This window comes from Micromonospora sp. LOL_021, from assembly GCF_048060215.1.
Taxonomy (GTDB): Bacteria; Actinomycetota; Actinomycetes; order Mycobacteriales; family Micromonosporaceae; genus Micromonospora_E.
Genome location: NZ_JBHMIN010000043.1, coordinates 1 through 54518 on the forward strand (window position 1 = coordinate 1; position 54518 = coordinate 54518).

The 54518-nt window shown below is 72.2% G+C and carries 44 protein-coding genes and 2 pseudogenes; 25 read left to right on the forward strand and 21 right to left on the reverse strand.

All coding sequences use genetic code 11. The features are described 5' to 3' along the window. Both ACFHWT_RS23425 and ACFHWT_RS23430 read left to right on the forward strand, forming a co-directional pair. On the forward strand, positions 1-446 hold a 446-nt coding region (locus ACFHWT_RS23425; protein WP_416596809.1), incomplete at its 5' end, for an IPT/TIG domain-containing protein. Positions 447-570: 124 nt separating this feature from the next. Further along, positions 571-1398 (forward strand): class I SAM-dependent methyltransferase, encoded by an 828-nt coding sequence (locus tag ACFHWT_RS23430; protein WP_416596810.1) that lies wholly within the window; start codon positions 571-573, stop codon positions 1396-1398. Here ACFHWT_RS23430 and ACFHWT_RS23435 read toward each other — a convergent pair. Genes ACFHWT_RS23435 through ACFHWT_RS23455 form a run of 5 tightly spaced genes read right to left on the reverse strand, consistent with a single transcriptional unit; the run spans position 1391 to position 8488 of the window. Next, positions 1391-3367, reverse strand: coding sequence for an ABC transporter ATP-binding protein (locus ACFHWT_RS23435; RefSeq protein ID WP_416596811.1), 1977 nt, complete (start codon positions 3365-3367; stop codon positions 1391-1393). The genes ACFHWT_RS23430 and ACFHWT_RS23435 overlap by 8 nt on opposite strands. Next, a complete protein-coding gene (locus tag ACFHWT_RS23440) occupies positions 3364-5148 on the reverse strand; it encodes an ABC transporter ATP-binding protein (RefSeq protein WP_416596812.1) in 1785 nt (594 codons plus the stop codon). The genes ACFHWT_RS23435 and ACFHWT_RS23440 overlap by 4 nt, the downstream gene beginning before the upstream one ends. Before the next feature lie 30 nt (positions 5149-5178). Next, on the reverse strand, positions 5179-5706 hold the full coding sequence (locus tag ACFHWT_RS23445; RefSeq protein ID WP_416596813.1) for a methylated-DNA--[protein]-cysteine S-methyltransferase: 528 nt from the start codon (positions 5704-5706) through the stop codon (positions 5179-5181). Next, positions 5707-7194, reverse strand: coding sequence for an AlkA N-terminal domain-containing protein (locus tag ACFHWT_RS23450; protein ID WP_416596814.1), 1488 nt, complete (start codon positions 7192-7194; stop codon positions 5707-5709). A gap of 55 nt (positions 7195-7249) precedes the next feature. After that, positions 7250-8488 (reverse strand): MFS transporter, encoded by a 1239-nt coding sequence (locus ACFHWT_RS23455; protein ID WP_416596815.1) that lies wholly within the window; start codon positions 8486-8488, stop codon positions 7250-7252. A 311-nt stretch (positions 8489-8799) separates the two neighbouring features. On the opposite strand from ACFHWT_RS23455, the gene ACFHWT_RS23460 reads away from it, so the two are divergent. The 5 genes from ACFHWT_RS23460 to ACFHWT_RS23480 all read left to right on the forward strand — a co-directional run bounded on the left by ACFHWT_RS23460 (position 8800) and on the right by ACFHWT_RS23480 (position 11721). Further along, entirely contained in the window at positions 8800-9270 is a 471-nt protein-coding gene (locus ACFHWT_RS23460) for a hypothetical protein (RefSeq protein ID WP_416596816.1), read from the forward strand. Positions 9271-9353: 83 nt separating this feature from the next. Beyond that, a complete protein-coding gene (locus ACFHWT_RS23465) occupies positions 9354-9860 on the forward strand; it encodes a hypothetical protein (protein ID WP_416596817.1) in 507 nt (168 codons plus the stop codon). A 33-nt stretch (positions 9861-9893) separates the two neighbouring features. Then, a complete protein-coding gene (gene ychF / locus ACFHWT_RS23470) occupies positions 9894-10979 on the forward strand; it encodes a redox-regulated ATPase YchF (RefSeq protein WP_282233985.1) in 1086 nt (361 codons plus the stop codon). 110 nt (positions 10980-11089) lie between these two features. After that, positions 11090-11329, forward strand: a complete 240-nt coding sequence (locus ACFHWT_RS23475) for a hypothetical protein (RefSeq protein ID WP_123605371.1) — start codon at positions 11090-11092, stop codon at positions 11327-11329. After that, on the forward strand, positions 11326-11721 hold the full coding sequence (locus ACFHWT_RS23480) for a hypothetical protein (RefSeq protein ID WP_416596819.1): 396 nt from the start codon (positions 11326-11328) through the stop codon (positions 11719-11721). The genes ACFHWT_RS23475 and ACFHWT_RS23480 overlap by 4 nt, the downstream gene beginning before the upstream one ends. Positions 11722-11775: 54 nt before the next feature. Here the strand turns inward: ACFHWT_RS23480 and ACFHWT_RS23485 are convergent, their stop codons facing one another. Then, on the reverse strand, positions 11776-12360 hold the full coding sequence (locus tag ACFHWT_RS23485; protein WP_278167158.1) for a Uma2 family endonuclease: 585 nt from the start codon (positions 12358-12360) through the stop codon (positions 11776-11778). Positions 12361-12882: 522 nt separating this feature from the next. Between ACFHWT_RS23485 and ACFHWT_RS23490 the strand changes: the two genes are divergently transcribed. Next, on the forward strand, positions 12883-13122 hold the full coding sequence (locus ACFHWT_RS23490) for a GntR family transcriptional regulator (RefSeq protein ID WP_278174364.1): 240 nt from the start codon (positions 12883-12885) through the stop codon (positions 13120-13122). A gap of 333 nt (positions 13123-13455) precedes the next feature. Here the strand turns inward: ACFHWT_RS23490 and ACFHWT_RS23495 are convergent, their stop codons facing one another. Both ACFHWT_RS23495 and ACFHWT_RS23500 read right to left on the reverse strand, forming a co-directional pair. Continuing rightward, the gene (locus ACFHWT_RS23495) at positions 13456-13818 is read right to left on the reverse strand and encodes a PH domain-containing protein (RefSeq protein ID WP_123605368.1); all 363 of its coding nucleotides are present in this window, start codon (positions 13816-13818) and stop codon (positions 13456-13458) included. 84 nt (positions 13819-13902) lie between these two features. Beyond that, positions 13903-14214 carry a 4a-hydroxytetrahydrobiopterin dehydratase gene (locus ACFHWT_RS23500; protein ID WP_416596821.1) on the reverse strand — a complete coding sequence of 104 codons (312 nt, stop codon included), beginning with the start codon at positions 14212-14214 and terminating at the stop codon, positions 13903-13905. Between the two features lie 155 nt (positions 14215-14369). Here ACFHWT_RS23500 and ACFHWT_RS23505 point away from each other — a divergent pair, with 155 nt between their 5' ends. Continuing rightward, positions 14370-14816 carry a (deoxy)nucleoside triphosphate pyrophosphohydrolase gene (locus tag ACFHWT_RS23505; protein WP_416596822.1) on the forward strand — a complete coding sequence of 149 codons (447 nt, stop codon included), beginning with the start codon at positions 14370-14372 and terminating at the stop codon, positions 14814-14816. Positions 14817-14856: 40 nt separating this feature from the next. On the opposite strand, the gene ACFHWT_RS23510 is transcribed toward ACFHWT_RS23505, so the two are convergent. From ACFHWT_RS23510 to ACFHWT_RS23545, 8 genes and pseudogenes are all read right to left on the reverse strand, one after another. Next, complete coding sequence (locus ACFHWT_RS23510) at positions 14857-15639, reverse strand: GH12 family glycosyl hydrolase domain-containing protein (RefSeq protein WP_416596824.1); 783 nt, start codon at positions 15637-15639, stop codon at positions 14857-14859. A 227-nt stretch (positions 15640-15866) separates the two neighbouring features. Then, positions 15867-16073, reverse strand: a pseudogene (locus ACFHWT_RS23515) (succinate dehydrogenase/fumarate reductase iron-sulfur subunit); the annotation flags it as partial. A gap of 93 nt (positions 16074-16166) precedes the next feature. After that, positions 16167-16919: pseudogene (locus ACFHWT_RS23520) on the reverse strand (succinate dehydrogenase/fumarate reductase iron-sulfur subunit); the annotation flags it as partial. Beyond that, on the reverse strand, positions 16919-18856 hold the full coding sequence (locus ACFHWT_RS23525; protein WP_416596826.1) for a fumarate reductase/succinate dehydrogenase flavoprotein subunit: 1938 nt from the start codon (positions 18854-18856) through the stop codon (positions 16919-16921). The pseudogene ACFHWT_RS23520 and the gene ACFHWT_RS23525, both read right to left, overlap by 1 nt. A 12-nt stretch (positions 18857-18868) precedes the next feature. Further along, on the reverse strand, positions 18869-19675 hold the full coding sequence (locus tag ACFHWT_RS23530; protein ID WP_416596828.1) for a hypothetical protein: 807 nt from the start codon (positions 19673-19675) through the stop codon (positions 18869-18871). 417 nt (positions 19676-20092) lie between these two features. Beyond that, positions 20093-21484, reverse strand: a complete 1392-nt coding sequence (locus ACFHWT_RS23535) for a TldD/PmbA family protein (protein WP_416596864.1) — start codon at positions 21482-21484, stop codon at positions 20093-20095. A 14-nt stretch (positions 21485-21498) separates the two neighbouring features. Next, on the reverse strand, positions 21499-22935 hold the full coding sequence (locus ACFHWT_RS23540) for a TldD/PmbA family protein (protein ID WP_416596830.1): 1437 nt from the start codon (positions 22933-22935) through the stop codon (positions 21499-21501). A 58-nt stretch (positions 22936-22993) separates the two neighbouring features. Next, positions 22994-25171 carry a prolyl oligopeptidase family serine peptidase gene (locus ACFHWT_RS23545; protein WP_416596832.1) on the reverse strand — a complete coding sequence of 726 codons (2178 nt, stop codon included), beginning with the start codon at positions 25169-25171 and terminating at the stop codon, positions 22994-22996. A 78-nt stretch (positions 25172-25249) separates the two neighbouring features. Here ACFHWT_RS23545 and mshB point away from each other — a divergent pair, with 78 nt between their 5' ends. The 3 genes from mshB (at position 25250) to ACFHWT_RS23560 (ending at position 27194) form a co-directional block, all read left to right on the forward strand. Further along, positions 25250-26143, forward strand: coding sequence for an N-acetyl-1-D-myo-inositol-2-amino-2-deoxy-alpha-D-glucopyranoside deacetylase (gene mshB / locus ACFHWT_RS23550; protein ID WP_416596834.1), 894 nt, complete (start codon positions 25250-25252; stop codon positions 26141-26143). After that, positions 26140-26616: a hypothetical protein gene (locus tag ACFHWT_RS23555; protein ID WP_416596835.1), complete on the forward strand. Its 477-nt coding sequence runs from the start codon at positions 26140-26142 to the stop codon at positions 26614-26616. The genes mshB and ACFHWT_RS23555 overlap by 4 nt, the downstream gene beginning before the upstream one ends. A gap of 113 nt (positions 26617-26729) precedes the next feature. Continuing rightward, entirely contained in the window at positions 26730-27194 is a 465-nt protein-coding gene (locus ACFHWT_RS23560) for a hypothetical protein (protein WP_416596836.1), read from the forward strand. On the opposite strand, the gene ACFHWT_RS23565 is transcribed toward ACFHWT_RS23560, so the two are convergent. Then, the gene (locus ACFHWT_RS23565) at positions 27163-28209 is read right to left on the reverse strand and encodes a GNAT family N-acetyltransferase (RefSeq protein ID WP_416596838.1); all 1047 of its coding nucleotides are present in this window, start codon (positions 28207-28209) and stop codon (positions 27163-27165) included. The genes ACFHWT_RS23560 and ACFHWT_RS23565 overlap by 32 nt on opposite strands. Before the next feature lie 80 nt (positions 28210-28289). Between ACFHWT_RS23565 and fdxA the strand changes: the two genes are divergently transcribed. The 5 genes from fdxA to ACFHWT_RS23590 all read left to right on the forward strand — a co-directional run bounded on the left by fdxA (position 28290) and on the right by ACFHWT_RS23590 (position 37304). Beyond that, entirely contained in the window at positions 28290-28616 is a 327-nt protein-coding gene (fdxA, locus tag ACFHWT_RS23570) for a ferredoxin (protein WP_233606480.1), read from the forward strand. Between the two features lie 17 nt (positions 28617-28633). Continuing rightward, positions 28634-29758, forward strand: coding sequence for a succinyldiaminopimelate transaminase (gene dapC / locus ACFHWT_RS23575; protein ID WP_416596865.1), 1125 nt, complete (start codon positions 28634-28636; stop codon positions 29756-29758). Positions 29759-29767: 9 nt separating this feature from the next. Beyond that, positions 29768-30430 carry an SIMPL domain-containing protein gene (locus ACFHWT_RS23580; protein WP_416596840.1) on the forward strand — a complete coding sequence of 221 codons (663 nt, stop codon included), beginning with the start codon at positions 29768-29770 and terminating at the stop codon, positions 30428-30430. A gap of 192 nt (positions 30431-30622) precedes the next feature. Next, entirely contained in the window at positions 30623-33745 is a 3123-nt protein-coding gene (locus ACFHWT_RS23585; RefSeq protein ID WP_416596842.1) for a putative bifunctional diguanylate cyclase/phosphodiesterase, read from the forward strand. 154 nt (positions 33746-33899) lie between these two features. Continuing rightward, entirely contained in the window at positions 33900-37304 is a 3405-nt protein-coding gene (locus tag ACFHWT_RS23590) for a S8 family serine peptidase (protein ID WP_416596844.1), read from the forward strand. A 99-nt stretch (positions 37305-37403) separates the two neighbouring features. Here the strand turns inward: ACFHWT_RS23590 and dapD are convergent, their stop codons facing one another. Then, entirely contained in the window at positions 37404-38360 is a 957-nt protein-coding gene (gene dapD, locus ACFHWT_RS23595) for a 2,3,4,5-tetrahydropyridine-2,6-dicarboxylate N-succinyltransferase (protein WP_416596846.1), read from the reverse strand. A gap of 108 nt (positions 38361-38468) precedes the next feature. On the opposite strand from dapD, the gene dapE reads away from it, so the two are divergent. After that, the gene (dapE, locus tag ACFHWT_RS23600; protein WP_416596848.1) at positions 38469-39542 is read left to right on the forward strand and encodes a succinyl-diaminopimelate desuccinylase; all 1074 of its coding nucleotides are present in this window, start codon (positions 38469-38471) and stop codon (positions 39540-39542) included. A gap of 22 nt (positions 39543-39564) precedes the next feature. Here dapE and ACFHWT_RS23605 read toward each other — a convergent pair whose 3' ends face one another. Next, positions 39565-39714 (reverse strand): hypothetical protein, encoded by a 150-nt coding sequence (locus ACFHWT_RS23605; protein ID WP_416596850.1) that lies wholly within the window; start codon positions 39712-39714, stop codon positions 39565-39567. Between the two features lie 236 nt (positions 39715-39950). Here ACFHWT_RS23605 and ACFHWT_RS23610 point away from each other — a divergent pair, with 236 nt between their 5' ends. The 6 genes from ACFHWT_RS23610 (at position 39951) to ACFHWT_RS23635 (ending at position 50283) form a co-directional block, all read left to right on the forward strand. Further along, on the forward strand, positions 39951-40862 hold the full coding sequence (locus ACFHWT_RS23610; protein ID WP_416596852.1) for a TIGR00730 family Rossman fold protein: 912 nt from the start codon (positions 39951-39953) through the stop codon (positions 40860-40862). A gap of 14 nt (positions 40863-40876) precedes the next feature. Further along, positions 40877-41422: a TIGR00730 family Rossman fold protein gene (locus ACFHWT_RS23615; RefSeq protein ID WP_416596853.1), complete on the forward strand. Its 546-nt coding sequence runs from the start codon at positions 40877-40879 to the stop codon at positions 41420-41422. Positions 41423-41480: 58 nt separating this feature from the next. Next, on the forward strand, positions 41481-44990 hold the full coding sequence (locus ACFHWT_RS23620) for an ATP-dependent helicase (RefSeq protein ID WP_416596854.1): 3510 nt from the start codon (positions 41481-41483) through the stop codon (positions 44988-44990). Then, positions 44987-48337, forward strand: coding sequence for an ATP-dependent helicase (locus tag ACFHWT_RS23625; protein WP_416596856.1), 3351 nt, complete (start codon positions 44987-44989; stop codon positions 48335-48337). The genes ACFHWT_RS23620 and ACFHWT_RS23625 overlap by 4 nt, the downstream gene beginning before the upstream one ends. A gap of 242 nt (positions 48338-48579) precedes the next feature. After that, positions 48580-48783 (forward strand): cold-shock protein, encoded by a 204-nt coding sequence (locus ACFHWT_RS23630; protein WP_123605346.1) that lies wholly within the window; start codon positions 48580-48582, stop codon positions 48781-48783. 162 nt (positions 48784-48945) lie between these two features. Next, positions 48946-50283: a DEAD/DEAH box helicase gene (locus ACFHWT_RS23635; protein ID WP_416596858.1), complete on the forward strand. Its 1338-nt coding sequence runs from the start codon at positions 48946-48948 to the stop codon at positions 50281-50283. Positions 50284-50369: 86 nt separating this feature from the next. Here ACFHWT_RS23635 and ACFHWT_RS23640 read toward each other — a convergent pair whose 3' ends face one another. Next, positions 50370-51770, reverse strand: coding sequence for a glucose-6-phosphate dehydrogenase (locus ACFHWT_RS23640; RefSeq protein ID WP_416596860.1), 1401 nt, complete (start codon positions 51768-51770; stop codon positions 50370-50372). Next, entirely contained in the window at positions 51767-53689 is a 1923-nt protein-coding gene (locus tag ACFHWT_RS23645; protein ID WP_416596862.1) for a glycoside hydrolase family 15 protein, read from the reverse strand. Before ACFHWT_RS23645 ends, ACFHWT_RS23640 begins: the two co-directional genes overlap by 4 nt. Positions 53690-54060: 371 nt before the next feature. Here ACFHWT_RS23645 and ACFHWT_RS23650 point away from each other — a divergent pair, with 371 nt between their 5' ends. Continuing rightward, entirely contained in the window at positions 54061-54258 is a 198-nt protein-coding gene (locus tag ACFHWT_RS23650) for a hypothetical protein (RefSeq protein ID WP_416596863.1), read from the forward strand. Positions 54259-54518: the final 260 nt, after the last annotated feature.

Here is a 54518-nt window from a genome sequence, read left to right on the forward strand (position 1 = left end):
CGGTTGATGTGGTGGTGGTGTTGCCGGGTGACGACGCGGTCGCTCCCGACGGCTTCACCTACTCGGGTGGCCCGGCGCCGGTGATCGACTCGGTCGACCCTGGACAGGGACCGGCCAACGGCGGGACCACAGTGGTCGTCGGAGGCAGCGGCTTCATCCCGGGCCAGACGACCGTGACGATCTGCGGCAAGACGATTCCAGCGAACAAGGTCACGGTCAACGGTTCCGGGACCTCGCTGACCTTCGTCACTCCGCCGTGCGACGTCAAGCACACAACCATCACGGTGACGACACCGAACGGCACCTCGAACGAGATCGCCTTCAGGTACGTGGGGCTGCCGGTCACCGGCAGCGCGACCACGAACCTGATCACCAGCGGCGGTGCGCTCGTGGCGCTTGGTATCTCGTTGCTCCTGCTCACCCGCCGTCGGGCGAACAGGGCGTGACACGCAACAACTGAGAGCGCGGGTGGCCCCGGGAGCGGATGAGCGACCGGGGCCACCCCGCTGTCACCGGTCCCCGGACGATAACGGGGTGCCAGCGGCCTCAGATCATGCGATCGTCGGCGGCATGACCGACTATCTGGCGCTCAACCGGGCCAGCTGGGACGAGCGCGCGTCGGCGCACGCCGCCTCGCCGGACTACCGGGTGGCACAGTTGATCGCCGACCCGGCGCTGCTCAGCGAGGTGGTGCGGTTCGACCTGCCGAGGCTCGGCGACCTCACCGGCGTACGCGGGGTCCACCTGCAGTGCCACATCGGCACCGACACGCTGTCGCTGGCCCGGCTCGGCGCGACCATGACCGGCCTGGACCTTTCCGGCGCGTCGCTGGCCGAGGCCCGGCGGATCGCCGCCGCGACGCAGACTCCGATCGAGTACGTCGAAGCCGATGTCTACCGCGCCGTGGAGGTGCTCGGCGCGGGCGGGTTCGACCTCGTCTTCACCGGGATCGGTGCGCTCTGCTGGCTGCCGAGCGTGACCCGATGGGCGGAGACGGTGGCCGCACTGCTGCGGCCGGGCGGCCGGCTGTTCCTGCGGGAGGGGCACCCGGCGCTGTGGGCGGTCGACGAGACCCGCCCGGACGGCCTGCTCGTACTCGACCTGCCGTACTTCGAGACGGACCGACCGCTGGTGTGGAACGAGGACGGCACGTACGTCGACACCGAGGCCAGCTTCACCCACAACCTGACCCACGCGTGGAACCACGGCATCGGGGAGATCTTCACCGCGCTCACCGGCGTCGGGATGCAGGTGACGATGCTGGTCGAGCACGACAGCGTGCCGTGGAACGCGTTGCCCGGCCGGATGGCCGAGGGCGATGACGGCGAGTGGCGGTTGACCGAACGACCGGAGCGGTTCCCACTCAGCTACACCCTGCAGGCGGTCCGGGTCAGCTGAGGCTGTCGCGCCACTGGTGGTGCAGCACGGCGTACCGACCGCCGTCGGCGATCAGGTCGGCGGGCCGGCCGTCCTCGACGATCCGGCCGTCGTCGAGGACCAGCACCCGGTCGGCGATCTGCACCGTCGACAGCCGATGCGCGATGACCAGCGCAGTGCGCCCGTGGCCGGTCGGCCAGCCGTTGGCCCCCGGCCCGTCGCCGTTGCGGCCACCGCAGTTCTGGCTATCGTCGTTCTGGCCGCCGTTGAGCATGGTCTGCAACGCCCGTTGCACCAGGCGCTCGGTCGGCACGTCCAGCGACGAGGTCGCCTCGTCGAGGATCAGCACCGCCGGGTCGGCCAGCACCGCCCGGGCGAAGGCGACCAGCTGCCGCTGCCCGGCGGACAGCCGCCCGCCGCGTCGGTGCACGTCGGTGGCGTACCCGTCGGGAAGTCCGGAGATGAACTCGTGCGCGCCGATCGCCCGCGCCGCGGCCTCCACCTCGGCGTCGGTCGCGTCCGGGCGGCCGAACCGGATGTTGTCCGCGACGCTGCCGGCGAAGAGATGGTTCTCCTGCGTCACCATGATCACGTTTCGCCGCAGGTCGCGGCCGGCGATTTCACGCAGGTCGACACCGTCGAGGGTGACCGACCCGCTGACCGGATCGTAGAGCCGGGCCACCAGCTTGGCGATCGTCGACTTGCCGGCCCCGGTGGCCCCGACCAGCGCGACCGTCTGCCCGGCCGGGATCCGCAGGGTCAGCTCGGGCAGCACCAGACGGTCCGGCCGGTAGCCGAACGAGACGGCATGCAGCCGCACCGCGCCGCGTACCGGACGCGGCAGCGGACGCGGCCGCACCGGCTCGGCGACGTCCGGCCGCTCGTCGAGCACGCCGGAGAGCTTCTCCAGCGCCGCGGTCGCCGACTGCAGCGAGTTGTAGAACTGGCTCAGCTCCTGCATCGGCTCGAAGAACCGGCGCAGGTACAGCAGGAACGCGGCGAGCACGCCGATCTCGGTGCGGCCCTGCAGCACCTGCCAACCGCCGAAGGTGAGCACCATCGCGACAGCCACGTTGCCGATGCCTTTGAGGCTCGGTGAGTAGATCGCGATCAGCCGGAACGCGTGCAGGCTGGCCCGCTGGAAGCCGGTGTTGACCTCGGCGAAGATCTCCTGGTTGCGGGGCTCGCGCCGGAACGCGTGCACGGCCCGGACCCCGCCGAGCGACTCCACGAAGTGGATGATCAGCAGCGCCACGGTCTCCCGGGTACGCCGGTAGGCGACGGTGGAGGCGCGGGCGAACCAGATCGACATCCACACCAGGAACGGGAACGCCAACAGGGTCACCAGGGCCAGCGGCAGGTCCAACCAGAGCAGGATCGCCGCCACCGAGACCACCGACAGCCCGGCGAGCACCAGATCGTCGATGCCGCCGTTGACCAGCTCGGAGATCGAGTCCATGTCACTGGTCAACCGGGCCACCACCCGGCCGGAGGTGTAACGCTCGTGGAAGCTGACCGACAGGTTGAGGAAGTGCCGGTACACCCGCTGACGCAGGTCGAGCAGGATCGCCTGACCGATCCGAGCAGACAGGACCAGGAAGCTGCGCTTGCCGACGTACTCGGCGACGGTGGCGACCGCGAAGGCGACGGCGATCGCGACCAGCGGCCCCGCGTCGCCGTCGTCGGTCAGCGGCGGGATGGCCCGGTCGATGCCCAGCATCACGAGGTACGGACCGGCCATCGCGGCGGCGTTCTGCAGCAGCAGCAGGCCGACCGCCACCGCGATCATCCGCCGGTGCGGCCGGGTCAGCGAGCCGAGCAGCGCCCGGCTGCGGGCCCGGACCCGGGCGTTGTCGACCGGACCGCCGTCGTCTGCGCCGCCGACCTCGTCCGCCGCCCGGTCGGAGACCCCGCGCCAGTCCGGCTGAGCGTCGTCGGACCTGCTCGCGTCACGGTCCGCGGTGCCGCCGGCATCGTCGGTCCGGCTCACCGGGACCTGACCAGGCCGGGCCCGTCGGCGGAGAGTACGGCCCGGTAGGCGGGCACGGTGGCGAGCAGTTCGGTGTGGGTGCCGACAGCCGCGATCCGGCCCGCGTCCAGCAGCGCCACCCGGTCGGCCAACGCGACCGTGGACGGCCGGTGCACCACCAGCAGCGCGGTGGTGCCGACCAGCACCCGGCGCAGCGCCTGCTCCACCAGCGCCTCGGTGTGCACGTCCAGGGCGGACAGCGGGTCGTCGAGCACCAGCACCCGGGGCCGGCCCAGCACCGCCCGGGCCAGCGCCAGCCGCTGCCGCTGCCCGCCGGACAGTGACAGCCCCTGCTCGCCGATCCGGGTCCGCAACCCCCAGGGCAGGTCGTGGACGAACTCGGCCTGCGCCAACCGGACGGCGGCGTGCACCTCCGCGTCGGTGGCGCCCGGCCTGCCGAGGGTCAGATTCTCCCGAACCGACATCGAGAACAGCGTGGGATCCTCGAACGCCACGCCAACGCACCGGCGCAGCTCGTCGAGGCGTAGGTCACGCAGGTCATGACCGTCCAGGGTGATCCGACCGCCGGTGACGTCGTACAGTCGCGGCACCAGCGACACCAGGCTGGTCTTGCCGCTGCCGGTCAGGCCGGCGATGGCCAGCGTCTCACCCGGCCGTACGGTGAGGTCGACGCCGCGCAGCACCGGCTCCGGGGTCCCCGGATAGCCGAAGGTGACGTTGTCGAAACGCAACTCACCGCGGACCTCACCGACCCGGATCCGGACGGCGTCCGGCCGGTCGACGATCGACGGCGAGGTGTCCAGCACCTCCTGGATCCGGTCGGCGGCGGTCATCGCCTCCTGAGCGTGCGAGATGATCCAGCCCAGCGACTTGATCGGCCAGATCAGCATCAGTTGCAGAGTGACGAAGGCGACCAGTTGACCGATGCTGAGCTGCTGGTCGGCGACGGCGCCGGCCCCGACGACCAGCACCACCGCGAGGCTCGCGTTCGGCACCAGGTCGTAGCGGGCCGACGCGTGGGCGAGCAGCCGGCCCTTGCCGACCGCGGTGTCGTGCAGCTCGCGGGCCAGGTCGGAGAAGCGCTCGGTGAGGTACGGCCCGCGCCCGAACGAGATGATGGTCCGCAGCCCTTGCGCGGACTCCTCGACCAGGGTGGCCAGGTCACCCTGCTGGTCCTGCATTTGTCGGGACACCCGCAGGTAGGCGCGGGTGAACTGGCGGCTGAACAGGTAGAGCGGCACGGCGCTCGCCGCCACCACCAGCCCCAACGGCCAGTGCAGGTGCAGCAGCAACGCCACCACGGTCAGGTAGGTCGCCGAGTTGAGGATCAGGAACAGCAGACCGAAGGAGAGGAAGCGTCGGATAACCGACAGATCGCTGATCGCCCGGGACAGCAACTGCCCGGACTGCCACTGGTCGTGGAAGGTGACCGGGAGCCGCTGCAGGTGGGTGTAGATGTCCTCGCGGATGGTGCCTTCCATCCCGATCGACGAGGCACTCTGTGTCCACCGCCGGATGAAGATGAGCACCGCCTCGACGACGCCGAGCAGCAGGGCGAGTCCACCGAGGAGCAGCAGACCGGCGGGATCACCGGCGGCCACCGGGCCGTCCACCACCTCGGCGATGACCAGCGGGATGGCGATGCCGGCTCCGGTCGCCGCCGCAGCGGCCGCCAGCAGCCAACCGAGTTGGCCGAGGTACGGGCGCAGGTAGCGGCGTAGCCGCCAGAGATTGTGGACGGCGCGCCGCCGGGGCGGAGATCGGTCGGGTACGGCGTCCACACCACGACGGTAGCCGGTTCCGGCACCGGTTCACTGCCCTGCGAAGGTCACCTGCGATTCATGGTCGAGCAGCCACCTCTTGATCGACAGACCCCACCGGTAGCCGCCCAGCGTGCCGTCGCCGCGCAGCACCCGGTGACAGGGGACCACCAGCGCGACCGCGTTGCGGGCGCAGGCACCGGCCGCCGCCCGGACCGCAGCCGGCCGGCCGGAGCGCAGGGCGAACGCCGTATAGCTCACCGGTTCGCCGGGCTTCACCTCGCGCAGCGTCGACCAGGCGGTGTGCTGGAACGGGCCGCCGTGCTGACAGACCGTGAGCTGGTCGATCGCGGCGAGGTCACCGGCCAGGTAGGACCGTACGGCGCGGGTGACGTCGCCGAGGTCGGCCCGGCGGCGCACCGGCCCGCGCAGGTCGGGGTGGATCAGGGCGAGCAGGTCGTCCGGGTCGGCGGTGAAGCCGGCGGCCCGTAGCGCCCCGCCGGGGTCGGCGATCAGCGTCAGCGGCCCGACCGCCGTGGCGACCGTACTCGTGTCCAATGTCGAAGGTGTTGTCATCATTTACTCCGATGTAGATATCGTTGGCGTGGCGGACCGCCACAGCCGCAGGTTGGCGTACGACCGCCAGGGCCGCCAGCGGTCCGCGTGGGCGGTCAGGTCGGCGGGGGAGGCGGGCAGGCCCAGCGCCGCCGCGCCGCGCCGTACCCCCAGGTCGGTGCCGAGCAGCACGTCCGGGTCGCTGAGCGCCCGCATCGCCACGTACCCGGCGGTCCACGGGCCGATGCCGGGCAGCGCGGTGAGCCGGTGTGACAGCTCGGCCCGGTCGCTGCCCGGGTCGAGCCCGATGCCGCCGTCGGCGACCCCGGCGGCCAGCGCGCGCAGCGTGCCGCGCCGGGCGGCCGGCATCGCGAAGGCGTCGTCGGGCAGGGCGAGCAGTTCGGCCGGGCCCGGGAACGGCGCCAGACCGTCCGCAGGCGGGGCTGTTCGCGACCCGGTCGCAGGCAGGGCTGTTCGCGACGCGGTCGTCGCGCAGAGGCGGGCCAGCACCCGGCGGGCGGCGGACACCGAGATCTGCTGCCCGACCACGGCCCGTACCGCCAGCTCGAAGCCGTCCACCGCGCCCGGCACCCGGACCCCGGGCTCGGCGGCGACGGCAGCGGCCAACGCCGGATCGGCGCCCAGCACGGCGTCCACCGCCGCCGGATCGGCGTCCAGGTCGAAAAGCCGGCGGCAGCGGGACACCGCCGGTGCCAGATCACGCAGGTCGGCGAGGCGCAACGCGGCAGCGAGGAAACCGTCGTGCGGGGTCAGCGCCACCGCACCGGCACCGTACGGCAACCGCAGCGCACGCCGGTATCCGCCGCCGTCGGCGCACTCCACGCCGGGCACCGCCCGGTCGGCCAGGAATCCGAGTACGGCGTCGACCGCCATCGGCCGACGGAACGCCAGCCGTACGGTGATCACCCCGGCCCGGTCGGGCGCACCGGGCCGTACCCGGCCGCGCAGCGTAGACGGCGGGCCGCCGTACACCGTCCGGAACGTGTCGTTGAACTGCCGGACGCTGCCGAACCCGGCCGCGAACGCGATCTCGGCGACGGTCAGAGCGGTCCGCTCCACCAGGATCCGGGCCGTCTGCGCACGCTGCGCCCTGGCCAACGCCAGCGGGCCGGCACCCACCTGCTCGGTCAGCACCCGGGTGAGATGCCGTTCGGTGTAGCCGAGCCGGCGGGCCAGCCCCGGTACGCCGTCGCGGTCCACCACCCCGTCGCCGATCAACCGCATCGCCCGTCCGACCAGGTCGGCGCGGCGGTCCCAGTCGGGCGAACCCGGGGTGGCGTCGGGGTGGCAGCGCCGGCAGGCGCGCAGCCCGGCCTGTTGCGCGGCGGCCGCCGAGGCAAAGAACCGGACGTTGCCCCGCTTCGGGGTGACCGCCGGGCAGGACGGCCGGCAGTAGATGCCGGTCGACGTCACGCCGGTGTAGAACCAGCCATCGAAGCGCTGGTCGCGGCTGTCCACCACCCGGTAGCACCGCTCGAAGTCGAGCTCCATGGGTCGATCCTGCCCGCTTGCCGGCCCGGTCGGCTGGCGGGAATCGGACCTGCAGTCACGAGCCCCGGCCCGTGCCGGCCGGCTGGGTAGCGCTGGCCGTGCCGCCCGTGCCGGCCGGCCGGGTAGCGCCGGCGGCCAGCAGGCCGATCGCCAACGCCGCGAGCACCACCAACAGCGATCGTAGGATGCCGACCTGCTCGGCCAGGAAACCGATCAGCGGCGGACCGGCCAGGAACGAGGTGTAGCCGATCGAACTGACCACCGACACCCGTACCGCCGCCCGGTCGGCCTCGTCGGCGGCCGCGCTCATCCCGACCGGGAAGCCGAGCGACGCCCCGGCGCCCCACAGCAGCGCCCCGAGCAGCGCCAGCGGCAGCGTCGGCCCGAAAACCACCAGGGCCAGGCCGATCAGGGCGAGCACCGCCGTCGCCCGCAGCACCGTCACCCGGCCCCAGCGTTGCAACGCCGTACCGCCGACCATCCGGGCGGCGGTCATCGCCGCGACGAACACCCCGAACGCGACCGCGCCGACCGCGTCACCGACCCGGTAGCCGTCAACCACGGCCAGGGTGAGCCAGTCGTTCGCCACCCCTTCGACGAACGCGAAGGCCAGCACCAGCAGACCGATCAGCAGGGTGCGCGGCTCCCGCCAGGCACGCAGCACCCCGGACCGGGGTGCTGCCGCGCCGGGCACCCGCACCGGGACCGGCAGGAACATCCGTACGGCTGCGGCGATCGAGGCGATCACCAGCAGCGCGGTGACGGCGAGTTGCCAGTCGACCGGCACCGCCAGCCAGGCACACCCGGCCCCGAGGAGCGCGCCGGTCACCGTACCCAGGCTGAAGCCGGCGTGGAAACGGGGCATCAGCGGGCGGTCGAGCCGGCGCTCGACGTCGGCACCCTCGACGTTCATCGCCACGTCCCAGCTGCTCAACCCGGTGCCGGTCAGCAGCAGCCCGGCGCCGGCCAGTGGCGGTGAGACGACCGCCACGCCGACCGCGACAGCGAGCATTCCGACGGTCACGGCCGAGGCACCCAGCAGCACCGTCCGGTGGGGCCCGATCGCGTGTACCAGCGGACCGGACAGCGGCAGCGCGCTGACCGCGCCCACCGACGTGCACAACAGCAGCAGCCCGAACTGGGCGTTGGTCAGATCGAGGGCGTCGCGGATCGCCGGGGTACGGGAGATCCACGAGGCGAACGCCAGACCACTGACCCCGAACGCGATCGCGACCGCGATGCGTGCCCGTTCCACCACCGGCCGCGCCAGCGCCGCCGCCCCGTTCGCCACCACGCCACCCGCTCCCCGCTCGCCCGGACCTTGCCGTCCGCCCGGACGTCCCGTCCGGGCGGCAACGGTACGCTGCCCGCACCGGTGGCCGCCCTGCGCGGACGGTCTGGCCGGGCTGGGCACACGGCACCGTCGCCCTGCGCAGACGGTAAAGCACGCGTCACTGGTAAGTAACATGACGATGCTCACTGCAACTGCTGGCAGTGGCGCTCTCGCCATCTGCGTCAGTCGATGGGCTCCGTTCGGCGACCTGGCTCCTGGATCGATAGAGTGGCACAGTTTGGTGCACCTCGATAAAGGAGTCGGTAGATATCATGCGTCGCCTACTGGCCAGCGCCGTCCTCGGCTCGGCCCTGATCCTCGGATTCACCGGCTGCGGCACCGAGCCGCCGCCGACGGGCGCGCCGTCGCCGACCGTCGGCAGCACCGCCGCCAGCGAGGCCGACATCCTCGCCGCCACCAACGCCGCCTGCAATCAGGCGGTATCGATGAGCAGCGACTTCGCCGCCGGTTTCCAGCGTGACGTCAACCAGTTCGCCGACCCGACGGCCAGCGCGGAGGCGCCGGCGGACGCGAAGGACAACTTCGAGGCGCAGATGCGCGGCTGGTCGGCGACGCTCACCTCACTGGCCACCGGCCCGGTGTCGGACGAACTGCGGACGGTGCTGACCGAGAGTACGGCCGCGATCGAGGCCGCCACCGAGATCGGTGAGACTCCGCTCAGCGACGAGCAGGTCGCCGCCGTGGTGGCGATCTCGGAGAATTTCCGCGCCGTCTGCGAGTGACGTCCGCGAGGGGCCGGGCGGGCCGGGAGCAGACGTCCGTTAGCCTGCTCCAGTTTGCTCGCCTCTCAATGGACGGATTCTCGATGCGACGTACCCTGATCACCGCCGCCGCTGCGACGGCGCTCGCGTTCACCCTGGCCGGCTGCGGCGGTGGCGACAGCGAAACCGACACCGCCGCCGGTCAGACGTCATCGCCGACGGCGACCGCGTCGGCCGACGCGGAGTCGGCCGGCTCCGCCGAGGGCGGGGCCGCCGCGGCCACGAAGGAGGCGTGCGACACGGCGGTACCGGTCGCCGAGGAGACTGCATCGACCATCGAAGCGTACTTCGCCGACCTCATCGCAGCAGTGGCCGAGGGCGGGACGGCTGCGGAGACCGCCGAAGCCGAGTTCCGGGCCAAGTTCACCGACCTCTCGGCAATGCTGGAGTCGCTCGCCGCCGACCCGGTCGACGCCGACGTGCAGCAGGCGTTGACCGAGGCGTCCGAGTTCGCCGCCCAGATCGTCCACCCGGACGACAACACCCCGATGGGACAGGTGGAGGGTCGCCTGGCCGAGCTGGCGGAGAAGCTGAAGACCGCCTGCGCCTGACCCGCCACCGGACGCTGCGTAGACTCGACCGACGTGAGTCTCACCATCGGCATCGTCGGCCTGCCCAACGTCGGCAAGAGCACCCTGTTCAACGCGCTCACCAAGAACGACGTCCTCGCGGCGAACTACCCGTTCGCCACGATCGAGCCGAACGTCGGGGTGGTGGGGCTGCCGGACGGGCGGCTGGGCAGGCTGGCGGAGATCTTCGGCTCGGAGAAGACCATCCCGGCGCCGGTGTCGTTCGTCGACATCGCCGGTCTGGTGCGGGGCGCGTCCAAGGGGCAGGGCCGAGGCAACGCCTTCCTGGCCAACATCCGCGACGCCGCCGCGATCTGCCAGGTCGTGCGGGTCTTCTCCGACCCGAACGTGGTGCACGTCGACGGCAAGGTCTCCCCGGGTGACGACATCGCCACGATCAACACCGAGCTGATCCTGGCCGACCTGCAGACCTTGGAGAAGGCGCTGCCCCGGCTGGAGAAGGAAGCCCGGCTGCGCAAGGACCGGGCGGCGATCCACGCCGCCGCGAAGGCCGCCGCCACGTTGCTCGACGGCGGCACCACGCTGTATGCGGGTGCGGCCGCCGCCGGCATCGACGTCGCCGAGCTGCGCGAGCTGCACCTGCTCACCACCAAGCCGTTCCTGTACGTCTTCAACGTCGACGAGGACGAGCTGGGCAACGCCGAGCTGCTCGCTGAGCTGCGGGCGCTGGTCGCCCCGGCCGAGGCGGTCTTCATGGACGCCAAGATCGAGTCCGAGTTGATCGATCTGCCGGACGACGAGGCGATGGAGCTGCTGGAGTCGACCGGGCAGAGCGAGCCGGGGCTCAACCAGCTGATCCGGGTCGGCTTCCGTACGCTCGGGCTGCAGACGTACCTCACCGCCGGGCCGAAGGAGGCGCGGGCCTGGACCATCCCGGTCGGGGCGACCGCGCCGGAGGCCGCCGGGGTGATCCACTCCGACTTCCAGCGCGGCTTCATCAAGGCCGAGATCGTCTCCTACGACGACCTGGTCGCGGCCGGCACGATGGCGGCGGCGAAGGCGGCCGGCAAGGTCCGGATGGAAGGCAAGGAGTACGTCATGCAGGACGGCGACGTCGTCGAGTTCCGCTTCAACGTCTGATCCGGCATGCTGGGCACGAGCCGGCGTGCGGCGTGTCCCAAGGTTCGCGGTGTCTGCCAGGGGGTAGCAGCTGTGCCCAGCTCGCGGTAATACCGTGGTATGGTTGTTGGATGGCGAGGACGAGGAAGGTCACGATCACGCTGCCGGTGGAGCTGCTGGAGAGCATGAAGTCGCACACCGACAACGTCTCCGGCTACCTCACCGAGCTGGCCGAGCGGGCTGAGCGGCGAAGGCTTCTCCGGGAGGAGTTGGACCGCTATCAAGCTGAGTCCGGGGCGTTCACCGATCAGGAAATGGCCGAGGCCCAGGCGCTTCTGTACGGGACCAGGGAGACGGACCGGGCGGCGTGAGCCTCGAATCGCTTGTGCTCGACTCGCAAGGCTTCTCGGGATGGATCGGCCGGGATCGCATGGTGATGCGACTGCTGGAGCAGGCGGAGCGTGACGGGGCTGATCTGGCCATGTCGGCTGCCACGATCATCGAGGTTTCCCACACCGGCGTGGACACCGCTCGGCTGACCTGGCTGTTGTCCCGCATTCGTGTGGAGGCGGTGACGAAGGAAAGCGCCCGTCGCAGTGCGGGGCTGTTGAAGGCGGCGGGGCTGCACGGGCACAAGTACGCCATCGATGCCATGGTCGCCGAGATGGCGCTACGACTACCCGCGCCGGTTGCGGTCGTGACGTCGGATGTCGACGACATGACCAGGTTGTGCGGGCATCGGGTTCGGGTCATCAGGCTGTAGGCCGGCCCTGCGGCCATGGCAGAGATGTGTCAGGCAGTTGAGCGGCTGCCCGGCTCAGCTCTTGCGACCGGGCACAAGCCCGTCCAGATTCAGCTTGAGCTCGAACGGCGTCGTGGTGTGCAGCTCGTGGCGGTGGATCCCGGTCGCGACGTACGACCGGGTGGGCTCGTCGAGCTCGTATGCGTGGACCACCGGTGATCCACCCTCGTCCTCGACGCGCCAGTAGTGCGGAATGCCGGCTTCCGCGTACTTGCGCAGCTTGACTGTCCGGTCGCGGTGGGCCGACTCCGGCGACACCACCTCGACGACCAACAGCACCTGGTCGGGTGTGTAGAAGGTGCAGTCCGGGTCGTAGTAGGGAGCCCGCGTGGCGAGAAGATCGGGCTCGGGGCGGTTCCGTTCGTCGAGCCGAATCGTCATCTCCCGCTCGATCTCGACGCCTGCTGGCGCCTGCTCCATGAGAGCGAAGAGCAAAGCGGAGACAGCTCGGCCGTGCCAAGCCCGCTGGGGGGACATCATGAAGACGAGCGCTCCGTCGATCAGCTCGGTGTGACGCGGCGCCTGCGGGAGCTGGTCGAGGTCGTCGGCGTACCACCCTTCCGGGCGGGGCGGCCGCATCCACTCGGGCACTGCGGTCATGTTCCTCACCGTAACATCCGGCTTCTGTTGACCTACCGTCGTTCAGTCTCGATGTCTGCGCGGCATCGAGGTGAGGCTCAGACACCTTCCGAGGCGGTTTTGAGGTGCGTGAGCCTCACCTCGACTCCTGAACGGAGGGGTCAGCCTCGGTGGTGGGACGGCTCCGGTCGGTATACGGCCATGACGCCTTCGCCGGAGTCGATATTGGCCAACCGGAGGCGGTCGACGGCACATCCACCCGCTGACCGGTCCCGCCTGAGCCGGCGTCGGCCCAGATCTGGACCGTTCCGTGCCCCGGCGGCACTCTCGGGCCGACCGCCAGGATCCCCGGCTCCTGAGGAGGCGTCGTATCGCCGCGCGCTTCGTCTGGGAACTCGCGTCAAGGCCCTCGGCGAGCGCTGCCACGCGAGCCGAGGGCCGCCTTTGTCTGCCGATCCAACGCTAGTCCACCAGGTTCATCCTGTCCATTAAGTGAACTGAATGGACAGCATCGGCCGGCTGGACAGGTGGCAGCCTGTGAGCATGGTCGACCCGTGGTCGCCGCGTTCGTTTGCCGAGCAGGTGGCCGATGCGCTCAAGGCGAAGATCGATAGCGGCGATTGGCTGCCGGGGCGCAAGCTGCCTGGTGAGGTGACGTTGGCGCAGACGTACGGCGTGGCGCGTGGCACCGTGCGGGCCGCGCTCGACGTGCTACGCGAGGAAGGCCGAGTGGTCACCTTCGCCGGTCGCGGCACGTTCGTCACGCCAGACCCGAAGCCCTGAGGCACCTTCCGCCGTGGCAGGTGACCTTGCGGCGGCAGCGGAGGCGTACCGGGCTGCGCTCCAACGCGTGCAGGATGGGCTCGCGGAGGTCGCTTAAGCGCGTGCCGAGGTGCCACAGGTACGGAAGCGGCTTGCGGCCGCAATCGTGACTGCATACCGAGGCGGTGCCCGCGTGGGCGAGATCGCTCGGGTGACTGGCTACGGCCGGGAACAGGTCCGGCGGATCCTGCGAGCCGGCGGTGTCGAGCCGGAGAAGCCGGAAACCGCTTAGGTCGAGCGCGGGATGGACATGATCGAGCGGTCAGCCCTGCTGGCTGTCGGTCCCGCGGTCGGTCACGAGATGTAGTGCAGGATCACGTTGTGTACGTGGTGGGACTTCTGGTCGCCACGGAACTCGACCTCGTAGGTGTGGGTGCCGACGTTGATCGCGATGGCGCCGGACGAGAAGTACGAGCCGCCCCAGGACTTGTTGCTCACCACGCTCACGCTGGTGATCTTCGAGTACGGGATGCTGGTGATGGCGACCTTCTTGCCGACGAACGACTTGTCCTGGATGATCACCCGGCGGTTGGTCAGCCCGATGAAGCCGGTGCCGGTGCCGATCGCGTCGTAGACCGCGATCACCTGCTCCCCGTCGAGCAGCCCGCTCTCGATCTGCCGGAGTTGCTCCCGCCGATCGTACGCCACGTTCGCCATGTGCCCGAGGGTAGGTGGCGGCCACAACCACGCCAGCGCAGCGTGACATAGCTGCGGTCAGCGGTGATCGTGGCGCTGCGGGGGTCAGTGCAGGTCGACGACCGTACGGTAGGCGTCCTCGATGCGGGCCGCGAGTGCGACATCGCCGTCGGTGATCTTGTCGCCGTCGGGGGAGCCGAGCCGGATTTGGGTCCGTCCGTCGGCCCGGCGTACGTCGGGCCGCAGGTGCAGGGCGTCGGCTGCTACCTTGATCCGCTCGGTGAGCTCGGCGTGCTGGCTGTCGTCGAGCAGCAGGGTTCGCCGGAGCTGCTGGCCGTCCTGCGTCCACCCGTCCAGTTGGGTAAGGGCATCGCTAAGGTAGTCGCGGCCGGTCCGGCTGGACCAGAGTGCTCGCAAAGCCACACCTCCCAGGCGTCGTTGCCGGCTTGTGGCCAAATCGTCGCCATCCTGTGTCTTGGTCGGTGGTCCCCAGTCTGGCCGCTAACTGGTTGGTGTGTCCACGTCCACCCTTCCGTCATCTGCTGTCCTAGCAGTCAGCAGGGTTACCCGAAATGCTGATTGATCTGGCAGGCTCATCTGCTGTGCGGAGCGGGCGGGCGAGGCGTCAGGTGGTGGTCGGGGCGGCGATCGTCGTTGACGGTCGGGTACTGGCGTGTGCCCGGACCCATCCACCGGGCGCGGCCGGCAAGTGGGAGTTTCCCGGTGGCAAGGTGGAGAGCGGCGAGACCGAGACTGATGCCCTGATCCGTGAGTGCCAAGAGGAACTCGGCGTTGTGATCACGGTGGGTGACCGGGTCGGCCCCGACCAGCCGCTCGGCCACGGTCGGTCGGTGCTGCGGGTCTACCTCGCCGGACTGCTCGGGCCGGCGCAGCCGACCGCGCTCGAGCACTCAGCTCTGCGCTGGCTGGCGGCCGACGAACTCGATCAGGTCACCTGGCTGCCCGCAGACCGGCCGATCGTCGCCGAGCTCCGTCCGTTGCTGCACGCCGCTCGGTGAACCGGATACGCCCCGGCGGGCCGGTGGCGGCCGAGCCGGCTCAGAGGTTGATCGCGACCTGGAACGACCGGGAGGTGAGCCCGGCGCCGCCGTGCCAGATCTCGAAGCCCGCCTCGATCCCGCTGAGGTACCAGTCCCGGTCGAGGTAGCCGCGGCCCACCGCGTCCCGGGTGAACGCCGCCAACTCCAGGTCCCGCGCCTCGTCGACCGGCGTGGTACGTACGTACGCCACGTAGTTCCAGTGCCAGTCGGCGTAGTAGACGTCCCAGGTCGCACCGGCCAGGGCCACTCCCCGCGCCACCAGCGTCCCGGCCGGCTCGGCCCCGCCGGCCCGGTCCAGCCAGACCATCAGTTCGGCGCCGTCGGGGGAGCGGTGGGCGTTGGCGTCGGTGTGGAACCACAGGTCGTACGTGGCATTCCAGCGGCCGGTGGCGCCCTGGGTATCGATGGCCCAGTTGGACCGGGCGGTGCGCAACTGCGTCACCTTGATCGGCAGGCCGCTGCCGACGGTGCAGTTGCCCCAGTGGCAGCCCTGGTAGATGGTCGGGTAGGCGGCGGCGGAGCCGTCCCGTTTGTCGTGCTCGGTGTGGGTCACCTCGAACCGGCCGGCGGCGTCGACCGTCAGACACTGCGGAGTGTCCGCACCCCAGACGTTGTTCATCACCACGTACCGCTTGTCGGTGATGTCGATCGTGTCGGCCCGCCCGCAGAGTTCGCTGGCGTCGGCGTCCGGTGCCAGCCAGACGACGGTCACGCCGGCGACGACGAGGGCGGCGACGACGAGTGCGGGCAGGCGGTGGCGCCGGAGCCGGAGCGGGATCATGGTGGGGAGTCCTTCGGCGAGCAGCCCGCAGTACGGGCTGGTGCCGTGGGCCCGGCGGCCCGACGCCGCCCCACGACGGAAACGGTGGACAAGGTCCCGTTCCCGGCTCCGCGAAGGATGTTACGACCGTCAATGGATGGCGGGCAACCCCGGCGACCACGGATAGAAACCGCCCCCTCCCGGCGCAGGAAGCACCGGGAGGGGCGGTCAGCGGGCGTGAGACCGGCTTAGCGGTCCTGGTCCGGGTGGTGGTAGTTGAGTGACTTGTCCGGTAGCGGGAAAGTGACGTCCTCGCCGAACGGCGACGGCGCGGCCGGCTTGTCGAACGCCAGCTCGCTGATCGGCAGGTGGCCCTTCTCGTCCACCGCCGCCGCCTGCGGGCGGGGCACCTGCCGGTGCCAGTTGACCCCGCGCTCGGCGTCGGCCGCCGCGCTGCGGTCACCGTCGGCCGGCAGCCCGGCCGCCGTACCGGCCAACTGGTCCAGGCCGGACTCACCGAGCGCCGGTCCACTCGCTGCCGCGCCGTTCTGCCCCCGCCGGAAGATCTTGCTGCCGAGCCACACGAGGGGATCGTACCGTCGGTCGACGACGCGTTCCTTCATCGGGATGATCGCGTTGTCGGTGATCTTGATGTGCTCGGGGCAGACCTCGGTGCAGCACTTGGTGATGTTGCAGTAGCCCAGCCCCTGCTGCGCCTGCGCGTACTGCTTGCGGTCGGTCCTGGTGTCCAGCGGGTGCATGTCCAGCTCGGCGGCGCGGATGAACACCCGGGGACCGGAGAACGCGGTCTTGTTGTCCTCGTGGTCACGTACCACGTGGCAGGTGTTCTGGCAGAGGAAGCACTCGATGCACTTGCGGAACTCCTGCGAGCGTTCCACGTCGACCTGCTGCATCCGGTACTCACCCGGCGCGAGGTCCTCCGGCGGGCTGAAGGCCGGCGTCTCCAACGACTTCTGGTAGTTGAACGAGACGTCGGTGACCAAATCGCGGATCACCGGGAAGGTCCGCAGCGGGCTGACGCTGATCGTCTCGTTCTCCTCGAACGTCGACATCCGCGTCATGCAGCCCAGCTTCGGCATGCCGTTGATCTCCATGGAGCAGGAGCCGCACTTACCGGCCTTGCAGTTCCACCGGCAGGCCAGGTCCGGAGCCTCGGTGGCCTGCAGCCGGTGGATGACGTCGAGGACGACCTCGCCCTCGTTCACCTCCACCTGGTAGTCCTGCAGTTCGCCGCCGGTCTCGTCGCCCCGCCACACCCTGAAGTGGCGCTTGGTGCCCATCAGTTGTCCGCCTCCTCAGCGAGCGCGTCCTGCGCCAGCGCGTCGAACTCCGCCAACTCCTCGTCGGTCAGATACTTGGCCAGCTCCGCCCGGTCGAAGAGCTTGATCAGCTCCGGGCGCATCTTCGGCAGCGGCTTGTGCTCCAGCTTGACCGTGTCGCCGTCCAGCGAGCAGACCAGGTTGACCGTGCGCCACTGCGGGGCCATGGTCGGGTGGTCCTCGCGGGTGTGCCCGCCCCGGGACTCGGTGCGCTCCAGCGCGGCCTTGGCGGTGCACTCCGACACCACCAGCATGTTGCGCAGGTCCAGCGCCAGGTGCCAGCCCGGGTTGTAGCGCCGGCCGCCGGCGGCGCTGACCTTGGCCACCCGCTCGCGCAGCTCGGCCAGCTTGACCAGCGAATCCGCCAGCTCACCTTCGCGGCGGATGATGCCGACCAGGTCGCCCATCACCGCCTGCAGGTCCTGCTGCAGGGTGTACGGGTTCTCCCCGGTGTCGCGCGACAGTGGCGCCAGGGCCTGGTCCACCGCCTGCTCGACCTCGTCGGCCGAGACCTTCGGCCGCCGGTCCAACCCGCCGACGTACGCGGCCGCGTGCTCACCGGCCCGCTTGCCGAAGACCAGCAGGTCGGACAGGGAGTTGCCGCCGAGGCGGTTGGAGCCGTGCATACCGCCGGATACCTCACCGGCGGCGAACAGGCCGCTGATCCGGCCGGCCGCCGCGGCGGTGTCCGGGTCGACCTCGACGCCACCCATCACGTAGTGGCAGGTCGGCCCGACCTCCATCGGCTGCTTGGTGATGTCGACGTCGGCCAGCTCCTTGAACTGGTGGTACATCGATGGCAGCCGGCGACGGATCTCCTCCGCCGGCAGCCGGCTGGCGATGTCCAGCAGCACGCCGCCGGACTCGGTACCGCGACCGGCTTTGACCTCGCTGTTGATCGCGCGGGCGACCTCGTCACGGGGCAGCAGCTCCGGCGGACGCCGGTTGTTGTCCGGGTCGGTGTACCAGCGGTCCGCCTCCTCCTCGGTCTCCGCGTACTGCTTGCGGAACACGTCGGGGACGTAGTCGAACATGAACCGCTTGCCGTCGGTGTTGCGCAGCACCCCGCCGTCGCCCCGGACCGACTCGGTGACCAGGATGCCCTTCACCGAGGGCGGCCAGACCATGCCGGTCGGGTGGAACTGCAGGAACTCCATGTTGATCAGGGTGGCGCCGGCCCGCAGGGCGAGCGCGTGCCCGTCGCCGGTGTACTCCCAGGAGTTCGAGGTGACCTTGTACGACTTGCCGACCCCGCCGGTGGCCAGCACCACGGCCGGCGCCTCGAACAGGACGAACTCGCCGCTCTCCCGGTAGTAGCCGAAGGCGCCGGCGACCCGGGACCCGTCCGGCCCGTCTTCCAGCATCAACTCGGTGATGGTGGTTTCGGCGAAGACCTTGATCCGGGCGTCGTGGACGCCGTACTCCCGCTTGTCCTCCTGCTGCAGCGAGACGATCTTCTGCTGCAGGGTGCGGATCAGCTCCAGGCCGGTGCGGTCACCGACGTGGGCCAGTCGCGGGTACTCGTGGCCACCGAAGTTGCGCTGCGAGATCTTGCCGTCCTTCGTACGGTCGAACAGCGCGCCGTACGTCTCCAGCTCCCAGATTCGCTGCGGTGACTCCTTGGCGTGCAGCTCGGCCATCCGGAAGTTGTTCAGGAACTTGCCGCCGCGCATGGTGTCGCGGAAGTGCACCTGCCAGCTGTCCCGGCTGTTCACGTTGCCCATCGCGGCGGCGGCGCCGCCCTCGGCCATCACCGTGTGCGCCTTGCCGAACAGCGACTTGGAGATGATCGCGGTGCGTTTGCCGGCCAGTCGGGCCTCGATCGCGGCCCGCAGTCCGGCACCGCCGGCACCGATGACCACGACGTCGTAGTGGTGTCGTTCGATTCGGGTAGTCATATGTCCAAGCCCTCAGTTGAAGAACCGCAGATCGCTGAACCAGCCGGCGGACAGCGCCATCACGTAGAAGTCGGTCAGCGCCAGGGTGCCGAGCGTGATCCAGGCCAGTTGCATGTGCCGGACGTTGAGCTTGGAGATGAACGTCCAGGCCCGGTACCGCACCGGGTGCTTGGAGAAGTGCTTCAGCCGGCCGCCGGCGATGTGCCGGCAGGAGTGGCAGGACAGGGTGTACGCCCAGAGCATGATCACGTTGCCGAGCAGGATGACGTTGCCCAGGCCGACGCCGAAGCCGTTCTCCCCGTCGAAGGCGAGGACTGCGTCCCAGCTGTTGATCAGCGAGATGATCACCGCGGCGTAGAAGGCGTAGCGGTGGGCGTTCTGGAAGATCAGCGGGAAGCGGGTCTCACCGGTGTAGCTCTTGTGGCCGTCCGGCACCGCGCAGGCCGGCGGCGACAGCCAGAACGCCCGGTAGTAGGCCTTGCGGTAGTAGTAGCAGGTCAGCCGGAACAGCAGCAGGAACGGCAGGGTCATCGCCGCGTCGGGGATGATCCACCAGCCGGGTAGGAACCGGCCGAAGTGGGCCGCCTCCGGTACGCAGCGTTCGGTGACGCACGGTGAGTAGAACGGGGTGAGGTAGTGGTGCTCCTGGACCCAGTAGAAGTCGTGCATGAAAACACGGACAGTGGCGTAGGTGACCCAGGCACCGAGTCCGATCACGGTGATCAGCGGGGGTAGCCACCACCGGTCGGTGCGCAACGTCTTCGCCGCGATGGCGGCGCGCGCCCGCGCCTGCCCCGGCATCGTTGCCGTAGTCGTCATCCTGTCTCCCTGACGGGGCCCGACCCGCGCAAGGGCGGACCCGGATATCTTCGGCCGGTCTGTGGCGATGCAGGGCAGAGCCCAGATTGCCGTGCGACCGCGTGCTCCGGAACCCGCACCACACGCATCGGCGGGCGCTGGTCCGGTGCACACGTTACGCCCAGTACCGGCGGCCGTATGCGCAAGGGAGTCTCGCCGGTATCGCGTCGGTTACGAAAGCCCGGCCCGCCGCTAGGGGGGTGGATGTGCAGAAGCTCACTGGATCCCGAGCGGCGTCGGTCACAGATTGGCAGCGGACCCGTCGTCAGGGGCGACGGGCGGTGCGGTCGACCAGCCGCACCGCCCATCGCGGACCCACCCTAAGTGAGGTATGCCTAACCTAAGCAGTGCCGCAGGGCGTCGTCAATACCGCCGTGGTCAGCCGGTGGCGCCGCCGGTGATCTGCCAGCCCGCCAGGTGCAGGGCCGGCGCGTGCCAGGAGGTGTCGTCCCAACTGTCCGGCAGCCGGCTCAACTCTGAGCCCAGACCCAGTACCGCACCGGGTGCGAGCGCCTGCGGATACGACTGGGTGAACCGCAGACTGCGGACCGCCGCCACGACCTCGCCTGACTCGACCAGCCACGCACCGTTACGGGTCAGGCCGGTCACCACCAGGCTGCGTGGATCGAGAATCCGGGTGTACCACAGGTCGGTGACCAGCAGACCCCGCTCCACACCGCCGAGCAGCGCCGCACTGCCCCCGGCGGCCGGCCCGCCGCCGCTGGCGGACTGCCCGCCGTCGGCCGGGAGCAGCCGCAGATGCTGACCGACCGGCCCCCACGAGACGCTGCCCGGCGCCGCGTGCCCGGTCGATGCGGTGCCGGCCGCCGCCGCGGTCCGTCGGTCGTGGGTGAGCGCCGTCGATCGGCCGGCGTCCACCAGCACCGTACGGCCGGTCGGGGTGCCCTCGGCGTCGAACGGCAGCCCGCCGCCGGTGGCCGGGTCGTCGACCAGCGAGATGGCCGGGTCGAACTGGGCCTCGCCGAGCCGGACGAACGACCGCCGTTCGTGGTGCGCCTTGCCGGCGAAGCCGTGCCGGGCGAGCATCTGCAACAGATCCAGCACCGCGGTCGGTTCGAGCACCACCGGGTAGCGCCCCGGCGGCAGATCGACCGGGTGCCGGCCGGCCCGGGCCTTCACCGCCGCTCGGGCACCCAGCGCCGCGCCGTCGATGTCGGTCAGCCGGTCGGCCGCCTGCCGGGCCACCCCGTCGGCGCCGTCGGTCCGGGCGATCCCGTCCATCGCGGCCTCCGCCGACCGGCCGCCGGCGGTCTGCCCGGCGCTGTTGGCGAACCCCGTCGATCGGTGCACGGTACGGCAGAAGCCAGCGCATTCCAGACCACCGGCGGCCGCGACGAAGTCCCGCACCTGGGCCGCCCGCTCCGCCGGACCGGCCTGCGCGGTCGCCTCGTCCCACGAACCGGCCGCGTGCAGCGGTGCCGGCCCGGCCAGCCCCGGCCAGGCCGGATCCGGCGGGCAGAGCCGGGCCGCCGCCAAGGTGCGCTCGACCAGGTCGGCCAACCCGTCCGGGCCGGTCAGCGTGGTCGAACCGATCGCGGTACGGCCGTCGACGTGCAGCCGCAGCCACACCGTGGTGACCGCCTCGGCGACGTTCTGGTGGATGAACGAGTTGGCGAACCGGGTCAGCGCCAGCGCCCGGTGGCTGACGTACGCCTCGGCCTGCGCGCCCGGTCCGGCGGCCCGCCGGACCGCCGCCACCACCCGGAGGGCCAGGTCGGTCTCGGCGGGCGACGTCGCCGCGCCGGTCAGCCCCGCGTCCAGACTCACCCGCGTACCCCCACCCGGACGTTGGTGAACCGGGCCGGCGCCGCCGGATGCCCGGTGTGCCCGACCTGGCCGGGCTGGCCCTTGCCGCAGTTCGGCGTCCCCCAGGCGACGCTCTCCGACGACAGCATGTCCATCGACTGCCAGAACACCGGGCCGATCCCGGTGTACGTCGGGTTGCGCAGCATCCGCCCCAACTTGCCGTTGCGGATCTCCCAGCCGATCTCACAGCCGAACTGGAAGTTGAGCCGCTTGTCGTCGATCGACCAGGACCGGTTGATGTCCATCAGCACCCCGTGGTCGGTCGCCGCGATCATCTCGTCCAACGTGTGCGGCCCCGGCTCCAGACCGACGTTGGTCATCCGGACCATCGGCAGCCGCGACCAGCCGTCCGCCCGTACGCTGCCGCCGTGGTCCAGGCCGGCGACGGCGGCCGAGTCCCGACCAGCCAGTACGCCGACCCACCGGCCCTGCCGGACCGCGTCCCGCTTGACCGCCGGGCTGCCCTCGTCGTCGAACCCGAAACTGCCCAGCGCGCCCGGGATGGTCGGGTCGATCGTCACGTTCATCAGCTCGGATCCGTACCGCAGGCTGCCCAGTTGGGCCAGGTCCAGCCAGGACGTGCCGGCGAAGGCGGCCTCCCAGCCGAGGATCCGGTCCAGTTCGATGGCGTGCCCGACCGACTCGTGGATCTGCAACGCCATCTGCTCCCCGCCGAGGATCAGCGTGGTCTCCCCGGCCGGGCAGGCCGGCGCGGTGAGCAGCGCCCGGGCCTCCTCGGCGATCCGGGCGGCGTGCGCCGGCAGGTCCAGGTCGTCGACCAGCTCCCAGCCGCTGGTGCCGTACTGGCCGCGGTGGCTCGGATAGGAACGGCGCTGGGTCTCCCCGTCACCGATCACCGTCGCGGACAGCCCCGCCCCGCACTCGCGGATCCGCTGGTCGATCCGGTGCCCCTCGCTGGAGACGAACCACTTCTCGGTGTCCCAGATCTGGTACAGCCCTTCGGCCAGGTCGGCGCCGTGGTCGAGCATCGTGCGGGTGGCCGACACCAGCAGATCGCCCTTGTCCGGCAGCGGCACCGACAACGGATCGACCCGGCACGGGCTGGCCCAGCTCGCGGTGCCGGCCCCGGCCGGCACCAGGTCGATCGGCGGCCCTGGCACCTGGGCGCTGGCCGCGGCGATCTTCGCCGCCCGACCACCGGCGGCCCGCGCCGCCGCCGGCGACGGATCCGGTACGGCGTAGAAGCCCCAACTGGAACCGACCAGTGCGCGGACGCCGAGACCGGCGTCGCTGTGCTGGACCAGCGCCTCGATCTCGCCGTTGCGCGCGGTCATCGACTCGTAACGGCGGTGCATCACCCGCGCGTCGGCGTACCGGGCGCCGGCGTCGAGTGCCGCCTGCACGGCGGCCGTCGCCACCTCGAACTGGGTCACCCTGTGACCTTATGCGACATCGGCTCGGCCGGGCGATCCCGACGCCTCCTGCCGCCGCTCAGCCGAGCGGTCCCAACGCCTGCCGGACGAACGCGAGTTCGGCGCGCAGCACGGTGGCCGCGTCCGGGTCGGTGCCGGTAGCCAACGGCAGCACCGCGTGCGGTCGGCCGGCGGCCAGCAGCGCGGCGGACAACCGCAGGGTGTGCGCCACCGGTACGGCGTCGTCGGCCAGCCCGTGCACCAGCAGCAGCGGGCGGAGCTGGTCGCTGCCGGTCACCGGTTCGGCGGCGACCTCCACCAGGCTGTGGTGCGGGTAGATCTCGCCGCCCTCCTCGGGCAGGCCGAGGAACCGTTCGGCGTACCCGCTGCGCAGCAACGCCCAGTCGGTGACCGGGTCGCGCGCCACGGCGGCCCGGAACACGTCCGGGCGGCGCAGCGCGGCCAGGCCGGCCTGCCAGCCGCCGAACCCCGTGCCCCGCACCGCCACCCGGCCCAGGTCGAGGTCGGGATGTTTCTCCGCGATCGCGGTCAGCGCGTCCACCTGGTCGGCGAGCAGCACGTCGGCCAGCCGCCGGTGCACCACCTTCTCGAAACTCGGTGCGACGCCCGGCGTACCCCGATTGTCGACGGTGACCACGGCGAAGCCGGCGTCGGCCCACCACTGCCGGGCCAGCCAGGCCGCCCGTTCGGCGCGGACCTGCTGGTGGCCCGGCCCACCGTGCACCTCCAGCAGTACCGGCAGCCGTCGGCCGGCGACATGCGACTGCGGGTAGAGCACACCGGACGGCAGCCGGCGGTCGGTGACCCGTTGCAGCGTGGGCCGGGGCGTCACCGCCGGGGTGGCCGCCAGGCTCCGCAGCACGCCGAGTTCGGTGTCGTCACGGCAGATCGTCCAGCGCACCCCCGGCTGGTCCAGGGTGGCCGAACCGACGGCGAGTACGGCACCGCCGACGGCGGCGACGTGCCAGCCGGGGCTGCTGGTGAGCCGGACCGCGTCCAGGCCGCCCGAGGAGGCCGCGGTACGGACCCGGTAGAGGTGCTGTTCGCTGGGTTCCCCGTCACTTGCCTCGATCAGCAGGTCCGGGCTGGTGTGCCGGCCGGGCAGCCGGCCGACCACCCGACGTACGTACAGCGCCGCCGGGGTGAGCAGGGTGCCGTCGGCGAACAGGCAGCGGGCGTCGTACCCGTCGTGGGCGAGTTCCCCGCCGACCAGCACCCGGCCGTCGGACAGGTGGCAGGGGGTGCCGGGGATCGGCTCCACCCACCGGGGGTCGGCCAACTCGGCGTGCACCTGGGTCTCCCCGGTGCGTGGGTCGATGGACAGCACCAGGCCGTGCTGCTGCAACCGGCGTAGCACGGTGATCAGCGGGCCTCCGTCGGACCAGTCGACCGACACCAGGTACGGGTAGGTCTCCCGGTCCCAGTGCACGTCGACCCAGCCACCGTCGAGGTCGAGCAGGTGCAGGGTCACTTCGGCGTTCGGGCCACCGCACAACGGGTACGGCCGGCTGCGGGCCGGTCGTTGCGGCCGCGCCGGGTCGGCGTACTGCCAGCGGGGCAGCCGGGAACGGTCGGCCCGGGCGGCGAGGATGCTCTGGCCGTCCGGTGACCACCAGTAGCCACGGTTCCGGCCGAAGTCGACCGCCGCCGGGTCGGGCAGCGCCCAGGTGATGTCGCCGTCCTCGCCAGCGAGCAGCACGTCGCGGCCGTCCGGGTGGACGACCCGGAGCTTGCCGGATCCGTCGCGGACGGATCCATCGCCGCCTGGGCCCTCACCACCCGGTCCGCCGGTCGCGCCGGCCGGCCCGACCGGGTCCGCGTCGCTGTCCGACACGTACGCGATCCGGCTGCCGGTCGGATCCGGTCGGGCGTCGGTGACCGAGCCGACCACCGGTACCTCGATCACGTCGCCGGTCACCAGGTCGGCCCGGAACAGCCGGCCGGCCAGGACGAACACGGCGACCCGGGCGGCCGGGTCGGTGGCGTACCGGGTGATCCCCGCACCGGCGGTGTTTCCTGCGCTGGCGGTGTTCGCGGTACCGAGCAGGACCGTCGGGTCGGCGATCCGGTGGTGCTCGCCGCTGTCGACCTCGAACGACCAGAGACCGGCGGCCGGGTCGTGTGGGCCGGTGGAGCGCAGGAACACCACGCGGGCGCCGTCGGCGCCCACGGTCACCGCGTGCGGGGCGCCCCGGACGGGTCCACTGGTACGGGCGGCAGGTTGCGGAGATTCCACTCCCGGATCGTAGAACCGGCTGATCAGCGATGAGACCGGTAATCCACTCCGGTGCCCATCCGGCGTAAAGTTGCCGGAGTGACCGACCCCGCCGCCGCGCGACGGCTTCTACTGGTTCATGCCCATCCGGACGACGAGACGATCGGCACCGGTGCCCTGATGGCCCGGTACGCCGCCGCCGGAGCGCAGGTCACCCTGGTCACCTGCACTCTTGGCGAGGAAGGCGAGATCCACCTGCCGCGCCTGGCCGGGCTGGCCCCCGATCAGGCCGACCAGCTCGGCGGGTACCGGATCGCCGAGCTCGACGCCGCCTGCGCGGCGCTCGGGGTGACCGACCACCGGTTCCTCGGCGGTGCCGGCCGGTACCGGGACTCCGGGATGATGGGCCTGCCGACCAACGACCACCCGCGGGCGTTCTGGCAGGCCGACCTGGACGAGGCCGCCGGGCTGCTGCTCGAGGTGCTGCGGGAGACCCGGCCGCAGGTGGTGGTCACCTACGACGACAACGGCTTCTACGGTCACCCCGACCACATCCAGGCCCACCGGGTGACGATGCGCGCCGCCGAACTGGCTGCCGCCGAGGGTGTCGCCCCTGACAAGATCTACTTCACCGCGATGCCGAAGAGCGTGCTCGCCGCCGGCATCGACGCGTTCCGGGGCGCGTCGAACAACCCGTTCGCCGGCGTCGAGCACGTCGACGACCTGCCGTTCGGCACCCCCGATCCGCAGATCGCGGCGCGGATCGACGGCACCGCCCATTACCAGGCGAAGCAGGCCGCCATGCGGGCGCACGCCAGCCAGATCCCGGACGATTCCTGGCTCTACGCGCTGGCCGGCAACGTCGGCGGCGAGTTCATGGGCTACGAGTACTTCGTCCTCGGTGCCGGCCGGCCGGGTCCGGGCGACGGCCCGTACGGCTGGGAGACCGACCTGTTCGCCGGGCTGCCGGCCGCCGAGGTGCCGCTGCCGTGACCTCGCCCGGTGTCTCCGGCCAGGTGTCGGCGGTGGAGCCGACGCCGCCGGTGGCGTCGGCTCCGGCCCCAACCCGCCTACGTGAGCTGGTGGACCTGGGGCTGCGGACGGTCGGCGGGGTGGTCGCGGTGGTCGCGGCGGCGCTGTCCGCGGTCCTGGAGCTGCTGCTGGCCACGGTACGGGTCGGCGGGCACCTGGTCGGAGTTTCGGTGCTGCTGGCGATCGCCGGCAACGTGCTGGTGAGCTGGTTCGCGATCCGCGCGGTAGGTGCCCGGTGGGCGATGACGTTGCCGGCGGCGGCCTGGTTCTCGGTGATGGTGCTGGCCGCCGGCGGCACCACCGAGGGGGACATCCTGCTGGCCGGCGACAACTGGGTGGGCTTCGCGGTGATCTTCACCGGGGCGATCGCCTTCGCCGTACTCGCGTTCCGGATGATCCTGGCCCAGCCGGCCCGCCGCAGCGACGGAGGCTGACGCGGCCGGGTGCCGGCTCCTACAATCTTCGGTACGAAAATTCTGGTCCGGAGGACACCTGTGCGGTCCGGCGTGCTGTGGACGCGGTGCGGGTCTGGGTGCGGGAGGTGGAGATGAGGCAGCGCTGGCTGCCGGTCGGCGTACTCGCCGGGGTGCTGTTCGCGGTCAATGTGGTGGCCCGGCTGGTAGTCCGCTTCGGGTTCGACGCCGACCCGCAGATGCAGGACCGGCTCTCGTTGGCGATGTTCGTGGTGATCGGCGTCGTGCTCGGCTCGGTGGCCTTCGTCTGGGGGCGGGACCGGCCGGTCGAACGGTGGAGCGGTGACGCCGCGGCGGCAATCCTGGCGGCGCTGGTGCTGACCATCTTCGTCGGGCCGTTCGTCAGCGGCGACCATCCGTTCTCGGCCGGGGCGGGCGCGTTCTTCTCCCAGGTGTGGCTGTACGGCGGCTTCTCCATCGGCGGGGTGCTGCTCGGCTACCTGGTGCTGATCACACTGGGCTGGGACCACCGGTCCAAGTCGCTGGAACGGTACGCCGAGACCAAGCTCAACAAGCCCCGTCGGGTGGTCCGTCGCTGACCGCCGGCTGCCACGGCAGATAGACGTGGTGGGTGGTGAAGCCGAGCCGGGCGTACAGGGCGGTCGCCGGGTTGTGCTGTTCGGCCTGGAGGAACGCGGTCGGCGCGGCCAGTTCGTCGGCGGCCCACTGGCCAACGGCCCGCAGCACCCGGGTGGCGTGCCCGCGCCGCCGGGCCGTCGGCCGCACCTCCAGCAGCGCGATCTGACACCACCGGTGGTCGGCGTCGACGGCGCCCCGGGCGATGGCGACGAGCTGGCCGTCGGCGTACAGGTGGGCGAAGCGCACCTGCGGTGCGTCGGTGAGCAGCCGGTGGGCGGCGGCCGGCAGCGGGTCGCCGGCCGATTTGCGGGCCGCGACCAGGGCGAGCCACTCCTGCGACGGCGCGCGGTCCAGGCGTACCGACGCAGCGGCGTCGGGTGGAACGCCCGCCGCGTCGGCGTCCTGGCCGGCGGTGCGGGCCAGCAGGTCGGCCAGCGGCACGGTCTGCACCAGCACCAACGGTCCGCTGCGCCAACCCCGGCGGGCGAGTTCGCCAGCAACCTCGGCGGCGGCCGGCAGCGGCACGTTGACCTGTGCCGGCAGGCCACGCTCGGCGTACCAGGCGGTGACCGCGTCCACCGCCGCCGGCAGCGGGCAGCCGGGGTCGCCGAGCGGCAGCGCCGAGTTCGCCCGGCCGGTCCAGCCGTCGGCGGCGCGCAGCAGCCAGTCGCCGAGCCGCTGCTGCACCGGCGCCGCCCAGGTCTGGTTCGCGGCCCGTTCCAGCTCGGCGACGGCGGCGGATTCGCGGTCCGCCGCCCGACGGGCCGCCGGACTGGCGGTCGGCGGCACCAGCTTGCTGCGGTGCACGTCGGCGAGGGCGACCCGGCGCGGCCCGTTACGGGTCAGCACCGTGAGTTCGGTCTCGGTCAGCTCGGCCAGCAGGCCGAGTAGGTCGGTATAGAGCGGACGATCTCCGCCAACACCTATAATTTTTCGGACTACCACGCGGTGTCCCACATCTTGTGGCCGGAGCACGATCGACCCCCTCCCCGGCGAGATACTAGGCTCGTCAGTGCCGCGGGCGATCGCGGCATGTCGTGCGGGAAGGAAGGCCAGTGACCTACATCATCGCCGAGCCGTGCGTCGATGTGCTCGACAAGGCGTGCATCGAGGAATGCCCGGTCGACTGCATCTACGAGGGCAATCGGATGCTGTACATCCACCCCGATGAGTGCGTCGACTGCGGTGCCTGTGAGCCGGTCTGCCCGGTGGAGGCGATCTTCTACGAGGACGACGTGCCGGAGCAGTGGAAGGAGTACACCACCGCGAACTACGAGTTCTTCGAAGATCTCGGCTCGCCGGGCGGTGCCTCCAAGGTCGGCAAGATCGAGAAGGACACCCCGTTCGTCGCGGCCCAGCCGGCGCGCGGGGACGCGCACTGACCGGGGCGCGGGCGGGCCTGGCCGCCGGGCGGTCCGCGCCGACCGGCGGCGGGTCACCGGCCGCCGGCCTGCCGGACTTTCCGTGGGATCGGCTGGCCCCGGTCAAGGAGCGTGCCGCCCGGCACCCCGACGGCCTCGTGGACCTCTCGGTCGGTACGCCGGTCGACCCGGTGCCGGCCGTGGTCCAGCAGGCGCTGGCGGCCACCACGGACACCCCGGGTTATCCGATGACGGCCGGCAGCCCGGGACTGCGCGAGGCTGTCCGGGACTGGTGCGTACGCGAGTGCGGTGCCGTCGGCGACCGGATCGGTGTGCTCCCGACGGTCGGTTCCAAAGAACTGGTCGCCTGGCTGCCCACCCTGCTCGGGGTCGGTCCCGGCGACGTGGTGGTGGTGCCGGCCGTCTGCTACCCGACCTACGAGGTGGGCGCCCGGCTCGCCGGGGCCGAGGTGGTACGGACCGACTCGCTGACCGCGCTCGGGCCGTCGAGCCGGGTCCGGCTGGTCTGGGTCAACTCCCCGGGCAACCCGACCGGCCAGGTGCTGCCGAGCAGGCATCTGCGCAAGGTCGTCGACTGGGCGCGCGAACGCGGGGCGGTGGTGGCCAGCGACGAGTGCTACCAGGCCCTCGGCTTCGAGGCGCAGCCGGTCTCGGTGCTCAGCGAGGACGTCTGTGGCGGTGATCCGACCGGCCTGCTCGCCGTGCACTCGTTGTCCAAGCGGAGCAACCTGGCCGGCTACCGGGCCGGGTTTGTCGCCGGTGATCCGCGGCTCGTCGGTGACCTGCTCGCGGTGCGCAAGCACGCCGGCATGATCGTGCCGGCTCCGGTACAGGCGGCGATGATTGCCGCGCTCTGTGACGACCAGCATGTGGCCGACCAGCGTCGGCGGTACGCGGCCCGCCGGGACCGGCTCCGGGCAGCGCTCACCGCGGCCGGCTTCACCATCTCCCACTCGACCGCCGGTCTCTACCTGTGGGCCAGCCGGGACGAGGACAGTTGGTCGACCGCCGACTGGTTCGCCGCCCGCGGCATCCTGGTCGCGCCGGGTGCCTTCTACGGTCCGGGCGGGCAACGCCATGTGCGGGTGGCATTGACCGCCACCGACGAGCGGGTGGCGGCGGCGGTCGCCCGGCTCGACTAGGCTGGCCGGATGGATGCTCCGGTGGTGGCGGTGCGCGGTGAGGTGACCCGGGAGGTCGCACCCGAGTTGGCCCGGTTCGGGGTGACCGCCGTCGCTCGGGGCAAGGACCGCTCCGGCACCCTCGCCCGGCTCGCCGAGCGGGGCGACGCGGTCCGCACCCTGATCGACGGGTACGGGTCGGCGATCGAGCGCCGGGAGTCCGGCGCGCTGCTGGTACGGCCCGAGTGGCGACGCTCCGGGGAACGGGTCGTCGCCTACCACGCCAGCGTCACCACCACCGTCACGGTCGTCGACTTCACTGTGCTCGGTGAGCTGATGATGCGGCTGGCCGATCAGGACCAGGTCCAGGTCAGCGGGCCGTGGTGGTCGCTGCGGCCGACCAGCCCCGAGCTGGGCCAGGCCCGTCGGGCGGCGATCGCCGAGGCGATCACCCGGGCGCGTGACTACGCCGACGCGCTCGGGGCGGAGGTGACCGGCCTGGTGGAATTGGCCGACCACGGGATGTCCGCGCCGCAGCCGGTGATGTTGCGCGGTGCCACCCGGGCGTTCGGCGCGACCGAGATGGCGGATTCCGCGCCGCAGCTCGATCTCGACCCGCAGGTGCAGACGGTGCATGCGGTCGTGGAGGCCCGATTCACCATCTCTGCTCCGGCGGTACTGCGTCCATCGTGACAGGCGAACGGCCCGATCCGGATCGACGTCTCATCGTTGCCGACCATTGCCCGGCAGAAGTATGGCCAAGGCGTTGTCGGACTGGTAAACCGAGCGGTGGATGTGTTGCCCGGCGGTGAATGGATCGCCCGGGCGTCGACGGGTCAGTCGTAGGCGTTGCCGCGCGTTGACGTCCGGCCTGAGGGGAGGCCCGTGTCGGTCCGGAAGCTCACCAGTGGATATGCCACGGTGATGATCCTGCTGTCCGCCGGGATCCTCCTCGCCCCCGGCTGGCATCCAGTGCTGTGGCCGGCGCTCGGTATGATGAGCGCCGGTGGAATCTTCTTCGGTATCCGCCGCTACCGGCCCAAACGGGCCGCGGCGTGGTGGAGTCTCGCCGGCGCGCTGGTGATGCTCGCCGCTGGCGACACCACGTACGCGATTCTTCCCGGCTCAATCGTCACCGAGCTGTGCTATCTGACGGTATTCGCCCTCACCGCCGTCGGCCTGTTCATGCTGACCCGCGGCAACCAGATGCTTGGCGACCGGTCGCGGCTGCTCGACGTCCTCACATTTTTGTGCACCGCCGCGCTTCTGGCCTGGATCTTCATCATCGGTCCGTACATCACCGCTCCCGGGATGGATCCGTTCGAACGATCGATCCTCGCCGCGTACGCCCTCGGTGATCTGTTGATTCTGGCCGTGATGATTCGTCTGCTGGCGACGAATCCACGCACCCCGGCCCTGGTGCTGCTGCTCGTCGGGGGCGCCGGCATGCTCACCGGCGATATCCTGTACGGACTGACGACGCTCGGTGAGCAGTGGCAGCCGGGCGGCCCGATCGAACTCGGCTGGCTGCTGACCTACCTGACCTGGGGAGCGGCCGGGCTGCATCCGTCGATGGCGCAGCTGTCCGAGCCGGTGGAGATCGAGCCGGGCAAGATCAGCCGGCCGTGGGCGGCGCTGCTGGTCCTGGCGACCATGATCTCGCCGTCGATTCTGCTGATCGAGGCGATGACCGGGCGGATCCGCGACGGGGCCATGCTGGCCATCACCTCGGCGGTGGTCTTCGCGCTGGTGCTCAGCCGGTTCGGTGACGTGCTCGCGGCCCACCGTCAGACGGTCCGCCGGGAGCAGGGGCTGCGGGACGCGTGCGCCGCCCTGGTCTCGGCGGCCGACGCGGCGCAGGTGGATCGCGCGATCCGGTCCGGGCTCGCCCGGATCGTGCCGGAGGGTGTCGACCACCGCCTGGTGCTGGTGCTCAACCGCACCGGCGGGGTACCGGCGCTGGCCAGCAGCGTCTGGGGCCCGTCGGTCCCGGTGACGGCGACGGGCACGTTGCTGCCGTCGACCGCAGCGGTACGGCGTACCCGGCTGCTGCGTCGGCCGACCCTGACCCCGATGCTGGCCCACCAGCTCGGGTCCTTTCCGTTCGCGTTGCTCTGCCCGTTGGTGCTGCCGGAGCAGCGGCCACCTGGTCCGGTGCCGGCACAGCCGCGGCCCGACGTGACCGGTCCGCGAGCCGGGGTGCTGCTGGTCTCGGCCGAGACCAGCGTCCTCAACGCGTTGCGCGACGCCATCGAGGTGCTGGCCAGTCACGCCACGATGGCGTTGGAACGGATTCGGCTGGGTGACGAGATCAACCGGCGGGACGCGGAGGCGTACTTCCGGGCCCTGGTGCAGAACAGCGTGGACATCATCCTGATCGTCGACGACGGCGACGCGGTCCGGTACGCCAGCCCGGCGGTGCGGACGGTGCTCGGTCGGCCGGCACCGGACGGCGGCCCGCTGACCGACCTGGTCGATCCACCGGACCACGGGCGGGTGCTCGAAGGGTTGGCCCTGGTCCGCTCCTCCGGTGAGCCGCACGACTGGCCGGACTGGCGACTGCGGCACGCCGACGGTAGCACCGTGCAGGTCGAGGTGAGCTGCCGTGACCTGCGGTCGGACCGGGCGGTACGCGGTCTGGTGCTCACCCTGCGGGACGTCACCGAGCGTCGTCGGCTGGAGCAGGAGTTGACTCACCGGGCGTTCCACGATTCGTTGACCGGGCTGGCGAACCGGGTGCTGTTTCACGACCGGGTGCAGCAGGCGGTGGCCCGCGCACAGCGCGGCGGGCACGCGGTCGGCGTACTGTTCATCGATCTTGACGATTTCAAGGTGGTCAACGACACGATGGGCCATCAGGCCGGCGACGAGCTGCTGGTCGCGGTGGCGAACCGGTTGGCGGCCACGCTGGGGTCGGCCGACGCCGCCGCCCGGCTCGGCGGTGACGAGTTCGCCGCGCTGGTCGACGACGCGACCGACCCGGCCGAGGTGGAGCAGACCGCGCAGCGGGTGGTCGCGGCGTTCGCCGAGCCGTTCCGGCTCGCTGGCCGGATGGTCGGTGGCGCGGTCAGCGTCGGGGTCGCGAGCACCTCGGACGCCGACGGCACCGACGAGCTGCTGCGGCACGCGGATCTCGCCCTCTACGTCGCCAAGGGGGCGGGCAAGGGGCGCTGGCGGAGGTACCAGCCGGCGTTGCATGTGAGCCTGATCCGGCGGATGGAGCTGCGTACCGCGTTGGAGCGGTCGGCGCCGGAGTCCGACTTCGCTGTCGTCTACCAGCCGGTGGTCGAGCTGGCCAGCGGCAACGCCGTCGGGCTGGAGGCGTTGCTGCGCTGGCGGCACCCGAGCCTGGGGCTGCTGCGGCCGGACCAGTTCATCGACGTGGCCGAGGAGACCGGGCTGATCGAGCCGATCGGCGACTGGGTGCTGGGTCGGGCGCTGGCCGCTGTCACCCAGTGGCGGGCCGCTCTGCCGATGGGCGAGGCCCCGTATGTCAGCATCAACGTCTCCGCCCGGCAGTTCCGGGTCGCCGGCTTCACCGGCAAGGTCCGTCGCGAGTTGATTGCCGCCGGGTTGCCGGCGGATTCGGTGATGCTGGAGCTGACCGAGAGTCTGCTGCTGCAGAACGACGACCAGATCTGGTCGGACCTGGCGCAGCTGCGCGAGCTCGGTGTCCGGCTGGCCATCGACGACTTCGGTACGGGGTTCTCCTCGCTCAGCTACCTGCGTCAGCTGCCCATCGACGTGCTCAAGATCGACCGTTCGTTCACCGCGGAGATGGCCTTCTCGCAGCGGCAGCGGTCGTTGGTGGACGGGATCATCCGGTTGGCGCACTCGCTCGGTCTGCAGGTGGTGGCGGAGGGCATCGAGACGGTTGCCGACCGGAACCTGCTCGGCGACCTGGGGTGCGGCTTCGGGCAGGGTTATCTGTTCTCCCGGCCGCTCGCCGAGGCGGACGCGGCGGCCTGGCTGGCCGGTGGCCGGCCGGTCGGGTTGACCCAGCAATAGATGATCTATATGTAGTCACGTGGCGACTATGAGTGCAAATTCTGTCCATATTGCCCCGAGTTTCGGGCCGGGTGAGTGTATACCGGGTATGTAATCCTGGGGCTTCGGAATCACGACCCTGACGCCGCTCCGGCGTCTACCGGGGAGGTTCACGATGTCCAATCCATCCAGGAGAGTCCAAGCCGCCGCTCTGGTCGCCGTACTGGCCGCGACGCTGATCGGTGCCGCCCAACCGGAACCGGCCGCCGCCCAACCGGCACCGACCCCCGACGACCCGGTCAGCCCGGTCCGTACCGACCCCGCGACCGCGGTCACCCTGGTCACCGGGGACCGGGTCGTCGTCACCAGCGCCGGCACCGCCATCCAACCCGCCCCAGGCCGTAACCACCTGCGGTTCCACACCTACCAGGGCTCCGACGGCCGGTACGTCGTACCAGCCGACGCGCAGCCGCTGATCCGCACCGGCGTGCTGGACCGGCGACTGTTCAACGTCACCGACCTGATCTCGTCCGGCTACCACGACGCCGCCACCGCTCAGCTGCCGCTGCTCGTCGAGTACGCCGTCCCGGCCGACGCCGCCCGCCGGGCCGCCGGCGGCCTTGCCGGCGCCCGGGTCACCCGGGACCTGCCGGCGATCGGCGGTGCCGCGCTGACCGCCGACAAGAACACGGCGACCGACTTCTGGGCGGCGGTCACCGGCACCGACCCGGCCGGCGGGGTGCCGACCCGGGCCGGGACGCTGGCCACCGCCTCCGGTCTGGCCCGGGTCTGGCTGGACGGCCGACGGCGACTGCTCCTCGACCGCAGCGTCGGGCAGATCGGCGCGCCGGCCGCCCACGACGCCGGGTTCACCGGGGCCGGGGTGACCGTCGCGGTGCTGGACAGCGGGGTCGACGCCGGCCACCCCGACCTGACCGGCAAGGTGGCCCGGTCGGAGAACTTCACCGACGATCCCGACCCGGCCGACCGGGTCGGCCACGGCACCCACGTCGCCTCGATCATCGCCGGCAGCGGTGCCGCATCCGGCGGGGCGAACCGTGGGGTGGCCCCCGACGCCACCCTGATCTCCGGCAAGGTGTGCGAGTCGTCCTGGTGCACCGAATCGGCGATCCTGGCCGGCATGCAGTGGGCCGCCACCGACCAGCGGGCCACTATCGTCAACCTCAGCCTCGGCGGCCCGGACACGCCGCAGACCGATCCGCTGGAGAAGGCGGTCGACACGCTCACCGCGCAGACCGGCGCGCTCTTCGTGATCTCAGCCGGCAACTCCGGCGCGGACCGTACCGTCGGCTCGCCGGGCAGCGCCGACGCGGCACTGACCGTGGGCGCGGTGGACCGCGACGACACGCTCGCCGGCTTCTCCAGCCGTGGCCCGCGCATCGGTGACGACGCGGTCAAACCGGACATCACCGCCCCGGGTGTCGGGATCGTCGCGGCCCGCGCCGCCGGCACCACCCTCGCCGATCCGGTCGACGAGCACTACGTCGCCGCCTCCGGCACCTCGATGGCCGCGCCGCACGTGGCCGGAGCCGCCGCGCTGCTCGCCCAGCGTCGGCCGAACTGGCCCGCCGTGCGGTTGAAGGCCGGCCTGATGGCGTCGGCCGCACCACGTTCCGGCACGGGCGCGTACCCGCAGGGTGCCGGCCGGGTGGACGCCGCCCGCGCCGTCACCCAGGAGCTGATCAGCCGACCGGCCAGCGTGTCGTTCGGCCGCGCCGACTGGCCGCACCACGACGACCCGGCGATCGTCGAGAAGATCACCTACCGCAACACCGGCAGCGAGCCGCAGACCCTGACCCTCTCCGTCGAAGCCGTCGGCCCGACCGGCCGCAGCGCACCGGCGGCGATGTTCCGGGCCGGTGCCGACACGGTGACCGTACCGGCCGGCGGCACCGCCGCTGTCCAGCTGACCGCGGACACCAGCGTCGGTGGCCCGGACGGCTACTACTCCGGCCATCTGGTCGCCACCGGCGCCGGCCAGCGCGTCATCACCCCGTTCGGCGTCCACCGCGAGGTGGAGAGCTACGACCTGACCTTCGTCCACGTCGACCAGGCCGGCGCGGCGACCGACGACTACTGGACCGTCGCGGTCGGCCTGGACCAGCCGGTGGACGCGATGCCGTGGACCTCGGACGGCTCCGGCCGGGTCACCACCCGGCTGCCCGCCGGCCGGTACGGACTGTCCAGCATGATCCAACGCTGGACCGGCGAGCAGGAACACGAACTCGCCGTCCTGGTCCGGTCGAACCTGCGGCTGGACGGTGACCGCACCGTGCTGTTCGACGCCCGTACCGCCCGACCGGTCCGGATGACCGTGCCCGAGCCGACCGCGCGTCCGGCGCTGGTCGACGTCAGCCTCTACTACCGCACCCCGCAGATGGGTGCCGGGATCGGGGTGCTGGCCGACACCTTCGACGGGCTCGCCGCCGCCCACGAGGGCGGGCCGTCGGGCGCGGGCGAGTTCACCGCCAGCATCGCCAGCCAGTGGCTGCGACCGGACGGCGCGGACGGGTTCACCGCCAGCCCGTACTTCTACGGGTTGAGTGAGCTCTTCGCCGACCGGCTGCCCACCGGGTTCACCCGGCACTACCGTCCCCGGGAACTGGCCACCGTCCGGCACCGGTTCCGCGGGGTCAGCCACGGCGACCTCACCGACCGGCTGGTCTTCCCCGGCCACGGCGAGCGGGACATCGGGGGATGGGCGCTGGTGACCCCGGTCGAGCTGCCCAGCGTGCGGGTGGAGCACTACAGCGTGTCGAGCACGTCGACCTGGGAGAGTTCGCTGGAGTTCGGCCGGGCGGTGGACGGTCAGCTCTGGCCGGAGTACACCGCCGTGCTGGTCTCGCCGGCGAGCCGCCACCAGCCCGGCAAACGCACCCTGGACACCTGGAACCTGGCACCGTACGGGCCGGTGTTCCCGGCCGTCGCGGGCGACGGTGCCGCAGTCAGCCGGCGGGGCAACGTCATCGACGTCCAGGTGCCGGTGTTCGCCGACGCGAACGGCCACCCCGGCGGGGTGGCGACGCAGACCGCGCGGACCGCGCTGTACCGCGACGGAAAGCTGATCGGGGAGAGCCCGGAGCCGGGCTACGGCCGGTTCCCGGTGCCGCGGGCCCAGGCCGACTACCGGTTGGAGATGTCGGCGACGCACGACGTCGGGGACTTCTCCACCTCGGTCAGCGGAGCGTGGACCTTCCCGTCCGGTCCGGTGACCCGCAACCAGGTGGCGGCCCTGCCGGTGATGGCGGTGCGATTCACCCCGCCGGTGGACGCCGGAAACACCGCCGCCGCCGGACGGGAGATGCCGATCCCGTTCACCGTCGCCCACCAGCCCGGCGTGGTCGGAATCGGAATTCGCCGGCCGACCGTCGAGGTGTCCTACGACGGCGGGCGGACCTGGCAGCCGGCCGAGGTGCAATCCGCCAAGGCCGGCTGGACCGCCACGGTCGACCATCCGTACCGGGACGGCTATGTGTCGCTGCGGGCGTCGGTCACCGACCGGGCCGGCAACACGGCACGGCAGACGATCGTCCAGGCGTACCGGATCGTGCGCCGCTGACCAGCGCCGGCCGGTGCCCTGCCCGCCGTCACGGGGCGGGTGGGGCACCGGCCGACCGCGGCGGACCGGAACCGGCGCACCTCACCGGCCGGTCCGCGGTCAGCTGTTGGCGTGCAGTGCCTCGTTGAGTTGGATGCCGGCGCCGGTACGCGGCCGGGCCTCCAACGCGCCGGTAACCGAGTTGCGCCAGAACAGCAGCCCGTCGACCCCGGACAACTCGCGGGCCTTGACCACCCGGCCGTCCGACAGGCTCACCTTGGAGCCGGCGGTGATGTAGCAGCCGGCCTCGACCACGCAGTCGTCGCCCAGCGAAATGCCGATGCCGGCGTTCGCGCCCAGCAGGCTGCGCTCGCCGATGCGTACCTTTTCGGTGCCGCCACCGGAGAGGGTGCCCATGATCGACGCGCCGGCCCCGACGTCGGAGCCGTCGCCGACCACCACGCCGGCGACGATCCGCCCCTCGACCATCGAGGTGCCGAGCGTGCCGGCGTTGAAGTTGCAGAAGCCCTCGTGCATGACGGTCGTCCCGGACGCCAGGTGGGCGCCGAGCCGTACCCGGTCGGCGTCGGCGATCCGCACCCCGGACGGCACCACGTAGTCGGTCATCCGGGGGAACTTGTCCACCCCGTACACCGCCAGGTGGCGCCCGGCGGCCCGCTCGATCAGTCGCAGCTCGTCGACCCGGTCCGGCGGGCACGGTCCGGCGGAGGTCCAGGCGACGTTGGCCAGCCGGCCGAAAATGCCGTCCAGGTTGAGCTCGTTCGGCCGGACCAGCCGGTGGGACAGCAGGTGCAGCCGCAGGTACGCGTCGGCGGCGTCGGCGATCGGGTCGGCCAGCGAACCGATCTCGACGACCACGATCTCGGTACGCAGTCCGGGCAGTGCCCGGGGGCCGACCACCCCGGCGGGCAGTCCGGCCGGTGCGGCGCCGTTCGCGGCCGGCGGCCGCTCGCCGAGCCCCAGCTGGCCGACCGGATACCAGGTGTCCAGCACCTGCCCCTGCTCCGTGCAGGTGGCCAGGCCGATGCCCCAGGCGGGCTGCGTCGAAACCGTCACCGAACTGTCGCCTTCCGATCGGGGTACGAGTCACCACCGGGCCGACGTCCGGGCGATCCGGGTGATCAGCGGACGAGTCGACCCTGCCGAGACGGTACCGTGCCAGCCATGGTGAACCCGCTGACCCCCGAGGTCCTGGCCGATCCGGTGACCCTGACCCGCGCGTTGGTCGACATCGAGTCGGTGTCGCGCCACGAGCAGCGGATCGCCGACTGCGTGGAGCAGGCGCTGTCCGTCGTGCCCTGGCTGACCACCGGGCGGTACGGCAACACGGTGATGGCCCGGACCGAGCTGGGGCGCTCCCGGCGGGTGGTGCTCGCCGGGCATCTGGACACGGTGCCGCTGGCCGACAACTTCCCGTCCCGGGTGGTCGGTGACCTGATCTACGGTTGCGGCACCTCGGACATGAAGTCCGGGGTGGCGCACGCGTTGCATCTGGCGGCCACCGTCGCCGAGCCGAGGTACGACGTCACCTACCTGTTCTACGAGGCGGAGGAGATCGACTCACGGTTCAACGGGCTGCGCCTGGTGGCCGAAGCCCACCCGCAGTGGCTGGCGGCCGACTTCGCGGTGCTGCACGAGCCGACCCACGGCGTCGTCGAGGCCGGTTGCCAGGGCACCCTGCGGGCGGTGGTCGGCACCACCGGCCGCCGGGCCCACTCGGCCCGGTCCTGGCGTGGGGTGAACGCCATCCACGCCGCCGGTGAGGTGCTGCGTCGGCTGGGCGACTACTCGGTGCGGACCGTCGCCATCGACGGATGTGAGTACCGGGAAGGGTTGAACGCGGTCCGGATCGGCGGCGGGGTGGCCGGCAACGTGATCCCGGACCGGTGCGACGTCGAGGTCAACTTCCGGTTCGCGCCGGACCGCGACGGGCGGCAGGCGGAGCAGCACGTCCGCGAGGTCTTCGCCGGGTTCGACGTCGAGGTGGTCGACTGCGCTGGCGGGGCGCTGCCCGGACTGGCGTCGGCACCGGCGCGGGAGTTCCTCGCCGCGGTCGGCGAGCCGCCGGTCGCGAAGCTGGGCTGGACCGACGTCGCCCGGTTCGCCGCGCTGGGCATCCCGGCGCTCAACTTCGGCCCCGGCGACCCCAACCTGGCGCACGCCCGAGACGAGCACGTGGAGATCGACAAGATTCAGCAAGGTGCCGAGACACTCCGGCGTTGGCTGACGCCGGAGTGAATCGGGATCACCGCAGCCGGGATCACCGCAGCAGCGCCGGCTCCTGCTCGACGGCGTCGTCCACCGGCTCAGCCGGATGCGCTCGCCCCCCGGCAACCCGGCGCTCGGCCACCACGACACGGATCCGGCGGTGCATCTGCCGCCGGACCCGGATGAGTTCGCTACGTGTCATCATGACTACTCCTCCCCCCGAAGGTGCCGTGACGGCGTCCTCCCCACCGTCCGGCGTACCCAGTATCTGTTAATGGAGACGTAGCCGCAGCCGATTTGGTTGCACTTGACGCCAGATTGACATCACCTTTTCGTCACGCGTCGGGTGAGTGCCGCAGCGGGGCGGTTCGGCGTCCGCACTGGACACGCGCGGGCGGCGACGTCAAGCACGGCACGCCGCCCACTACGGTTGTCCAGATGGACCAGTCGAACAACCATCGCGCGCCAGACGACCAATCCCGACCGGGACCGGACCGGATCGGTGCGACACCCGACGAACCGGGTTCGGAGCGGCACCGGGGCGCGGTGACCCTGCGCCGGGAAGCGGTCCGCCGCAGCACCGCCGATCAGGGTCTGCTCGATTCACGGGCCCGTGGCGAATGGAAGACCAAGGATTCCTGGCGGGCGCTGCGAATCCTGTCGGAGTTCGTCGAAGGGTTCGACACTCTCGCTGATCTGCCGCCGGCGGTCAGCGTTTTCGGGTCAGCCCGCAGCGCGCCGGACAGCCCTGAATGCCGGCTCGCCGAAGAACTCGGCCGCGCGCTCGCCGGTGCCGGCTACGCCGTGATCACCGGCGGCGGTCCCGGTGTGATGGAGGCGGCCAACCGGGGCGCCACCGAAGCCGGCGGCGTGTCGGTGGGGCTCGGCATCGAATTGCCGTTCGAGCAGGGCATCAACGAATGGGTGGAGGTCGGCATCAACTTCCGCTACTTCTTCGCCCGCAAGACCATGTTCGTCAAGTACGCCCAGGCGTTCGTGGTGCTGCCCGGCGGGTTCGGCACCATGGACGAGCTGTTCGAGGCGCTCACCCTGGTGCAGACCGGCAAGGTGACCAGGTTCCCGGTGGTGCTGATGGGCACCGGGTACTGGTCCGGACTGGTCGACTGGCTGCGTGACACGATGCAGGCGCAGGGCCGGATCGGCGACGCCGACCTCGACCTGCTCTGCCTGACCGACGACGTCGCTGAGGCGGTACGGCACATCGTCGACGCGGATGCCGCACTCGCCGCCGAGCAGGCGGCGCTGCGTCAGACGGCGCACGCCCAGATCGAGGCCGAGCGGCAGGCCGACGAACGGGCACCGGCCGGGGACCACCGGCCGGCGGAATGAGAGGAGCAGCACGGATGGCCGCGATCGGAGTCTTCTGCGCCTCGTCGCGCACCCTGGAGCAGCGGTGGCTCGACCTGGCCGCCGAGACCGGGCGGGAGCTGGCCCGACGTGGGCACACCCTGGTCTCCGGCGGCGGCTGCGTCGGCATGATGGGGGCGCTGGCCGACGGCACCCGGGCCGGTGGCGGCTACACCCTGGGGGTGATCCCGCAGTCGCTGGTCGACTTGGAGGTGGCCGACACCCGCTCCGACGAACTCGTCGTCACCGACGGGATGGCCAGCCGCAAGACCCTGATGATCGAGAAGTCGGACGCGTTCGTCACCCTCCCCGGCGGCCTCGGCACCCTGGACGAACTGTTCGAGGTCTGGACCACCGCCGTGCTGGGGCTGCACCGCAAGCCGGTCGTGCTGGTCGACCCGGACGGCTTCTACCAGGGCCTGCTGACCTGGCTGGCGGCGTTGGCCGACACCGCCTTCGTCGGGCGTACGGCGCTGGATCTGCTGATCGTCGTCGACTCGGTGCCGGCCGCGCTGGACGCCATCGGGTCCCGGCTGGATTGACCGGGTACCGGGTGGGCGTGCACCCACGCGCCGCGCGGTGTCGCCGCGTCGTGGTGAGATGAGCGGCGTGCAGGCGTACCGGCTGGTCCGCCGGCCGGCGCGGGCCGAGCCGGCGCGCTTCGACGACCCCGCGCAGCAGGCGGTGGTCGCGCACACCGACGGGCCGCTGCTGGTCGTCGGTGGTCCGGGGACCGGCAAGACCAGCACGCTGGTCGACGCGGTCGCCACCCGGGTAGCCGAGGGGACCGACCCGGAGCGGATCCTGGTGCTCACCTTCAACCGGCGGGCCGCCGTCGCACTGCGCCGACGGATCGAGGCGGCGATCGCCGCCGGCTCCCGGCGGGTGCTGCACGAACCCCTGGTACGCACGTTTCCCGGCTACGCGTTCGGCCTGTTGCGCCGCGCCGCCGCCGAACGGGGCGAGCCGTCGCCGCGGCTGCTCACCGGCCCCGAGCAGGATCTGATCATCCGCGAGCTGCTGGACGTGGCCGGACCGCAACCGGGGGCCGCCGCCCCGGACGACCCGGCCGCCACCACCAACGGCTCCACCGGCCCGACCGGCGATCAGAACGGTGACCAGATCGGCGACCCGGTCGGCTGGCCGCCGGAGCTGCGCGCCGCCCTGCCCACCAGGGCGTTCGCCACCCAGCTGCGCGACCTGCTGCAGCGGGCCACCGAACGCGGTGTCGGGCCGGTCGAGCTGGCCCGGCTCGGCGAACGGCTGGGCCGGGCCGACTGGCCGGCGGCGGCCCGCTTCCTGCGCCAGTACGTCGCGGTCCTCGCGCTGCGCGACGTCAGCAACCGGGGTTCGATCGGCTACGACCACGCCGAGCTGGTCCGGGCCGCCACCGGGCTGCTCACCGACGATCCGTCGCTGCTGGCGGCCGAACGGGGCCGACTGTCCTACGTCTACGTCGACGAGTTGGCCGACACCGACCCGGCGCAGGTCGAGCTGCTCGGTCTGATCGCCGGTGGCGGGCGGCCGCTGGTCGCGTTCGCCGACCCGGACTCCTCGACGTACGCGTTCCGAGGCGCGGATCCGGGCATCGTGCCGGCGTTCGGGCACCGGTTCCGGACCGCCTCGGGCGCGCCCGCCCGGCAGATCCTGCTGCCGGTCTGCTACCGCGCCGACCCGGAGCTGCTGGCGGCGACCGGTCGGGTGGCCCGGCGGCTGCGCGGCCCGGCCGGCCACCGTGACCTGCGCCCGGCCCCGGCTGGCGGGGCGGCCGATCCGTCGGCGGCCGACGGCGCGGACTCGGACCCGCCGTCGGCCGACGGCGCGGCGTCGGACCGTGCCGACCCCGTGGCGGTACGGGTGTTCCGTTCGGCGACCAGCGAGGCCGGCTACCTGGCCCACGCGCTGCGGGTGGCGCACCTGATCGACGGGGTGCCCTGGTCCCGGATGGCGGTGATCGTGCGCTCCACCACGCTGCAGCTGCCGCCGCTGCAGCGGGCCCTGCACATCACCGGCGTGCCGACCGTGGTGCACGCCGAGGACCTGCCGCTGCACCGGCAGCCGGCGGTGGCGCCGCTGCTGTTGCTGCTGCGCTGCGCGTTGGAGCCGGACCGACTGGACGAGGAGGCGGCGGTCGCGCTGCTGCACTCCCCGCTGGGCGGGGCGGACCCGCTGGCCGAGCGGCGGCTGCGGCAGGGGCTGCGGGCCCTGGCGCTGGCCGCCGGTGACCGCCGTCCCTCCGGCGAGCTGCTGGTCGACGCGTTGCGCGATCCGGCGGAGCTGGCCGCGATCGAACGCCGCTGGGCGGCACCGGCGCAGGCGGTCGCGACGCTGCTGGCCACCGCCCGGGACACCGCGGCCCGGCCGGGTGCGACCGCCGAGGACGTGCTCTGGGCGGTGTGGCAGACCAGCGGGCTGGCCGACCGGTGGTTCGGTGCGATCCTGCGCGGCCGGACCCCGGCCGGGCCGGCCGGCACCGTACCGGTCGGTGGGGTGACCGACGCCGGGGCGCGGTGGCGGGCAGCGGCGGCGGACCGGGACCTGGACGCGGTGATGGCACTGTTCGACGCGGCGGCCCGGTTCGTCGACCGGCTGCCGGGTGCCCGAACCGAGGTCTTCCTCGACCATGTGCTCGGCCAGCAGTTGCCGGCCGACACCCTGGCACCGAGCGGCGATCGCGGCGAGGCGGTCCGGCTGCTGACCGCGCATGCCGCGAAAGGCCTGGAATGGGACGTGGTGGCGATCGCCGGGGTGCAGGAGGGCGTCTGGCCGGACCTGCGGCTGCGCGGCAGCCTGCTCGGTTCGGAACGGCTGGTCGACGTGCTGACCGGTCGGGCCGACGGCGCCGGGCTCACCGCGTCGCTGGTGGCGCAGACCTCGGCGCTGCTCGACGAGGAGCGGCGGCTGTTCTACGTGGCGGTGACCCGGGCCCGCCGACGGCTGCTGGTCACCGCGGTCGCCTCCGCCGGAGTCGGCGGGCTGGACCACGAGGAACAGCCGAGCCGGTTCCTGCACGAGCTGGGCGTGTCGACGGTGGACGCCGACGGCGAGGAGCTGCCGACCCTGCCGGCCGGCCGGCCGCCCCGGTCGCTCACCCTGCCGGCGCTGGTCGCCGAGCTGCGTACCGTGGTCACCGACCAGACAGCGCAGCCGCAGCGCCGGCAGGAGGCGGCGGCGGTGCTCGGCCGGCTGGCGGTCGCCGGGGTGCCCGGTGCCCACCCCGACGACTGGTGGGGGCTGCGGCCGCTGTCCGACGACCGGCCGCTGGTCGACGAGGGCGAGTCGGTCCGGGTCACCCCGTCGACCATGGAGAGCGCGCTGCGGTGCAGCCTGCGCTGGCTGTTGGAGCGGCACGGCGGCCGGGGGGAGCCGAGCGCGGCGGCCGGCGTCGGCAACCTGGTGCACGCGGCGGCGATGCTCGCCGAGGACGCCAGCGTCGACCGGGCGAAACTGCTGGAGTACGTCGCCGCCCGGTTCGACGCGATCGACCTGGCCGCCCGCTGGATGGCTGGTCCGGAGCTGGCCCGTGCCGAAGGCATGGTCGACAAGCTGCTGCGCTGGCTGGCCAGCAATCCGCGCCGGCTGCTCGCCATCGAGCACGAGTTCACCGTACGGCTGGACGACCCGCGGCAGCCGGTGGAGCTGACCGGCCGGGTGGACCGGTTGGAGATCGACGCCGACGGCCGGCTGGTGGTGATCGACCTCAAGACCGGCAAATCGACCTCGGTCACCGCCGCCGAGCTGGCCGAGCATCCGCAGCTCGGTGCATACCAGGCGGCGGTCGAGGCGGGGGCGTTCGCCGAGTACGGCGACGACTCCGGGGGCGCGGCGCTGGTCCAGCTCGGTACCCCGGTGAAGGAGGCGAAGGAGCAGCAGCAGGAGCCGCTGGCCGACACCGACGACGCCGGCTGGGCGACGGCGATGGTCCGCCGTACCGCCCAGACGATGGCCGCGTCGACGTTCTCGGCGGTGGCCAACTCCAGCTGCCGGGTATGCCCGGTGAAGACCAGCTGCCCGGTCTCCGGCAAGGGCCGCCAGGTCGTCGAGCCACCGTCGGTCCAGCCACCGCCCGGCGGGTCGCCGGCCACCGAGCCACCAGCGGAGCACGGATGACTCAGCAGTCGCTGTTCGCCGCCACGCCGTCGCCGCGCCGCCGCGCCGACTCCGGCCCGCGCTACACCCCGCAGGAGCTGTCCCGGCTGCTGAAGCTGCCGCCACCGACCCCGGAGCAGGCGGCGATCATCGCCGCCCCGGTGGAGCCGCTGCTGGTGGTCGCCGGGGCCGGGTCCGGCAAGACCGAGACGATGGCCGCCCGGGTGGTCTGGCTGGTCGCCAACGACCAGGTACGCCCGGAGCAGGTGCTCGGCCTCACCTTCACCCGCAAGGCCGCCGGGGAGCTGGCCCACCGGATCCGGACCCGACTGGGACAGCTGGTCCGCCAGCTCGGCCGGCAGGGTCGGCGGCCGGAGGAGGATCCGCTGGCCGGTGAGCCGATGGTCGCCACTTACCACTCGTACGCCGCCCGGGTGGTCACCGAACACGGGCTGCGGGCCGGCTACGAGCCGTCGGCCCGGCTGCTCACCGAGGCCTCCCGCTGGCAGATCGTCGACTTCCTGGTGCGCAACTACGACGGCGACATGTCCGAGGTGGACCGGGCGCCGGGCACGGTCACCGACGCGGTGCTGGCGCTCGCCGGGGAGCTGGCCGAACACCTGGTCACCCCGGACCAGTTGGCCGGCTGGACCGGCCGGTTCTTCGCCGAGGTGCAGTCCCGGCCCGGCCGGGTGTACGCCGACGTGCGTCGGGCGCTGACCATCCAGCAGATCCGGCTGCGGCTGCTGCCGCTGGTCCGGGCGTACCAGCAGCGTAAGGCCGACTTCGAGGCGATGGACTTCGCCGACCAGATGTCCCGGGCCGCGCAGGTGGCCCGGGACCATCCGGCCGTGGGCGAGCTGGAGCGCGACCGCTACCGGGTGGTGCTGCTCGACGAGTACCAGGACACCAGCCACGCCCAGGTGGTGATGCTGCGGTCGCTGTTCGGCGGCGGGCATCCGGTGGTCGCGGTCGGTGACCCCTGCCAGTCGATCTACGGCTGGCGCGGGGCGAGCGCCGGTACCCTGGACCGGTTCCCCGGCGAGTTCGCCCGCGCCGACGGCACCCCGGCCCGGTCGCTGACGCTGACCACCAGTTGGCGTAACCGGCCGGAGATCCTCAGCGTCGCCAACCAACTGTCCGGCCCGCTGCGTACCGCCGGGGCCCGGGTGGCGGCGCTGGCCGCCGCCGCGAAGGTAGCCCCGCCGATCCCGGGCCGCACGGCCCGGGGCGCGCCGGCCGCGACGGTGCACTGCGCGCTGCTGGACACGGTGCTCGACGAGGCCGAATGGATCGCCGACGGCATGCTGGCCGCCTGGCGCGGGGCGGCCGGCGTCGAGCCGGGTCGCGGCGACGAGATCCCGGTCGACGCCCGGCCGACCAGCGCGGTGCTGGTCCGGGTCCGCAGCCAGATCCCGGCGGTCGAGGCGGCGCTGCGGGCCCGCGGCCTGCCGGTCGAGGTGGTCGGTCTCGGCGGTCTGCTGGACACCCCGGAGGTCCGCGACGTCGTCAGTACGCTGCGCGTGCTGGCCGATCCGACCGACGGCGCGGCGCTGCTGCGGCTGCTGACCGGGGCCCGGTGGCGGATCGGTCCCCGGGACCTGGTGGCCCTGCACCGGCGGGCCCGGGCGATCGCCGACGCCCGGCGGGAGCTGCCCCGGGCGGGGGCCGCCGAGCCGGAGATCGTCGTCGATCGCCTCGACGAGGCCAGCCTGGTCGAGGCGTTGGCCGATCCGGGGCCGGCCCAGCTCTACTCGGCGGAGGGCTACGCCCGGCTGCGCGGGTACGGCCGGGAGCTGGCCCTGCTGCGGCAACGCCTGGACCAGTCGTTGCCGGACCTGATCGCCGACGTCGAGCGGACCACCGGCCTGGACGTGGAGGTCGCGGTGCGGGCCGGCGGGGCCGGCGGCGGGGACGCCGGGCTGGCCCGCGGGCACCTGGACGCGCTCGGCGACGTCGCGGCCCGGTTCGCTGGCGAGTCGGACACCGCGACCCTGTCGGCGTTCCTGGCGTTCCTGGACGCCGCCGAGGACGAGGAACGCGGGCTGAGTCCCGGCGAGATCGACGTGGTCTCCGGCGCGGTGCAGATCCTCACCGCGCACGCCGCCAAGGGTCTGGAGTGGGACGTGGTGGCGGTGGCCGGGCTGACCCGCGACGTCTGGCCGGGCGCGGTGCGCGGTTCGGACCACTACCTGTACGGACTCGGGGTGCTGCCGTTCCCGCTGCGCGGCGACGCGGACGGCCTGCCGGCGCTCGACCTCGACGACGCCGAGGACCAGAAGGCGGTGCAGCGGGAGCTGACCGAGTTCGGCAAGCGGTGGCGCGAGCACGACGAGCGGGAGGAACGGCGGCTGGCGTACGTGGCGGTCACCCGGCCGCGCCGGCTGCTGCTCTGTTCCGGCTACTGGTGGGGGGCCGGGGTGAAGCGGCACCGCGGGCCGTCGGTGTTCCTCAAGGAGATCCACGACGACTGCCTGGCCGGCGCGGGGGTGGTGGACCACTGGGCGCCGGAGCCGCTGCCGGGCGCGGCGAACCCGATCGACGAGGTGACGGTACGGGCCGAGTGGCCGGCTGATCCGCTGGGCGTGCAGCGGCCCCGGATGACGGAGGCGGCCAACCTGGTCCGCCAGGCGATGGACCGGCCGGTCGACCCGCCGGACGACCAGCCGTCGGCGGGGTGGTGGGCGGAGGCCCGGATCCTGCTCGGCGAGCGGGATCGGCTGGCCCACGGGGTCGGGCCGGTGGACGTGCCGTTGCCGGACCAGCTGTCGGTGTCGCAGCTGGTGGCCCTGCGTCGGGACCGGTTCGGGCTGGCCCGCACGCTGCGTCGGCCGCTGCCCGGCCGCCCGGATCCGTACGCCCGGCGAGGGACCGCGTTCCACGCCTGGCTGGAGCAGCGCTTCGGCGCGGACCGGCTGTTGGACGTCGACGAGTTGCCCGGTGCGGCCGACGCGGACGCGGCACCCGACGACGCCCTGCTGGAGCTGCAGGAGCGGTTCCTGGCCAGCGAGTGGGCCGGCCGGGTGCCGGTCGAGGTGGAGGTGCCGTTCGCCACGGTGATCTCCGGGGTGGTGGTCCGCGGCCGGATGGACGCGGTGTTCGCCGGCCCGGGTGGGCGCTACGACGTGGTGGACTGGAAGACCGGCCGGCAACCGACCGGGGTGGCCGAGGCCGCGGCGGCGGTGCAGCTCGCCGCGTACCGGCTGGCCTGGGCGGACCTGGCCGGGGTGCCGGTGGAGCAGGTCCGGGCGGCGTTCCACTACGTGCGCGACGGCGTCACCGTGCGCCCGGCTGACCTGCTGGACCGGGCCGGGCTGGCGAAGCTGATCAGTGATCTGCCGTTGCTGGGTGACACGCCGGATTCGTGATAGCCTGGCGGTGTTGCAGTATTGGTTCCCCGTGCCGTCCCCGGTGCTACCCGCCGGCCGGCCGGTCACAGAGACAGTGCGAGCGCCTGTGGGGTCTCGGCCCAGGCGCTCTTTGTTGTGTCCGGGCTCTGTTCCGGATGGGGCGATCAGCACCGCGACGCCGATCCGCGTAGTAAGCGCGGATCTCACATCGGCCCGCAGGCAGTCTCGGGTCCGATCGTTCCATCAAGGAGAAGAGTTACATGGCAGTAGGCACCGTCAAGTGGTTCAACGCGGACAAGGGTTTTGGTTTCATCACCCCGGATGAGGGCGGTGCCGACGTGTTCGCCCACTTCTCCGCCATCCAGTCCTCCGGTTACCGGAGCCTGGACGAGAACCAGCGGGTCGAGTTCGAGATCACCCAGGGCCAGAAGGGCCCGCAGGCGGCCAACATCCGCCCGCTCTGAGCTGTTCGGTACGAACGGTCCGGCTCCCGCCGCCCGGCGGCGGGAGCCGGACCGCAGCAAGTCCCACCCTGGTTCGTGCTTGTGACCCGCTGCTGGCGACCCCGTCGCCCGGCGCCTTCCTCGCTACGTGCCACCTAGCTAGCGGAAGGCCGATCCGGTCAAATGAGCACCACCACGATCCTTCACGTCCAGAAGCCCTCGTTCGCCGACCTCGGTGTGCCGGCGAGCTTGCTCGCCGCGCTGACCGCCAACGGCATCAACGAGCCGTTTCCCATCCAGGCGGCGACTCTGCCCGACTCGTTGGCCGGCCGTGACGTCCTTGGCCGCGGCCGCACCGGCTCCGGCAAGACCCTCGCCTTCGGGCTGCCGCTGGTGGCCCGTACCGCCGGGCGGCGCGCCCGCCCCGGCCGGCCACTGGCCCTGGTCCTGGTCCCCACCCGTGAGTTGGCCCAGCAGGTGACCGCCGCGGTGGAACCGTACGCCCGGGCGGTGCGGCTGCGCTGCGTCACCGTCGTCGGCGGCCTGTCGATCCAACGCCAGGCCGACGCGCTGCGCTCCGGCGCGGAAATCGTCGTCGCCACCCCGGGCCGGCTCAACGACCTGGTCAACCGGGGCGCGTGCCAGCTCGACGACGTCACTGTGGCGGTGCTCGACGAGGCCGACCAGATGGCCGACATGGGCTTCCTGCCGCAGGTCACCATGATCCTGCGCAAGGTCGCGCCGGGCGGGCAGCGGATGCTCTTTTCGGCCACCCTGGACCGCGGGGTGGACCGGCTGGTCCGCGAGTTCCTCACCGACCCGGTGTCACATCGGGTCGACCCGTCGACCGCCACCGTCGGCGCGATGAGCCACCACCTGTTGCACGTCAGCGCGGCCGACAAGCCGGCGACCACGGCGGCCATCGCCGCCCGGGACGGCCGGGTGATCATGTTCATCGGAACCAAGCACCGCGCCGACCGGCTGGCCCGCCAGTTGCTCGCCAGCGGGGTACGGGCGGCCGCCCTGCACGGCGGCAAGTCCCAGGGGCAGCGCAACCGCATCCTGGAGCAGTTCAAGACCGGTCAGGTAACCGCGCTGGTCGCCACCGACGTCGCGGCCCGCGGCATCCACATCGACGACCTCGACCTGGTGCTCAACGTCGACCCGCCGGCGGACCACAAGGACTACCTGCACCGGGGTGGGCGTACCGCCCGTGCCGGTGCCGCCGGCGTGGTGGCCACCCTGGTCCTGCCCGAGCAGCGGCGGGACATGGACCGCCTGATGGCCGCCGCGAAGATCCGTCCGCAGCGCAACTCGGTCGGCCCGGCGGACGCGGAGCTGGCCCGGGTCACCGGTGCCCGCACTCCGTCCGGGGTGCCGGTCACGCTGCCCACGCCGACCCGGGCCGCGGCGGCGAAGAACACCCCGGCCGGCACCGCCGGCGGCACCGGTACCGGTCGTCGCCCCGGGCGTCGCCCGGGCGGCCGGCGTCGCCCGGCCCGCCGTCCGGCGGCCCGCTGACCGACCAGACCACCCGCATCAGGCCCGGACCGGGCCGGACCCGTATGTGGTCCGGCCCGACCGGGAGCCGGCTGCGGCCCGGCCGGTCAGGGCCGTGGGCCGGTGCTGCCGGCCGGATAGTCGCGTAGCGGTGTCCTGCCCTGCGCCCAACCGGCGAGCACCGGCTCGATGATCCGCCAGCTCTCCTCGGCCTCCTGCGCCTGGGCGCTGAGCCGGGTGTCACCTTCGATGATGGCCAGCAGCAACTGCCCGTACGGGCTCGGCGCCTGCCGGGCCAGCTCGGTGACCATCTCGACCGGCTCCAGGTCGAACGGGTCACCGATGCCGTTGACGTTGAGCCGCAGCGACATCCGGTCCGGATCGAGTTGCAGCCGCAGCTCGTTGCACTGGCTGTCCCGGTCAGTGAAGATCGCGTGCGGCACGTCGGCGAAGCGAATCACGATCTCGCGCCGGTCGGCGGCCAACGCCTTGCCGGTACGCAGCTTGAACGGCACCCCCGACCACCGCCAGTTGTCGATGTGGACGGTCAGTTCGGCGTACGTCTCGGTGCCCCGCGCCGGGTCGACCCCGGCGCCGTCGACGTAGCTGGCCACCTTCCGCTCGCCGCGCCGGCCCTGGACCACCCCGGCGGTGTACCGACCGCGTACCGTGCAGTCGGCCACGTCGGCGGCCTGGATCGGGCGGACCGCCCGCAGCACGTCCAGTTTGCGCACCGCCAGGTCGGCCGGGTCGACGGTCAGCGGCGGCTCCATCGCCACCAGGGTCAGCAACTGCAGCAGATGGTTCTGCACCATGTCGCGCAGCGCACCGGCGTGGTCGTAGTAGCTGGACCGACCCTCCGCGTCGACCGTCTCGTCGAAGACGATGTCGACTCCGGTGATGTGCGTGTTGCTCCACAGCGGCTCCAGCACCCGGTTGGCGAACCGCAGCCCGAGCAGGTTCAGCACGGTCTGCTTGGCCAGGAAGTGGTCCACCCGGAACACCCGGTCGTCCGGCAGCACCTGGTGCAGCACCGTGTTCAGCCGCCGGGCGCTGGCCAGGTCCTCGCCAAACGGCTTCTCCACCACCAGGCGGAGGCCGGCCGGCAGGTCGCAGCGGCCCAGCGCGATCGCGACCGGCTCGAACAACCGGTGCGGCAGGGCCAGGTAGACCACCACGGCGTCGTCACCGTGACGGGCCCGCTCACCGTCGCGGGCGATCTCCAGCGCCGTCGCCAGCACCTGCGGGTCGGTCACGTCACCGTGGACGTAGCTGGCCGTCTCGGCGAGTTCGCTGCGGGCCCGGGTGGCCACATCGGGGGCATGTTCGCGCAGCGCGGCGCTCACCCGGTGCCGGAAGCCCCGGTCGTCGAGCTCGTCGCGGGCCACCCCGATCAGCCGCATCCCGCCGGCCGGCCGGCCGAGCTCCCGCAGCTGGGCCAGGCCAGGCAACAGGTAGCGGGTGGTGAGGTCGCCGGTGGCGCCGAGCACGATCACGTTCGCTGTCACGTCCGCATCCTTCCGTACCGGGCCAGGTTGACCGCGCTGCTGATCAGCCCGATGTGACTGAACGCCTGCGGGAAGTTTCCCAGGAAGGCGCCGGTCGCGGGGTCGATCTGCTCGGGGAGCAACCCGACGTGGTTCACCCGGCCGCAGAGCTGTTCGAACAATTCGTGGGCCCGGTCCAGTTGGCCGCTGCCGGCCAGGTTGTCCACCCACCAGAAGGAGCAGAGCAGGAAGGCTCCCTCGCCGCCGCCGACCCCGTCCGGCGACTCGGCCGGCAGGTAGCGGTAGAGCAGGTCGCCGCCGGCGCCGAGACGTTGCTGGACGGCGTCGACGGTGGCGACCATCCGGGGATCGGCGGGGTCGACCACCCGGCGCAGCGGCAGGGCGAGCAGGCTGGCGTCGACGGTGCCGGGCTGACCGAGGTGTTCGGTGAAGTGCCCGTTGTCGTCGTCCCACGCCTCGGCCAGCAGCGCCGAGCGGATCTCCTCGGCCGCCCGCCGCCACGGCTCGACCTCGTCGCGCCGGCCGGTGGCGGTCGCCAGTCGGGCCATCCGGTCGGCCGCCACCTGGCACATCGCCACCGAGTAGGTGAACGGGCGGCCCTCGTGGCGGATCTCCCAGATGCCGTGGTCCGGGGTACGCCAGTGTTGCAACGCCGAGCGGCCCAGCCGGGTCAGCCGGGACCACCGCCGGTCGTCGACCGCACCGCCGGCCCGGGCCCACTGCCAGGCGCAGTCGAGGATCTCGCCGTACACGTCGTGCTGGATCTGATCGGCCGCCGCGTTGCCCCAGCGCACCGGCCGGGAACCTCGGTAGCCGGACAGGTCCGGGTCGATCCGTTCGGGGGCCGGCCGGGTGCCGTCCAGGGTGTAGAGCACGTGTGGTCGGCCGTCGCGGGTGCAGGCGCGCAGCACCCAGGACAGAAACGACTCGGCTTCGGCGGCCATCCCGATCCGGCGCAGCGCGTAGACGGTGTACGCGGCGTCGCGTACCCAGGTGAACCGGTAGTCCCAGTTGCGGCGGCCGCCGATCGCCTCCGGCAGCGACGATGTGGGGGCGGCGACGAGCGCCCCGCTGTCGTGATCGTCGCAGAGCTTGAGCGTGATGGCGCTGCGGCGGACCAAGTCGGCGTGCCGGCCCGCGTAGTTGATCTGGCGGCTCCAGGTCCGCCAGGCCGCCGCCGTGCGGTCCAGCGCGGCGGCGAGCTGATCGGCGTCGCGGTGCCGGGTCGGACCCTGCGCCCAGCGCAGCACCAGGCTGAGCCGGTCGCCGGCGGTCAACCGGATCCGGCCGGCCAGCCGGTCCAGGCCGGGCACCGGCCGGCTGGCGGTCAGCCGCAGCCGGCCGCCGTTCCCGGCCAGGACCTCGATGCCGATCTCCTCGGCGCTGGGGGTGGTCCGCAGCCCACCCCGGCCGGTCAGCCCGATCTCCAGGTCGACCGTGCCGTCGATGACGGTGACCAGGCGGCCCAGCTCGCCGCAGGCCACCCCGAGTTCGGTGCCGAGCGGCCGGTCGACGGCCGGTCCGGCCCCGTCGTGCCGACCGCCGGCCCCGTCGGCCGGCCCGTTTGCCGGTTCGCCGGACGCGGCGGTGATCAACAGCGCGTCGCGGATCTCCAGGCGTCCGGTGGCAGTGTGCAGTTCGGTACGCAGTACGGCGGTGTCCGGCAGGTACTCCTGCCGGACGGCGCGCAGGCCAGCCGGCCGCAGCGTCCAGGCTCCGCCCCGTTCGGCGTCGAGCAGTGCCGCGAACAGCGCCGGGCCGTCGAATCTCGGCAGGCAGAGCCACCGTACGGTGCCGTCGACGCCGACCAGCGCGGCGGTCTGGCCGTCGCCGATCAGGCCGTGGTCGGCGATCGCCGGGTAGCCGTCGGTGAGTTCGGGCACTGGCAGCGCTTTGATCTCCGCCAGATGGTCCGTCACGGGTGTCTCCTCCGCATGGTGAGTCCGTCAGGCACCACTCTCCCCGGTGAGCCGTGGTGCCGACAGGTATGCGGGTCCCTCTACCCGGCGCCGGACCGGTTGACGCCTGCGACGGACCCGGTGGCCGCGCCGTCCGCCGGCCGTTCGTCGTCGCGGCCGGCCGTACGTTCTAGCGGCGCCGCCGGTGTCGACGGGACAGTGACGCCCGTACGGATGAGCAGGGTCGTCCGTACGGCCGGCGGGTTCCGCGAGACATCCACGCTTTTCGTCCGATGGCTGACTGCACGCCGCGCCCGCCACCGGGATCCTTTGCGTGGCGGACGAGGCACGACCGCCGGGACGCCACCCCCGGGCAGAGAGGTCGGGTGGAGATGACAGCCGAGACCAGCGCGACGAGAGAGATCCTGCTCGTCGTCGGCGTCGCGATGCTCGGCGTGCTGCTGGCCCTGGTCTCTGTCGTCACTCCCTGGTACACCGGTCCGACCGCCGGCACCGGGCCGGTCGTCGTCGAACTGCACGCGCCCGACCCGCCGGTACGGTCCACCGACATCGAAGCGGCCCCGCGCTGATCCACCGTATCCCGTCGGGGCGCTGCCGGTTTTCCCACTGTCGAGTGCTTCACTAGGAGAGATGTCTGCTCCGCTGCCGTCTGACCGGTCAACGTCCGGGACCGCCGTGGACTGGTCCGCCGGGCCGGTCACCCGGTCGGGCCGCCCGTACCCGGGCGCCGGTGCCGGCGCGGGCCCACCGACCGGGCCGCCGACCGGCCCGGGGGCCGGGTCCGGTCCCCCGCCGACCGACCCACGGCGCGGCGCGCGGGACGGGGTAC

Bases quoted from the DNA above. Each gene is read 5' to 3' on its own strand.
- ACFHWT_RS23620 (WP_416596854.1), top strand. From the start codon at position 41,481: ATGAGCGGCGTGCAGGCGTACCGGCTGGTCCGCCGGCCGGCGCGGGCC.
- ACFHWT_RS23445 (WP_416596813.1), bottom strand. From the start codon at position 5,706: ATGATGACAACACCTTCGACATTGGACACGAGTACGGTCGCCACGGCG.
- ACFHWT_RS23580 (WP_416596840.1), top strand. From the start codon at position 29,768: ATGGATGCTCCGGTGGTGGCGGTGCGCGGTGAGGTGACCCGGGAGGTC.
- ACFHWT_RS23465 (WP_416596817.1), top strand. From the start codon at position 9,354: ATGCGACGTACCCTGATCACCGCCGCCGCTGCGACGGCGCTCGCGTTC.
- ACFHWT_RS23490 (WP_278174364.1), top strand. From the start codon at position 12,883: ATGGTCGACCCGTGGTCGCCGCGTTCGTTTGCCGAGCAGGTGGCCGAT.
- ACFHWT_RS23635 (WP_416596858.1), top strand. From the start codon at position 48,946: ATGAGCACCACCACGATCCTTCACGTCCAGAAGCCCTCGTTCGCCGAC.
- ACFHWT_RS23430 (WP_416596810.1), top strand. From the start codon at position 571: ATGACCGACTATCTGGCGCTCAACCGGGCCAGCTGGGACGAGCGCGCG.
- ACFHWT_RS23530 (WP_416596828.1), bottom strand. From the start codon at position 19,675: ATGACGACTACGGCAACGATGCCGGGGCAGGCGCGGGCGCGCGCCGCC.
- ACFHWT_RS23505 (WP_416596822.1), top strand. From the start codon at position 14,370: ATGCTGATTGATCTGGCAGGCTCATCTGCTGTGCGGAGCGGGCGGGCG.
- ACFHWT_RS23630 (WP_123605346.1), top strand. From the start codon at position 48,580: ATGGCAGTAGGCACCGTCAAGTGGTTCAACGCGGACAAGGGTTTTGGT.
- ACFHWT_RS23525 (WP_416596826.1), bottom strand. From the start codon at position 18,856: ATGACTACCCGAATCGAACGACACCACTACGACGTCGTGGTCATCGGT.
- ACFHWT_RS23510 (WP_416596824.1), bottom strand. From the start codon at position 15,639: ATGATCCCGCTCCGGCTCCGGCGCCACCGCCTGCCCGCACTCGTCGTC.
- ACFHWT_RS23610 (WP_416596852.1), top strand. From the start codon at position 39,951: ATGGACCAGTCGAACAACCATCGCGCGCCAGACGACCAATCCCGACCG.
- ACFHWT_RS23650 (WP_416596863.1), top strand. From the start codon at position 54,061: ATGACAGCCGAGACCAGCGCGACGAGAGAGATCCTGCTCGTCGTCGGC.
- dapE (WP_416596848.1), top strand. From the start codon at position 38,469: ATGGTGAACCCGCTGACCCCCGAGGTCCTGGCCGATCCGGTGACCCTG.
- ACFHWT_RS23625 (WP_416596856.1), top strand. From the start codon at position 44,987: ATGACTCAGCAGTCGCTGTTCGCCGCCACGCCGTCGCCGCGCCGCCGC.
- ACFHWT_RS23560 (WP_416596836.1), top strand. From the start codon at position 26,730: ATGAGGCAGCGCTGGCTGCCGGTCGGCGTACTCGCCGGGGTGCTGTTC.
- ACFHWT_RS23495 (WP_123605368.1), bottom strand. From the start codon at position 13,818: ATGGCGAACGTGGCGTACGATCGGCGGGAGCAACTCCGGCAGATCGAG.
- ACFHWT_RS23615 (WP_416596853.1), top strand. From the start codon at position 40,877: ATGGCCGCGATCGGAGTCTTCTGCGCCTCGTCGCGCACCCTGGAGCAG.
- ACFHWT_RS23450 (WP_416596814.1), bottom strand. From the start codon at position 7,194: ATGGAGCTCGACTTCGAGCGGTGCTACCGGGTGGTGGACAGCCGCGAC.
- ACFHWT_RS23485 (WP_278167158.1), bottom strand. From the start codon at position 12,360: ATGACCGCAGTGCCCGAGTGGATGCGGCCGCCCCGCCCGGAAGGGTGG.
- ACFHWT_RS23590 (WP_416596844.1), top strand. From the start codon at position 33,900: ATGTCCAATCCATCCAGGAGAGTCCAAGCCGCCGCTCTGGTCGCCGTA.
- ACFHWT_RS23605 (WP_416596850.1), bottom strand. From the start codon at position 39,714: ATGACACGTAGCGAACTCATCCGGGTCCGGCGGCAGATGCACCGCCGG.
- ACFHWT_RS23460 (WP_416596816.1), top strand. From the start codon at position 8,800: ATGCGTCGCCTACTGGCCAGCGCCGTCCTCGGCTCGGCCCTGATCCTC.
- ACFHWT_RS23475 (WP_123605371.1), top strand. From the start codon at position 11,090: ATGGCGAGGACGAGGAAGGTCACGATCACGCTGCCGGTGGAGCTGCTG.